The sequence below is a fragment of the Spiroplasma sp. NBRC 100390 genome, from assembly GCF_001886495.1.
In the GTDB taxonomy this organism is placed as follows: domain Bacteria; phylum Bacillota_I; class Bacilli_A; order Mycoplasmatales; family Mycoplasmataceae; genus Spiroplasma.
Map to the genome: position 1 here is coordinate 749,731 of NZ_CP018022.1, position 57,671 is coordinate 807,401.

Annotated in this window: 58 protein-coding genes (2 of these 58 only partly in view); 4 read left to right on the forward strand and 54 right to left on the reverse strand. The window is 29.9% G+C overall.

Features of this window, described 5'->3' with window-relative positions; all coding sequences use genetic code 4:
* The 4 genes from S100390_RS03305 to S100390_RS03320 form a co-directional block, all read right to left on the reverse strand.
* Positions 1–327: the 5' portion of a hypothetical protein gene (locus S100390_RS03305; protein WP_231918024.1), read on the reverse strand. 159 nt of this gene lie to the left of the window's left edge; the window shows 327 of its 486 coding nt (coding positions 1–327); it begins with the start codon at positions 325–327; its stop codon lies off the left edge, out of view.
* A gap of 162 nt (positions 328–489) precedes the next feature.
* Positions 490–1,833, reverse strand: coding sequence for a hypothetical protein (locus S100390_RS03310; RefSeq protein ID WP_070406870.1), 1,344 nt, complete (start codon positions 1,831–1,833; stop codon positions 490–492).
* Positions 1,834–1,876: 43 nt separating this feature from the next.
* A complete protein-coding gene (locus S100390_RS03315; RefSeq protein WP_070406871.1) occupies positions 1,877–3,484 on the reverse strand; it encodes a formate--tetrahydrofolate ligase in 1,608 nt (535 codons plus the stop codon).
* Between the two features lie 14 nt (positions 3,485–3,498).
* Positions 3,499–3,951 (reverse strand): GNAT family N-acetyltransferase, encoded by a 453-nt coding sequence (locus S100390_RS03320; protein ID WP_083258397.1) that lies wholly within the window; start codon positions 3,949–3,951, stop codon positions 3,499–3,501.
* Positions 3,952–4,022: 71 nt separating this feature from the next.
* Between S100390_RS03320 and S100390_RS03325 the strand changes: the two genes are divergently transcribed.
* A complete protein-coding gene (locus S100390_RS03325) occupies positions 4,023–4,883 on the forward strand; it encodes a bifunctional 5,10-methylenetetrahydrofolate dehydrogenase/5,10-methenyltetrahydrofolate cyclohydrolase (protein WP_070406872.1) in 861 nt (286 codons plus the stop codon).
* A gap of 80 nt (positions 4,884–4,963) precedes the next feature.
* On the opposite strand, the gene rbfA is transcribed toward S100390_RS03325, so the two are convergent.
* Complete coding sequence (gene rbfA, locus S100390_RS03330) at positions 4,964–5,302, reverse strand: 30S ribosome-binding factor RbfA (RefSeq protein ID WP_070406873.1); 339 nt, start codon at positions 5,300–5,302, stop codon at positions 4,964–4,966.
* A 70-nt stretch (positions 5,303–5,372) separates the two neighbouring features.
* Complete coding sequence (locus S100390_RS03335) at positions 5,373–7,487, reverse strand: hypothetical protein (protein ID WP_070406874.1); 2,115 nt, start codon at positions 7,485–7,487, stop codon at positions 5,373–5,375.
* A 403-nt stretch (positions 7,488–7,890) separates the two neighbouring features.
* On the opposite strand from S100390_RS03335, the gene S100390_RS03340 reads away from it, so the two are divergent.
* Positions 7,891–8,742: a Pr6Pr family membrane protein gene (locus S100390_RS03340; protein WP_070406875.1), complete on the forward strand. Its 852-nt coding sequence runs from the start codon at positions 7,891–7,893 to the stop codon at positions 8,740–8,742.
* Positions 8,743–8,770: 28 nt separating this feature from the next.
* Here the strand turns inward: S100390_RS03340 and S100390_RS03345 are convergent, their stop codons facing one another.
* From S100390_RS03345 to S100390_RS03390, 10 genes are all read right to left on the reverse strand, one after another.
* Entirely contained in the window at positions 8,771–9,856 is a 1,086-nt protein-coding gene (locus tag S100390_RS03345) for an alpha/beta hydrolase (RefSeq protein ID WP_070406876.1), read from the reverse strand.
* A 4-nt stretch (positions 9,857–9,860) separates the two neighbouring features.
* Complete coding sequence (gene cdd / locus S100390_RS03350) at positions 9,861–10,256, reverse strand: cytidine deaminase (protein WP_070406877.1); 396 nt, start codon at positions 10,254–10,256, stop codon at positions 9,861–9,863.
* 14 nt (positions 10,257–10,270) lie between these two features.
* Positions 10,271–10,699: a diacylglycerol kinase family protein gene (locus S100390_RS03355; RefSeq protein ID WP_070406878.1), complete on the reverse strand. Its 429-nt coding sequence runs from the start codon at positions 10,697–10,699 to the stop codon at positions 10,271–10,273.
* A gap of 27 nt (positions 10,700–10,726) precedes the next feature.
* A complete protein-coding gene (ybeY, locus tag S100390_RS03360; RefSeq protein WP_070406879.1) occupies positions 10,727–11,203 on the reverse strand; it encodes an rRNA maturation RNase YbeY in 477 nt (158 codons plus the stop codon).
* A 45-nt stretch (positions 11,204–11,248) separates the two neighbouring features.
* Complete coding sequence (locus S100390_RS03365) at positions 11,249–11,623, reverse strand: hypothetical protein (protein WP_070406880.1); 375 nt, start codon at positions 11,621–11,623, stop codon at positions 11,249–11,251.
* On the reverse strand, positions 11,616–13,673 hold the full coding sequence (locus S100390_RS03370) for a cysteine peptidase family C39 domain-containing protein (RefSeq protein ID WP_070406881.1): 2,058 nt from the start codon (positions 13,671–13,673) through the stop codon (positions 11,616–11,618). The genes S100390_RS03365 and S100390_RS03370 overlap by 8 nt, the downstream gene beginning before the upstream one ends.
* A 60-nt stretch (positions 13,674–13,733) precedes the next feature.
* Complete coding sequence (gene mgtA, locus S100390_RS03375; protein WP_070406882.1) at positions 13,734–16,445, reverse strand: magnesium-translocating P-type ATPase; 2,712 nt, start codon at positions 16,443–16,445, stop codon at positions 13,734–13,736.
* A gap of 106 nt (positions 16,446–16,551) precedes the next feature.
* Entirely contained in the window at positions 16,552–18,507 is a 1,956-nt protein-coding gene (locus tag S100390_RS03380) for an ABC transporter ATP-binding protein (RefSeq protein WP_070406883.1), read from the reverse strand.
* A gap of 106 nt (positions 18,508–18,613) precedes the next feature.
* Positions 18,614–19,093: a MarR family winged helix-turn-helix transcriptional regulator gene (locus S100390_RS03385; protein WP_070406884.1), complete on the reverse strand. Its 480-nt coding sequence runs from the start codon at positions 19,091–19,093 to the stop codon at positions 18,614–18,616.
* A gap of 132 nt (positions 19,094–19,225) precedes the next feature.
* Positions 19,226–20,557 carry a hemolysin family protein gene (locus tag S100390_RS03390; RefSeq protein WP_071890213.1) on the reverse strand — a complete coding sequence of 444 codons (1,332 nt, stop codon included), beginning with the start codon at positions 20,555–20,557 and terminating at the stop codon, positions 19,226–19,228.
* Positions 20,558–20,740: 183 nt separating this feature from the next.
* On the opposite strand from S100390_RS03390, the gene S100390_RS03395 reads away from it, so the two are divergent.
* Positions 20,741–21,385, forward strand: a complete 645-nt coding sequence (locus S100390_RS03395) for a hypothetical protein (RefSeq protein ID WP_070406886.1) — start codon at positions 20,741–20,743, stop codon at positions 21,383–21,385.
* Between the two features lie 35 nt (positions 21,386–21,420).
* Here S100390_RS03395 and S100390_RS03400 read toward each other — a convergent pair whose 3' ends face one another.
* From S100390_RS03400 to S100390_RS03535, 30 genes are all read right to left on the reverse strand, one after another.
* Positions 21,421–22,206, reverse strand: a complete 786-nt coding sequence (locus S100390_RS03400; protein WP_070406887.1) for a MurR/RpiR family transcriptional regulator — start codon at positions 22,204–22,206, stop codon at positions 21,421–21,423.
* A 102-nt stretch (positions 22,207–22,308) separates the two neighbouring features.
* The gene (locus S100390_RS05630; protein WP_257784772.1) at positions 22,309–22,431 is read right to left on the reverse strand and encodes a hypothetical protein; all 123 of its coding nucleotides are present in this window, start codon (positions 22,429–22,431) and stop codon (positions 22,309–22,311) included.
* Between the two features lie 82 nt (positions 22,432–22,513).
* Positions 22,514–23,266, reverse strand: a complete 753-nt coding sequence (locus tag S100390_RS03405; protein WP_070406888.1) for a DeoR/GlpR family DNA-binding transcription regulator — start codon at positions 23,264–23,266, stop codon at positions 22,514–22,516.
* A 59-nt stretch (positions 23,267–23,325) separates the two neighbouring features.
* Entirely contained in the window at positions 23,326–25,107 is a 1,782-nt protein-coding gene (uvrC, locus tag S100390_RS03410) for an excinuclease ABC subunit UvrC (protein ID WP_070406889.1), read from the reverse strand.
* A gap of 112 nt (positions 25,108–25,219) precedes the next feature.
* Complete coding sequence (rplT, locus tag S100390_RS03415) at positions 25,220–25,579, reverse strand: 50S ribosomal protein L20 (RefSeq protein ID WP_070406890.1); 360 nt, start codon at positions 25,577–25,579, stop codon at positions 25,220–25,222.
* Between the two features lie 26 nt (positions 25,580–25,605).
* Positions 25,606–25,800, reverse strand: a complete 195-nt coding sequence (gene rpmI, locus S100390_RS03420) for a 50S ribosomal protein L35 (protein WP_070406891.1) — start codon at positions 25,798–25,800, stop codon at positions 25,606–25,608.
* A 42-nt stretch (positions 25,801–25,842) separates the two neighbouring features.
* A complete protein-coding gene (gene infC, locus S100390_RS03425) occupies positions 25,843–26,373 on the reverse strand; it encodes a translation initiation factor IF-3 (RefSeq protein ID WP_070406892.1) in 531 nt (176 codons plus the stop codon).
* A 262-nt stretch (positions 26,374–26,635) separates the two neighbouring features.
* On the reverse strand, positions 26,636–26,776 hold the full coding sequence (locus S100390_RS05420; RefSeq protein ID WP_156768780.1) for a hypothetical protein: 141 nt from the start codon (positions 26,774–26,776) through the stop codon (positions 26,636–26,638).
* 258 nt (positions 26,777–27,034) lie between these two features.
* A complete protein-coding gene (locus S100390_RS03435) occupies positions 27,035–28,420 on the reverse strand; it encodes a hypothetical protein (protein ID WP_070406894.1) in 1,386 nt (461 codons plus the stop codon).
* 336 nt (positions 28,421–28,756) lie between these two features.
* Positions 28,757–29,365, reverse strand: a complete 609-nt coding sequence (gene pyrE, locus S100390_RS03440) for an orotate phosphoribosyltransferase (protein ID WP_070406895.1) — start codon at positions 29,363–29,365, stop codon at positions 28,757–28,759.
* Between the two features lies 1 nt (position 29,366).
* Positions 29,367–30,062: an orotidine-5'-phosphate decarboxylase gene (gene pyrF / locus S100390_RS03445; protein ID WP_070406896.1), complete on the reverse strand. Its 696-nt coding sequence runs from the start codon at positions 30,060–30,062 to the stop codon at positions 29,367–29,369.
* Positions 30,055–30,981, reverse strand: a complete 927-nt coding sequence (locus S100390_RS03450) for a dihydroorotate dehydrogenase (protein ID WP_070406897.1) — start codon at positions 30,979–30,981, stop codon at positions 30,055–30,057. The genes pyrF and S100390_RS03450 overlap by 8 nt, the downstream gene beginning before the upstream one ends.
* Positions 30,982–30,983: 2 nt before the next feature.
* The gene (locus tag S100390_RS03455) at positions 30,984–31,769 is read right to left on the reverse strand and encodes an iron-sulfur cluster-binding protein (RefSeq protein WP_070406898.1); all 786 of its coding nucleotides are present in this window, start codon (positions 31,767–31,769) and stop codon (positions 30,984–30,986) included.
* A gap of 3 nt (positions 31,770–31,772) precedes the next feature.
* The gene (locus tag S100390_RS03460; protein WP_070406899.1) at positions 31,773–33,041 is read right to left on the reverse strand and encodes a dihydroorotase; all 1,269 of its coding nucleotides are present in this window, start codon (positions 33,039–33,041) and stop codon (positions 31,773–31,775) included.
* 1 nt (position 33,042) lies between these two features.
* On the reverse strand, positions 33,043–33,924 hold the full coding sequence (locus S100390_RS03465; RefSeq protein WP_070406900.1) for an aspartate carbamoyltransferase catalytic subunit: 882 nt from the start codon (positions 33,922–33,924) through the stop codon (positions 33,043–33,045).
* A 379-nt stretch (positions 33,925–34,303) separates the two neighbouring features.
* On the reverse strand, positions 34,304–35,335 hold the full coding sequence (locus S100390_RS03470; RefSeq protein WP_083258398.1) for a PTS transporter subunit EIIC: 1,032 nt from the start codon (positions 35,333–35,335) through the stop codon (positions 34,304–34,306).
* Between the two features lie 2 nt (positions 35,336–35,337).
* The gene (locus tag S100390_RS03475; RefSeq protein WP_070406902.1) at positions 35,338–36,198 is read right to left on the reverse strand and encodes a PTS transporter subunit EIIC; all 861 of its coding nucleotides are present in this window, start codon (positions 36,196–36,198) and stop codon (positions 35,338–35,340) included.
* A gap of 24 nt (positions 36,199–36,222) precedes the next feature.
* Positions 36,223–36,537, reverse strand: coding sequence for a PTS sugar transporter subunit IIB (locus tag S100390_RS03480; protein WP_070406903.1), 315 nt, complete (start codon positions 36,535–36,537; stop codon positions 36,223–36,225).
* Positions 36,538–36,713: 176 nt separating this feature from the next.
* The gene (gene thrS, locus S100390_RS03485) at positions 36,714–38,633 is read right to left on the reverse strand and encodes a threonine--tRNA ligase (protein ID WP_070406904.1); all 1,920 of its coding nucleotides are present in this window, start codon (positions 38,631–38,633) and stop codon (positions 36,714–36,716) included.
* Positions 38,634–38,886: 253 nt separating this feature from the next.
* Entirely contained in the window at positions 38,887–40,323 is a 1,437-nt protein-coding gene (gene pyk / locus S100390_RS03490; protein WP_070406905.1) for a pyruvate kinase, read from the reverse strand.
* A gap of 52 nt (positions 40,324–40,375) precedes the next feature.
* Positions 40,376–41,359, reverse strand: coding sequence for a 6-phosphofructokinase (pfkA, locus tag S100390_RS03495; protein WP_070406906.1), 984 nt, complete (start codon positions 41,357–41,359; stop codon positions 40,376–40,378).
* Between the two features lie 140 nt (positions 41,360–41,499).
* Positions 41,500–41,685 carry a hypothetical protein gene (locus tag S100390_RS03500; RefSeq protein ID WP_070406907.1) on the reverse strand — a complete coding sequence of 62 codons (186 nt, stop codon included), beginning with the start codon at positions 41,683–41,685 and terminating at the stop codon, positions 41,500–41,502.
* A 123-nt stretch (positions 41,686–41,808) separates the two neighbouring features.
* Positions 41,809–42,288, reverse strand: a complete 480-nt coding sequence (locus S100390_RS03505; protein ID WP_070406908.1) for a lipoprotein — start codon at positions 42,286–42,288, stop codon at positions 41,809–41,811.
* Positions 42,289–42,599: 311 nt separating this feature from the next.
* A complete protein-coding gene (locus S100390_RS05485) occupies positions 42,600–43,394 on the reverse strand; it encodes a spiralin lipoprotein (protein ID WP_070406909.1) in 795 nt (264 codons plus the stop codon).
* Between the two features lie 264 nt (positions 43,395–43,658).
* A complete protein-coding gene (locus S100390_RS03515; RefSeq protein ID WP_070406910.1) occupies positions 43,659–44,273 on the reverse strand; it encodes a hypothetical protein in 615 nt (204 codons plus the stop codon).
* A gap of 30 nt (positions 44,274–44,303) precedes the next feature.
* Positions 44,304–45,194, reverse strand: a complete 891-nt coding sequence (gene tsf / locus S100390_RS03520; RefSeq protein WP_070406911.1) for a translation elongation factor Ts — start codon at positions 45,192–45,194, stop codon at positions 44,304–44,306.
* 68 nt (positions 45,195–45,262) lie between these two features.
* Positions 45,263–46,513 (reverse strand): 30S ribosomal protein S2, encoded by a 1,251-nt coding sequence (gene rpsB, locus S100390_RS03525; protein ID WP_070406912.1) that lies wholly within the window; start codon positions 46,511–46,513, stop codon positions 45,263–45,265.
* Between the two features lie 336 nt (positions 46,514–46,849).
* Positions 46,850–47,065, reverse strand: a complete 216-nt coding sequence (locus S100390_RS05585; RefSeq protein ID WP_231918025.1) for a hypothetical protein — start codon at positions 47,063–47,065, stop codon at positions 46,850–46,852.
* A 191-nt stretch (positions 47,066–47,256) separates the two neighbouring features.
* A complete protein-coding gene (locus tag S100390_RS05590) occupies positions 47,257–47,775 on the reverse strand; it encodes a hypothetical protein (RefSeq protein WP_231918026.1) in 519 nt (172 codons plus the stop codon).
* Between the two features lie 93 nt (positions 47,776–47,868).
* A complete protein-coding gene (locus S100390_RS03535; RefSeq protein WP_070406913.1) occupies positions 47,869–48,210 on the reverse strand; it encodes a holo-ACP synthase in 342 nt (113 codons plus the stop codon).
* Positions 48,211–48,305: 95 nt separating this feature from the next.
* Between S100390_RS03535 and rnhC the strand changes: the two genes are divergently transcribed.
* Positions 48,306–49,193, forward strand: coding sequence for a ribonuclease HIII (rnhC, locus tag S100390_RS03540; RefSeq protein WP_070406914.1), 888 nt, complete (start codon positions 48,306–48,308; stop codon positions 49,191–49,193).
* Positions 49,194–49,206: 13 nt separating this feature from the next.
* Here the strand turns inward: rnhC and S100390_RS03545 are convergent, their stop codons facing one another.
* The 8 genes from S100390_RS03545 to S100390_RS03580 form a co-directional block, all read right to left on the reverse strand.
* Entirely contained in the window at positions 49,207–50,427 is a 1,221-nt protein-coding gene (locus S100390_RS03545) for a hypothetical protein (RefSeq protein ID WP_070406915.1), read from the reverse strand.
* 48 nt (positions 50,428–50,475) lie between these two features.
* A complete protein-coding gene (locus S100390_RS03550) occupies positions 50,476–50,973 on the reverse strand; it encodes a deoxycytidylate deaminase (protein ID WP_070406916.1) in 498 nt (165 codons plus the stop codon).
* Positions 50,961–52,322 carry a rhomboid family intramembrane serine protease gene (locus S100390_RS03555; RefSeq protein WP_071890217.1) on the reverse strand — a complete coding sequence of 454 codons (1,362 nt, stop codon included), beginning with the start codon at positions 52,320–52,322 and terminating at the stop codon, positions 50,961–50,963. The genes S100390_RS03550 and S100390_RS03555 overlap by 13 nt, the downstream gene beginning before the upstream one ends.
* A 6-nt stretch (positions 52,323–52,328) precedes the next feature.
* Positions 52,329–53,249: an RluA family pseudouridine synthase gene (locus tag S100390_RS03560; protein ID WP_070406918.1), complete on the reverse strand. Its 921-nt coding sequence runs from the start codon at positions 53,247–53,249 to the stop codon at positions 52,329–52,331.
* Complete coding sequence (gene lspA, locus S100390_RS03565; RefSeq protein WP_070406919.1) at positions 53,242–53,829, reverse strand: signal peptidase II; 588 nt, start codon at positions 53,827–53,829, stop codon at positions 53,242–53,244. Before lspA ends, S100390_RS03560 begins: the two co-directional genes overlap by 8 nt.
* Positions 53,830–53,858: 29 nt before the next feature.
* A complete protein-coding gene (gene ileS, locus S100390_RS03570; RefSeq protein ID WP_070406920.1) occupies positions 53,859–56,585 on the reverse strand; it encodes an isoleucine--tRNA ligase in 2,727 nt (908 codons plus the stop codon).
* Between the two features lie 239 nt (positions 56,586–56,824).
* Positions 56,825–57,229: a hypothetical protein gene (locus S100390_RS03575; RefSeq protein WP_070406921.1), complete on the reverse strand. Its 405-nt coding sequence runs from the start codon at positions 57,227–57,229 to the stop codon at positions 56,825–56,827.
* Positions 57,230–57,244: 15 nt separating this feature from the next.
* Positions 57,245–57,671, reverse strand: partial view of a hypothetical protein gene (locus S100390_RS03580; RefSeq protein ID WP_070406922.1) — the 3' portion only. 323 nt of this gene lie beyond the right edge of the window; only the last 427 of its 750 coding nucleotides appear in the window; its start codon lies off the right edge, out of view; the stop codon is at positions 57,245–57,247.

A 57,671-nucleotide genomic window follows, 5' to 3' on the forward strand; every position in this document is an offset into this window, starting at 1 on the left:
TTTTACTTTTTTCAAAATTGAAATATAAGCATATTGTAAATCTAATGGTTTTTGATAAATTTTTTGATAAACTTGCGCATATTCTTTAATTAACGCAGTAACTTTAAATTCTAATGTTTTTGTTCGTTCAAGAATCATTTGTTTCAAAATTTCATCTTTTTGCCCTGCACTATACTTTGCACTTTTCATAATATAATATAATTTAATTTCTAATGCTAAAACAGGATTATCATGTGAAATAATTTTTTCATTATTTACAATCAATGATAATTCCCGGATTACATTATCATAGAACTGACTGCAATTATTGCTTCCTAAAACTGACACTTTTTTCACCCCGTATAAATATATTTTTTTAATCCTTATAAGAAACAATCTCTAAGTGGCTGTTGTATACTATTATACTTATATATTATACATTATTTTTACTCCTTTTTGCGAAAAAAATATCCATAAAAACCGATTAATTAGGTAATGAAAACAACGGGTTTAATTATCATTTCCAGCAATATAATCATCATTTTTTAAACTATCAACCGAAGTCATAATTGCTTGTAACCGCATATAATAGTTTGATGAAGAAATAATTGGATATTTTTTATCAAAATAAACTTTAACATAAGTTAGTTTTTTGCGATATGTTGTTAATCACTTATGAGCAATTAAATTTAACTCTTCCATAATTTCACGTTGATTAACACTCATTGCATCTTTCCGTTTTGCTGGATCTAATTTTTTAAATAATGTTGTTGCTTTTTTCTTAAAATTAATTGCATAAGCAATAAAACCAACAACACCACTAATTTTAACTGGTGTTACATAAATTCCCAAATCATGATTACGACAATAATCATATTGAATTCGCGAAAAATCAGCGTGTTTTAATTCTCTTTGAACATAATTCAAATCGTTAAATTCTTTAATATTATAAATTTTAAAGTCCACATAATAATCATATGGTGTTAAAAAACAATTATTGGTATACCAACTATAACGTGAAATTGATTCAAAAATTTCTTCTTCAATAAATTCAAATTCACGGAAATAGTAGGTTTCTGTTTTCCAATAACGTTCTAAAATATAAAAAATTAATTCTTCACCATCAATATTATTTAAAAATCAATTTTTTTGAAAATTAATATTCCGATACTTTAGTAAGTCTTCTTTTTCAATTCTTTTACTTGCATCAATTTTTTGTAAATAATTATCATATTTTTTTACAAAATACTCATAAAATCATCGTAATGTTAACGTATATAAAATATAATAATAAGTAAAATCAGTTTTGAGAACATACTTAATCATTTTCATTAATGTTCGCAATAAATTATTTGAAATTTTGTTAGCTTTATTAAAACCTTGTACAACTTGAATTACATTATCACTTTTTTCAATCCCATTCCGTCAAAAAATATATGTTAATTCGCCTTCAGCATTCTTTTTATAACAAAAAGGAATAATACGAACAATAAGATTTACTTCATCATTTATTTGATATTCTAAATACCCCTCATTTTGGGTATCTTTAATAACTGTCCCCTTTTTAACGTTTTTTCGTATTTCACCAAGAACAGCTTGGAACATCCGTTCTCGTAACCCATTACTACTTTTAGGAGCATATTTTACAACCGCTAATTCCAATTCAAGTTTATCGTATTTGGTTAAAGTTTTAAGACCGTATTCACCAAGGGCAATGGCTTGATAACCTATTTTTTGAAAACTTTTTTTATAAGTAGTAAAAATTTCATGCATTTTTTTACGAATATTACTTGCTAAATTAAGTTGCTTGCTAACAATACTATTTAATTCTAAAAATTTTGCTTTTTTCTGCATTAAATTCGCCCCTATTTTTAATTTAATATAATTATAACAAAAATTATTTAATATTTATAATCTGATCATCAACAACATCAATCCCAAGGGCATTGGGATTTTTATTTAACCCTGGCATTGTAATAATATCAGCTAAATAGGCAATAAAATATTCTGCTCCAGAATTAATTTTAAGATCACGAATAGTAATGTGATTATCATTAGGATCTTTATTGCCAAAAATTGTTTGATGATTTTTAGCCATACAAACTGGCCAATCTTTATATTTCTTATCTTGTTCATAAAAAGCAATTTTTTCTTGTGCAACAGAACTAAAAGTAACTTTCGTTGTTTGATAGATTTTTTCACAAATAATTTTAATTTTGTCTGATAATGAAGTTGTGAGCGGATTAAATAATAATTGATATTGCTGTGGTTGGGCTGTTTGTTTAATAATTGTTTCAACTAACATTGAATTATCTTTAATTCCAAGATGATAAGTGTTATTAATTCCAAACGGGATTTTTTGTTCTGCTAATCAATTTGTTACTAATGTAATTTCTTCTGGACTATCTGTTGCAAATTGGTTTAAACAAACAACAAAGTTTAAATGATAATTTTGAATAATTTTAATATGATGTTCTAAATGAGCTAGCCCCTTTTGCAAACTAGCAAGATCAACTGATGCCAATTTTGTTTCATCAGCACCACCGTGTAATTTTAAAGCTCGAATTGTTGCCACTAATACTGTACAATCAGGAGTATATTCTTCTTTTAAGTTAATAATATCATTAAATTTTTCAAACCCTAAATCACTGCCAAACCCAACTTCACTAACAACATAATCACTTAATTTTAAGGCTAAATCAGTTGCAATTAAAGAATTTGCACCATGGGAAATATTTGCGAAAGGACCGCAATGAACCAACAATGGTGTTCCATATTTTGTTTGAACTAAATTTGGCAATAAAGCATCTTTTAACAGTGCTAATAATGAACCTGTAATTTGTAACTGGTGTAAATAAACTGGTTTATTTTCATAATTATAAGCAACGATTGCTTGATCTAAACGACGACGTAAATCATTAAAATCCTTACTCAATCCTAAAATAGCCATAATTTCACTAGCAGCTGTAATTTGAAAATGCTCATTTCGTTGAATTTTATCGTTAATTTTAATTTCAACACTTCGTAACGCACGATCATTAACATCTAAACAACGTTGTCAAACCACTCTTGCAGGATCAATTTGTAAAGCATTACCCCAATAAAGGATATTATCAATAATGGCACTAACCATATTATTTGCTGTTGTAATCGCATGAAAATCACCAGTATAATGTAAATTGACTTCGTTCTCTGGTTGCATCACACATTCTCCACCACCAGTCGCTGATCCTTTTAACCCAAAAACTGGACCCAATGATGGTTCTCGTAGTGCTAAGGTTGTTTGATAGCCTAAATGATTTAACATATCTGCAATCCCAATTGAACAAGTTGTTTTTCCTTCTCCTGCTTTGGTTGGATTAATTGCCGTTACTAAAATAAACTTTGCCTTTTTTGGTAAATGGTTAAAATTAAAAGCTTTTACTTTCGCAATGTAATCCCCATATTTAATTAAATTATCGGCTGTTAAATTAATTTTCGCCCCAATTGTTATGATTTTTTCCATTTTTTCAACTCCTTTTAATTGTTATTATAATAATAAACCATTGGAAAGTGCACAATATTTGCATCAATAAAACTTTCCCCATATTTAATAAAACCTAATTTTGCATAAAACCCAACAACTTGCTTTTGCGCAAATAAATAGACAGCAACAGGTTGATGCTTGGTTTTAACATATTTTAATAAGGTTTGTAATAATAAAATTCCCACCTGCTGATGACGATAACTTTTAAGAACAGCAATCCGTCCTAAAAACCACTTCCCGTTTTGTTGCAAAATACGCGCACAACACACTGGCTCGTTGTCATGGTATCCAACAAGATGATCAGCAGTTTGATCATACTGATCGACTTCTTCTGCTAAAGGAACTTGTTGTTCATCCACAAAGACAATTTTTCTAATCATAATAGCATCAGCATAAATTGAATTATTATTACCTAGTGCACTTTTAAAAATGATTGTATTTTGCATTTATTTTTATGGTCCTTTCAGATACAATACTTATATAAAAACATTTTAGCATAGAAAAGAGGGAAACCTTAATGGATAAGACCAAAATAATTGATGGAAAAATGGTTAGTGACTTAATTAAAGCAAAAGTTACAACAGAAGTTAACGAAATTAAAAAAAAGAACCATCGTGTTCCTAGTTTAACAATTATTCAAATTGGTGATAATAAAGCAAGTAGTACTTACATTAAAAATAAAAAAATTACCTGTGAAAAAGTAGGAATTATTTGTAATGTCCTAACACATCCAGAAACAATAACAGAAGCAGAACTTCTTAATATTATTAATCAATTAAATCATGATTCAACCATTGACGCTATTCTTGTACAACTTCCTTTGCCCCGCCATATCAATAGTGAAAAAATTATTAATAGTATTACAATAAAAAAAGATGTTGATGGTTTTACCCCCAAAATATTGGGTAATCTAATGCTTGGTCATTATCAATTATTACCAGGGACACCAAAAGGAATTATGTTACTATTGAAACATTATCAAATTGAATTGGCAGGACAACATGTTGTTGTTATTGGTCGCAGTAATATTGTTGGTAAACCACTTGCTAACTTATTAATAAACGCTTCAGCCACTGTTACGGTTTGTCACTCGCAAACAAAAAATCTAAGTTTTTTTACAAAACAAGCTGATATTTTAATTGTTGCTGTTGGACAAGCAAAAATAATAACTTCTGAAATGATAAAAGAAAATGCCATTATTATTGACGTTGGTATTAATCGAGACCAAAACAATAAGCTATGTGGCGATGTTGATTTTGAAAATGTTCTTCCAAAAGTTAAAATGATAACCCCTGTCCCTGGTGGAGTTGGACCAATGACAATCGCCGCCTTATTAGAAAATATTTTATATCTTTATTATCAAAATAATAATTTTTAATATAAAAAACCTTATAATTTTTTGTTTTAATTTTCTATTTTAAAAAAGAGAAAACTAACTTATTAATTATAAGGATTTCTTTATTTTAGTTTCTGCAAAATTGTTTCAATATTATTTGCATTATCTAATGAATGATCATAAATAAATTCTAAATCTGGACAACGATAAATTTCCAATTTATGTGCTAATTTACTACGAATCTCATTTTTATATTCTTGTACGACATTAGTAAGTTCTAATTCTGGTTTTGTCAATAATGAAGAATAGTAAACTTTGGCATGCCCTAAATCATTTGATAATTTAACCGCATTAACTGACAAAGTATTTAAAATTTCATCACGAATTTCACGTTGCATAATAAGTGTTAAATCACGGGCAATCAATGATTGCATTTTTTCAATTTTAATTTTATTTGCCATATATATTCACCTTATTCCTAACTTTACTAATATTATAACAAAGCATTCCAATAAAGCGAATATTTTTAAACTATTCCGTATTTAATTGATATATTCTTCATTTTTCACCGGTTGCTAACGCTAATAGTGTGCCATCTTGCACTTGAATTAACGAAGTTATCGTACTATGTTCAACAAAGGGTTTATCATAATTTGTAAAATAATTTTGAATACTTCCTTGGGCGTTCAGCACATACATATCATATTTTGCTCTGCCATTCCCCGATAAAGGAGCCCCCGCAATTAAAACAGTTCCATCTTGTAGTGGTGTTATTGCACTAATTGTACTAGGTTTAATTCACGGATTACTTTTAATATTAAAAATCTCTCTAGCACTATTTGCATATAAATCAAGCTCATAAATAATTTCATCAGTTTGTACTCAAATTTTTCCGTTTGATAATTGAATAACATTTTGGATATCATTAGCGAAATATTTGCCATTAATAAATCCAACTTTTGTCCCTGTCGAAGATAAATGATAAATATTTTTACCCCAAGTTGCTAACACTGTTCCATCTTGTAACAACGTTAATGTTGAATAATTACCATAATCATAGTCTGGATCATTAAAAATAGCACCTCTCTCCTGTCAGTCATCTCAGACATATTTATATTGATAAACTGTATCGTACTTTTGTCCTCAAAAAACGTCATCTTGTAATTTAATAATTGCTGTTGGAAAAAAACTATCGCTTTTTCGTTTCAATATTTTTGAATTTAAATCTATTTGAGATAAAATACCATTCTGACTTGGCAGAACAATATCACCATTATTAAACTGTGTAATTTTATTTTTTTTTGAAAAACGAATGCCATCTTCTCCCCAACCTGTCTCTTCTCGAAACAAAATATCTTTAATTTGGCCAACTCGCATATTTAATAAAGCATAATTAACAATAACAGAACTAGTTGCGATATATTCTGAACTTTCTGTTTTAACAACGATACTTGCTTGTCGACTATTAATTGATTTAAGATCAACAGCAACTTCATCAATAACAACATTTGGATTTTTTGCTTTTACAGCAGCTAAAATTGTTGTTGGTTTTTTATTTTCAATTTTACCTAAATTAACATTTTGTAAATCAGCAGATAATAATTTTTTTCCACTCGTATTAAAATAAATTGTAACCATATCATTATCAACATAAGTGGTATTATTAACTGTTGCTATAATACTAGCTTGATTTGGTGCAATATTTTGAACTATTATTTGACTAACAACTAACTTTGGGTTACTGTTTTTAGTAACCGTTAAAATGTTTTCTGGTGTTAACTGATCAACTTTTTCTCATAAGACTAAATTAGAGAGGTGTGTATTAATAGTTAGTCGGTCAGGATAAAAGTAAACATCAACATAAGAGTTATCAACATAATAAATACTAGAAGACTTTACATAAACACGAGCTTTTGTTTCAACAATATTCTGAATAAAAACATCTTCAGTTTTTAAGTCTGGGTTTTTTGCTTTAATAGCATTTAAAATAGTTGTACTAGTATTATTTTGAATTTTACCAAGCATTTGATTCTTTAACACGGTGCCCAATGAAACTCGGGGTCATTTTCTTAGATCAGTCACGATGTTTGGACCTAATTCTGTTTGTGAAAAGTAAAGACCTAAGGTTGTTCCTAAACTAGCAGCAATTAATAAGATTAATAGTAACCAAATAATTAATACATGACGTTTCATTTGTGTTGCACAGCAAAATCGATGATAACGCGTCATTGCTAAATGACGATTTTGTAAATAGCCTTTTTTATCCACTGAAACAGGGTTTGCTTTTATCAAAACAGGTAAATTTACTTCTTTTTTTACAAGATTATGTTCTTCAAGAAGAACATTTATAATTTCATCTTCTTCATCAGAATTAAATAAACATTCTTGAACAATTGCTTTAATATGTTGATTTTCATCAGATAAACTTTCTTTAGTAAAAATACCAAAACGACGTTTTGCACATTGCAAAAAAACCAAAATTTTAATATTATGTTCCTTTCGTTTTTTCACAATTTCTAAATCTTTAATTTCTAACAAAATTGCATTTTTTAAAAATTCTTTTTTTTCATTTTTTACAATTATTAGTTTTTGTTTTAACTTAATTTGACACTTATCACATAAAGTTTTTACACTAATGGTTTTCATACGTAAAACCTCCAGGATTTACAATAAAATAAAATATATATGCGATAAATACTCAAGGTATAGGGAGTTCAAAACAATAAAAATGGGATAATTTTAAAATTTTCACAAAAAAATGAGAATTTTAAAACTAAAACTCTCATAAATTTATAGCAAAATGCTATAATTATTTATGAGAGCATAGTTGTGGTTTCGCGATCTTGAGTATGCTCTCACATATATATTTTTAAATTAGTGAGTTATTGCAACTCACTTTTTTTATTATAACACTAAAAAAATAAAATAACACCGCCATAATTTGGAAATCTTTTTTATTTTAGTTTAACAAAGAATATAAAATCATAAAAATTATCTTTTTATCAAAGTATTCTTATGATAATATTTAAAAGATTATCAAGGAGGAACTATGAAACGTTGAACTTATCGAATTTGATATAAAGATTATCTTTGATATTATAAATTAATAATTGCCATTTTAGCCTTTACTTTTTTAGCTTATGGTTTTTATGCTGATATTTTCAAAGAGTTCTGATATGTCGATAAAAATTCTTATCGCTCTAGTTTACAAAATTATGATATATTATTAAGTTTTTATTCAGTTCAGGTTAATATCATTACGATTGTTTGATTAATGTTAGCAATTTTTAACCATCATCGTGAACAAAAAAGTTGATTTTTTTCAACAAACTTTAAATTAAGCATCTTAAATTGAAACTTATTAATGTTCTTTATTTTTTGAATTGGAATTATTATTGGGTATAAGAATGGGCAAGTAACTATTGCTGAGTACACTAAAGCGCAAATTAGTTGTACGGTTGTCACCCACTTTATTATGCCCATCTTGTTTTTTGTTTATACCTTATTATCATTTGGTGATCATCGTATTAGCTGAAAAAAAGAATTTTTAACAAAAGATTGATGAATTAGTTTAAGCTATCCAATCTTTTATTTAATGTATGTTTTAATTCGTGCTGCCGCTTGAAACCGTGATGGTGATACAATTTGAGCTTATCCCTATCCTTTTTTGGATATTGATAATCCCCTCATTGCTGGGTTAACAAAAGTTCAAGCCACTTTCTTTATTATCTTTGTTTTTACAGTTGTCTTTACTACTTTCCATGTTCTCTTGCAAAGTTTCAACAATGGAATGTATCGGGTATTTAATAAGTATCAAAATCGCACCTTATGATATAAAACAATTTATCAAAACATTAAACAAAAATTGAGAAATAAAAAAGCAAACAAAAAACGAAAATAGTGATAAATAACATATTAGTTATTTATCACTATTTTCGTTTTGCATTAGTAATAAATGCTGTTATCGCTGCTAAATATTGTGGCGGATTATAATAAATTCCCCGCACATGATCACAGTTAAAAACAACTCGATTACTAATTTTTTTACGTTCATATCTTCGTTTATTTTGATAAGCTTCGCGTCCCATTACATAAGGAGTTGCATGATCTTTTCTATTTAACAAATATAAAACCGGTAATTTTGCCAACTGATCTAAATTTTCACCAGGATTAATTTGTTCAGGATCATAACCGCGGGTATCAATCGTATAGCGCCGAATAGCGTAATAGTGCTCATAATAATTTACTTTAATCTTTAACATATAATAACGATACAAGGCATTTAAATTACTAATTGTTGAATCTAAAATCGCACTATTAATTAATTTGTTTTTAGCAAATGCTAACTTTAAATATTCCATAATTACAAAGGTTCCCATTGATCACCCGTGAAAGTTAAGTTCTTTAAGTTTTGGATCAATTGTTGTTTGTAAAAAATTAACAACTGCTGCTAAATCATATTTTTCATAATATCCCATTGTTGTTATTTTTGCTGTGGATTCTCCATGATTTCGTTGGTCAAAAACAAGAACATTATAACCCAGTCGCAAATAAATTAAACCAAAAAAGATAGCACGAAACTTATGCGAATTAAGACCATGTACTACCACTACTCATTTTTTATTATTATCATTTTTTACTCATGACCGAATTGCAACTGCTTTTAAGAGAACATCTTCATAGCCAGGAATATCATATTCTTGTAAATCTCATTTTTGTTCTAATTCAGCTGGTGTTAATGCCATTTTTTCAATTCGTAATCGTTTCGTTAAATCAGTAATATATTTTTTACAATATGCTTCTAAATCATTATTAGTTTTCTTTCACCACGTATGATGCGTTAATAAAATCCGCTTATCATGAAAAGTATAAAATAATTTAATATAAAGGGCATTATTACTCATATAATCTTTTAAATGTTCATTATCAACAATGCGATAACTATGGTCAGTAATTAATTCATGGCCGTGGGCTAAATCATATAAATCTAATTCTTCATTATGTTTTTTCGCCATAATCTTATTGTAAATCCGCTTTCGTAAACCCATATGGTAATAAATCAGCAATTGTTACAACATATGATTCACCCTTTTGATTATAAATTTCAAGTGGCACATCATGACCAACTAATTCTCATAAGAATTGTCGGCACATCCCACATGGTGACCCTTTTTGATTACTATCAGTATATAAAAACAGTTTAATAATGTCTGCTTTTTGATAACCTAAAGTATAAACTTGTGCCAAACATGTTCGTTCCGCACACATTGTCACTGAATAAGCGGCATTTTCAATATTAACACCACTCACTTCTGTTCCATCTTTTAAGACACAAATTGCACTAACATGAAAATTAGAATATGGAGCATATGCGTTTGTACTTAATAATTTTAATTTTTCAAAATAATTTGCCATTCTTCTAACTCCTTTTAACTAATCTTTAAATATAATTTAATAACATCAACTAGTGGCGGTAACATAATTAATAATCCAATTGCAATTGCCAAAATTGAATTAATTAAGGTTGCCGCGGCACAAATATCTTTAATTTTTTTAGCTTTAATATTATATTCAAATGATAATAAATCAACAAAGTTTTCAACCATCGTATTAATTAATTCAAACCCAATCACAATTCCAATTGTTAATAACAAAATCGCTCATTGTACATAGCCAAACTCATGCGGAACCATTTTTTGTAGTCAAATTCCTAGTCCAATTACAACTAATGATACAATAATATGAATAATTAAACTTGATTCTTCTTTAATTGCTGTATAAATTCCACGAAAAGCATTTGAAAACTTGTTTCGTAGTTTAAAAAAAATCTTTTTCTTTGTTGGTGATCCTTTTGCCATTATGTCTATCCCTTTCCTCTTCTCTTCCTATTCTATTGGAATTCGATGAATTTGTAAATCATTTAGAACTTTTCGTTGTAAATTAAACATTATTTCTTCTTCCGTTGGTGTTTGATGATCATAACCCAAAATATGTAACATCCCGTGGGTAAATAAAAAAGCAAATTCACGCCGCACTGAATGATTATATGTTTGTGCTTGTTCCAACGCTTTTTCATAACAAATAAAAATATCCCCCAAACTGCGTAATCCTGTTAATTGCAGTAAATCAACACTGTTTTCTTCTTCTAGAGCAAATGTAATAACATCTGCCACATAATTCTTTTGACGATATTTTTGATTTAATGTTAATTGTTCTTTTGCATCAACAATAAGCAATGATAATTCCAATGGATCAGTAATATTTAATATTGCTTTAATTTTCTGAAAAATTGCCATAAAATCAACTTGATATGGTTTAATATCAAATTTTGTTTCATTATAAATCGCAAAATCATCTTTCATTACCACACCTTGACACCTAACACTTTCTTGTTTTATTATAACAAATTAAATGATTATCTTCAGTAAATAATCTAATGTTGTTTGCTGACCAAAATAAATTTTAGCTGGTAAATATCAAAAATCAACAGTAAGATCAGTTTGATTTAAAATTAAATAATAGTTATTCTCTCATTTAATCTGTACAACCAGTGTTTGTCAATAATTTTGGACAAAATATTCTAATTTAACTTCCCTAATTTTCTTCCCAACACGTGATATCTCTTTTGGAACAAAAACATAATTTAATTCTTCCGTACTATTTTTTAAAATTGTTAAATAACCCTCATAATATAATTGAAGGGGATAATAAGCAAGCAAAACAAAAAAAGAAATTAAGAAACAACAACAATTTAACATTAAAATAATACCTTTCTTATTCATCTTTAACCGCCATTAAATTAAGTTTGGTTAAATCAATAACATTTACAAAAAATTGTTCAACAAGAGGATCGTGCCCAGCATAAATAATCATTTGCTCAGATTTCAAAGTAAATAGTAAGTTTAATAAAAGCATTTTACTTTCATAATCCACATTACTTAAAACTTCATCAATGAGATAAACATCACAAGATTGCAACAAAAGATTTAAAAATAAAATAATTTGGCGTTGCCCTTTTGATAAGTTTTCACCATTGTTGCAAACTAGTTGCTCAAGACTTAAACGATTCTGAGTTAATAATTGCTTGACAGCTGGTAATGTTAGAACTTGATAGTCACAATCCTGTTTAAAATTAATAATATTATCATAGACACTACCAACAAATAAAAAATCATCTTGATGAAACAATAATATTCTTGTTCGAATTACTTCTTCACTAAGCATTGCTAAATCAAATTGATCATTAAGGATTACTTCCCCACTTGAAATCGGCCGTAATTTTGCTAAGATTTCTAGCAAAGTTGTTTTACCCGAACCACTACGCCCTTTAATAAAACAATGTTTTGGTAAGACTATTGTTATCTTTTTTAAAATAAAATTATCATTAAGAAGATAACTTAGATTTGTAACGGTAAAAGATTTGATAGATGGCAAATCTGACCGCCTTTGTTCGTGTTGTTCTGGAAACAATAAAAATACTGTTTGTTGAAAAGCTTTTTCTAATTTCCCTTTCTCAACAATTAATCCTGATAATTGTGTTGTAAAATCATTAATAAAACTAGTTAAAGCACTATAAAACATTAAATTACCAATTGTTAAAGTCTGTTTTGTGATAAAACTCACTGCCAAATAGAAAATTAAAAAAGTAGCAAGTTGTGAAATAAAATTTAAAATTAACTTTTGAATAATATTATTTTTTTCAAAACCATAAGTTTCCATCAAAAAAGTAGTAAGTTTTTTGGTCCATTGGTAATTCAAATAACCTTCCAAATGCCGACTTTTTTGAAATTTAAAACTTTGATACAATTCTAATGTAGTATTTTCAAATTCCAATCCTTGTTGATATCAACGTTGGTATCAAAACTTGTTAATTTGTAAAAACAAAAAAGATAGGAAAAAAATAATGACATTTTCTAATAAAACAATTGCCAAAATTAAGCCATTTAAATTAAGGAGGAAAATAACTCCAATAATTAACATTAAAAAACTAAATAAAAGTTGCGGAAAAGTTGTTCCTAAAAAAGTTGCTAAAATAATGACATCTGCTTGCCGTTTTAACCATTCACTAGTAGTAAATCGTTCAAATTCAACAATAGAAAGGTGTGTTAAATTATTAACAAATGTTGTTAGCATTCTTTTTGTTATTTTTTGTTGAAAATACACAAGAATTTTTTGAAAAAAATAACTGAAAAGAACTCGAAAACAATAAATGATTAAGAAAATTGCAAAGAAAATTAAAACTTCTTGATGAAAAGTTGTTGTTAACCGATCAAAATAAACTTTAATAAAACTTTTCCCAAATAATATTAAAAAATTTACTATAACACTAAGAAAAATAGTTCACAACAAAAAACTAATTTGCTCTTTTAAAAAAAGAAAAGTTAAATAAAAAGTTTTTGTTTTATAAGTAAATTTTTTTCTTTTTTTAGTAAAAATAATTACTGCTTGAAATTTTATCATAAAATCATCAATTAAAACTCAATGCCCCTTCTCAGCACTGGGATCAGCAACAAAAAAACGATTTCCACGCCGTTGATAAATAACAACATAATGATAATAACCAGTTTCATTTAAAACATAGGCAATTAAAGGTTGTTCAAAGGTTAATGTTGATAATTCTTGTTTACTAATTTCAAAAGCAGTTAACACCAAATTATATTCATTTGCAATTTGACTTAAACTATAAACACTTAAAGCTCCTTGATAATTTTGAAAATGATGTTTTACTTCCCCAATCGTTAATTTTTGTTGATGATAGTACTCAATTAACATTGCTAAACAAGCATAACCACAGTCATCACTTTGTTCTTGTTTTACAAATGGATACCACATAAAAAACACCTCTTTTTCTAGTTATTTTTAACCAAAAAAGTGGTGTTTTCCTGTTTAAAATTATAATCAACAATGATAAACTTTACGATAGCCCGCTTTTAAACCAACACTTAAGAGTCCAAACAAGAGAACTCCACCCCCTAAAAAGGCATATCATATTGGCGGTGGCGGTGATAATTGTAATCACATGTGCACATGAGGAATGTATGGTAAAGCAAAAACAACCATTAAAATAAATAAAATTGGTAAGACCAACTGCAATGGTGGGCGGTCTTTTCAAAATGCTAATTTATCAGTACGCATAAAGAAAATCATTAGCATATGTAATAAAGCTCCTTCAGTAAACATTGTTGTTTGAAACTGCGAAATTAATTGGGCATTATTCCCTTGGTTTGGATCAACACTTCATATTAGAGCTACTGATGTTAAGATAATTCCCATCACAATAAAGTTTAAAACACTCATTAAGGTAACTGACGGACCATTTCACAAGGTAAAAGACAAAATTCCTTTTGTATCTCAACTTCGTGGCTTTTTAATATATTCAGCATTGACATTATCAAAAACAACAGCAACTTGTGAAAAATCAAACAATAAATTTTGAAATAAAATCTGAATTGGTGCCATTGGTGCAAATGATAATCATGCTGACGCAATTAATAGACTTAACATTAATCCAAAATTAGCAGCAACTGTTACTTTTAAATATTTAATAATATTAGCAAAAATGCTACGACCTTCAATAATTCCTTGTTCTAATACTAATAATGACTTTTCTAATAAAATGATATCTGATGCTTCTTTGGCAATATCAGTGGCATTATTAACAGAAATTGCAACATCACTTTTCCGTAATGCCAAAGCATCATTAATACCATCACCCATATATCCAACTTTATGATTATTACTTTGTAACGTTTCAATAATCCGTGCTTTTTGTAATGGCGTTAATTTTGCAAAAATATCATGGTTTTCAACAGCAATTATCAATTGGTCACGCGTCATATTTTCAACTTCTTCACCAACTAAAACACCGCGTGATTGTAAATTAATTTTATCACAAACAGCTAATGTGGTTTGTGGTGCATCCCCTGTTAAAATTTTCATTGTAACACCATATTTATTAATTAATTTTAAGGTTCCTTGCACATCTTTTTTAATAACATCAGTAAATGATAAAAAACCAAGAAAAATTAAGTTATTTTCATCTTCCAAACTTATTTGATTCTTGTTAATTGGTTTATAAGCCACAGCAATTAAACGAACCCCTTGTTGATTTAATAGTAACAAGTTTTCAATAATTTTTAATTTTGCTGCTTTATCAAGTGGCAAAATTTTTTGATTAACTTCATATTGGTGGCAAAGATCTAACATTTCTTCGGCGGCACCTTTCGTAACAATTATTTGTTCTGCTTTTGATGCTGTTGCTAATAAAACCGAAACACGACGACGGATAAAATCAAATGGCAATTCATCCAACAACTGATAATTTGATGCTAATTCCTTGGTATAATTAACTTTTCGATACCCAATAATAGCTTCATCAATTTGATTTTTCATTCCTAATTGGAAATAACTATTTAAATAACCATACGATAAAACCTTTGGATCATTGATTTTGTTAATATTATAATAATTTTGTAATTCAATTTTATCTTCAGTTAAAGTTCCCGTCTTATCGGTACATAAAACATCAATTGCACCTAAATTTTGAACAGCATCAAGCTGTTTAATAACAACTTTTTCTTTTGCTAAATTTTTACTTCCCCGTGTTAAATTTGCCGCAACAATCACTGGTAATGATTCAGGGGTTAACCCGACCGCAACTGAAAAAGCTAAAATTAAAGCTTCTAATCATTGCCCTGTTCGAATTCCATTTAAGACTAAAACAATTGGTACCATAATTAAAATAATTAAAATAATTAATTTAGTAATTTTCTTAATTCCAAAGTTAAAACTATTTTCTGATTCAACATTTTCTAATTGAGCATTAAGCATTCCTAAATAAGTATTAGCACCTGTCTTTAGCACAACTGCAATTGCGCTCCCAGCAACAATGCTGCTACCCATAAAACATAAATTTGATAAATCAAAAATTTGTTGTGAACCAGCATTAGCAATAATTGTTTTATAAATTGGTTCTCCCTCACCATTTAACACAGCTTGGTTAACGGATAAATTTTTAGTATAAATAATTCGCACATCACTAGGAACAATATCTCCCGTTGAAAGATAAATTAAATCACCTGGAATCAATGCTTTTGATTCAACTTTTTGCGCCTTTGCAACTAAACTTGGTAACATTGTTTCATTTACTGTTGTTAAGTTTAATTCCCCTTCTCGAATTACCATTGAAGTTTTTTTCACTAACTGCTGTAGTTCTTTTGTTGTACGAAAAGCTTTATAATCTTGAACTAAAGAAATTGTTGCACTTAAAGTCATCATAATTGCAATAATAATAGCACTAGCTAATGCTAAACTATCATTCATATTTTTTACAAAAAAAGTACCTAATTGAAATCCAAAAATAAAAATTAATAATAAATTAAAAGGATTGACAAGGGTCAAAACAATATTTTTTAACCATTTAAATTGTTGTGGTTTAATTTCCGTTGGATTAATATTTCGATGATATTCATTAACTTCATTATTATAATATCCAATTTTTTGTGCGGGAAGGTCTGCCATTATTGTTGGTAAATTATTTTGTGCCAAAGTTTTGTATTCAATAAAGATTTTCGTTTCATCAAATTGCTGTCTTGCTTTTTTCATCTGGCATAGCCCCCATTTGTCCTCTTAATCATATCATATTTTTAAAAAACCTTTTTAATAATATAAAAACAGGATAAGAATCCTGTTCAAATATTATTTATTAATTTTATGTCATTAAACCAGCTTCATATAATCGTTTGAAACGGCCTTCAACTTTTTTTAATTCATCAAAGGTTCCACTTTGAACAACTCCGCTCCCTTTTTCTAATACTAAAATTTGATCAACATTCTTAATTGTACTCAAACGATGGGCAATAATAATTGTTGTTCGCCCAGCCATTAGTTTATCTAATTCACCTTGAATTTCTTTTTCAACAATATTATCTAACGCACTTGTTGCTTCATCTAAGATTAAAATTTCTGGATTACGTAAGAACATGCGGGCAATTACTAACCGTTGTTTTTGTCCACCAGACAAAATAAATCCCCGTTCTCCTAAGACTGTTGCAAATCCTTCTGGTAGTTCAGTAATAAAATCATATAATTCCGCTTTTTTTGCTGCGGATTCACATTCAGCATCAGTGGCAGCAAAAGTTCCATAGCGAATATTATCATAAAATGTTCCATAAAGAATTTGTGGTTCTTGTTCAACATAACCGACATGATCTAAATATGATTTTAAATTAATTGTTTTTAAATTTTGATTATTATTAACATAAATTTCCCCTTTTGATGGGTCATAATAACGTAATAATAATTTTGAAATTGTTGATTTTCCAACCCCAGTTTCACCAACAAAAGCATAACTTTTTCCTTGTTTAAAATGAAAACTAAAGTTTTCTAAAATATATGGTTCATCTTCACCTTCAACATCATATTTAAACCAAACTTTATCAAAGACAATATCACCATTAATGTCTGTTAATGGTGTTGTTGTTGGATTAATATTAATCTTCGGAACTTGGTCAAAGATTTCTGCCACCCGTGTTGCTGAAGTTGAAGCTGTCGCTAAATTAGCTAATAAACGAACCACTTGAATAATTGGAAAAATTAACGAATTAATGCTCATTGTAATTGATAACATTACCGTTGGATCTAATCGATTATCATTAACAAAAACAATTCCAACAATTAAGGCAATCGTATTCATACTAGTTAATGTTGTTACAACAAAAGCAATAATAAGTGATTGAACCTTAATCGCACGCATACTTACTTTATAATATTCTTTATGAATATCATTAAAACGGTCTTTTTCATATTCATTAGTTCCTGTTGCTTTAATTAAACGAATGGCATTAATCCGATCATTAACATCACCATTCACATCAGAAACAACTTTTCGTTGTTTATACATTAAACGACGAATAAAGGTAAAACCAAACGAAGTTAATAATAAAATCCCAAACGAAACACCTAAAATAATTCCTGCTAACTCAGCAACCGTTGCTGTTCCATCCATATAAACAAGGTTTCCATTAGCATCAACAACTGGGACAATACCATTTGGACCATCTTGATATTGTAATACCCGGTTATCCAAAGTAAACATAATTGCAATACTTCCAATAAAAGTAAAGAAGGCATTTAAAAAGTTTTGTGGTACTTGAAACGCTTGATCACCTAAAATTTGGGTATCAGAAATCAACTTTGTCAAAATATCTCCCATTTTTTTATCATGATAATAATTCATATCTAAATCAACTAATTTATTTAGAACCTTAATTCGAATATCAATCTCAATTTTTCGAGAAATTGAACCCCCAACTAAACTTTGCAAATACAAGAAAAAGCCAGAAACAATAAATGTTGCTGCAAACCCAATTGCTCAATATAATAATGTTCCCCATGGCATTGAAGGATCATTAATGCTTGATCGTGCTAACATTCCGCTTGTTAATTGTGTCATAACAATATTTGTTAACTTTGGTAACGCCACTGTAATCCCACAGGTGATAATAACAAAAATAATTAAACATAATCACCGTAATCAAAATTGTTTATAATAAATTGATAATAATTTAAAAAACCCCATTGGATTTGTTTTTTTCTTGTTCCCCTTAACCAATTCTTGTTTCCCTTGAACATTGGATAAATTTGTACTATCACTATTTTTACTCATAATTTACTCCTTTTGTTTAATGATTGTTAAACACTTAACAAAATTATTATACGAATTTTAAAAAAAATTACAAGATATTTTTACAAATTTGTTAAATATTTAACATTTATTTACTAAATGGTTTTATTTCATTTTTAAAAAACGTTACAATTTTTTCTAAATCAGTTAATAACTTTTCATAATTTAGTTCAGATAATGTTTGCTCAATTTTTTGATCTAATTCATCAACCAGCATAAAAACAATTGGTTTTAATGTGAACCACTTTTCTGTTGGTGCTAAATAAATTACTTTCTTATTATTTTCTGGATGCACTTTAATAACATAACCCTTATGCACTAATTTTTTTGAAATAATACTAATATTAGCACGTGATTGATTAACAACTTGTGCTAATTCATTCATCGTATAGTTTGGAAATCGTTCAATTAAAATTAATAATCAAATATTTGAGATTTGAAAATCATCGAAACCATGTTTTTGTAACTCATTTTCAATTTGTTGTGAAAAAGCTTTATTAATATAACCAAGGTACCGAAACAACCTTCCCCGACACAATTCTCCTTCTAAGCCTATTTTGTTTGACATAAGTTTCTTCTCCTTATCATTTTTGTCCTAAATTTGTTCCTTTTTATTATCTTAACATAGATTAAAATAATGTTAAACATTTAACAAATATTAATGAAAAAAATGTTCTGTGCTATTAATAGCACAGAACATTTAATTTTCTAAATCATGAATTGGATTATTGTTGGTTAAAATTTCAATTTCAAAAACAATATTTTTTGCTGTTAACTTTCCTTTTTTCTCATCATTTACCCGAAAAGCATAATTATTATAAACAAATTCTTTAATATCGTTCTTTGGTTTTGTTAAATCATACCCCGTTTGCTGAGTAAATCATTGGTATAGTGTTTGTCCAGCACTTGCTGGTGGCGCTGCTAAATGCAAGTATTTTTGAAAAACCTTCTTAACTGCGGTACTCCCATGAATTCAAAACATATGATGACCAATTTCTTTTACTTGTCCAGTTTCATCATCTTCATCATATATTTCGCCAACAAGTTCTTCTAAAATATCTTCCATTGTAACAACGCCAAGAAAATCATTACTATCATCATTAGTACTGACAATTGCCATATGTAACTGTTCTTGTTGAAATAATTCTAAAGCATCATCTAATTTTAAATAACGGGAGAAAAAGATTGGTTCTGAAACTAACTCTTTAATTTGAACTTCTTGATGATCAATTACAGCAATAAAAACATCTTTAATGTTTAAGATTCCAATTACTTTTTCTGTGTCTGGAGTTAAAACTGGCATTCTTGTAAAACGTTCTTCTTTATAGAAACGTTGTAGTTCTCGTCATGTTGTATTACTATAAATTGCTTTAACTTTTTCTTTTGGTCGCATAATTGAACCAATCGTCTTTTCATCAAAGGTAATTGCTGATTCAATTAACTCCTTTTCATTTTTTTCTAAAACCCCTTCTGATTCAATTGTTGAAATTAACTCTAATAATTCATTCTCTGTTGTTGAAACACCATCTTTTTGTTTTCGTAAGATTAACACCCATGTAAATGGATAAAATAAAATTTTTCAAATTCATAAAATGTAAGCTGAAAAAATCGAAAACTTTTCAGGAAAGGTTTTTGCAATTGTTTTTGGTACTAATTCACCAAAAATTAATACCGTAAAACCAATCACAATCGTAGAAACTCAAGTTGCTGTTTCGGTATTGCTAATTAAGGTTGCAAAAAACAGGGTTCCAATCGTTGCTAAAGCAGTATTAATTAATGTGTTTGCAATTAAGATGGTTGCTAAAGTTCGATCATAATCTTTCACTAATTTATAAACGCGTTTTGCTTTACGAATATTTTTATTCGTGGTTTTGTTCTTGCGTTTGCTAACCTTATTTTTCGCCATTTGTTTCAAGCGAATTACATTAATTGAAGTAATTGCTGTTTCTGATGCAGAAAAGAAACTGGAAAAAATTAACAAAATAATCATTATTGGTAACAATACAGCAAGAGCGGTAGCCGTATCCATCATCAGTTTTACACCCCTTTATAACTTGTTCTGTTATTTATACATTATATATATTATATCCTTTTCCTTTAATTTTCTACCAGTAATCCAACAAAATATTTAATATTTTCTGTTAAAATCAAAAAAAATAATGTATAGTTATAAATAGACAACATCAATTATAATTAATTCTTAGGAGGAATAAAAATGAGAAAACTGCTAAGCACAATGGCAGCCCTAACAATTGTATCAACCACAGCAACGACTGTAATTGCTTGTTCTGATAAAAATATGGCATATTACACCCAATTCATGGATGGAGTCAATAACAAGGAAAATTTTATTTTTATGGTATCAGCACAAAATTGTATTCACTGTGAAAATACCAATGATACGACAATCGCTGATTTATATACTAATGGGCACGGAAATCAAAAATTTAATGATTATTTAGCAGGAAAATATGGTGCCCAATATGCCTTAAATAGTTACCCCGTTAGCGCTGAAGAACAAGCAAAAATTAAAAAAACACGTTTAATTGTTACTAGTGATATCAAAGATTTTAACGGTATTTGGCAACAAAAATGAGCAAAAAAAATTGCGGACTGAATCGTAACCCAAGAACGTAATGCCCATAAAATTAATGGTGAAATTGATAAAAGTATTACCGCTGAATCATTAGGATTAAACGGAACACCAACTTATGTTTATGTTAAAAATGGTAATTATGTTGGTTTTGAAACTGGTGAAATTGGTAATTTAGAGACTGGAGCAAATCCTAACCTATGAATGCAACGTTTTATTAAACACATGGTTTTAGAAGATTGAGATACTGATCATAATAAAAAATAATAAAAAATACTCAGATTAATAGTCTGGGTATTTTTTTAATTAAGCATTGTTAATATTGCATTAAAGATAATAAATAAATGATTATAAATTATTTGGTGGGTATACATTTTGCGTCGATCATTAATAATGATTGGCGCTCTTGTTGTCAAATTTGTCTCTAAAATCGGTGAGTTCTCTTTTAAGATAAATTTAATATTATCACAAGGTAATGGTTTATCACTATGTTTTAAAACATTAAATAAATAAGTTTGGTTAGTATCAACAATGATCCAAATAACAAGATCATCTTTTGTTAGTTTTTCTAAAAACCTTTTTGCAATAAAATCATGGGTCGTCATACTTGTATCAAACCCAAGTCCTAATAATTGATGATAAAAATTAATTAATAAGTCTAAATGTGTGTGCTCACCAATTAAATAAATTTTATTAGTTGTTTTTAGCATTGTTTTTAATTCTAGAATTGATGCTAAATTTTCATTTAATAGTTTTGTCATCATAACAGTGTGATTTGCCACTAAATCCTTAATTGTGTTTTCTAAAGGGTTAATACGGTGTAATTGATTAAGTTTTTTTAAATTATCTAATTCATAACGAAAAAAAATATAAAATTCTTTTCAACCAGTAAAACCTAGCATTTTACAAAACTTCGTTACCGATGAGACACTTGTATGTGATGTTTCTGCAACATCATTAATAATAAAAGTTTCGTTTGGTAATTTAGCAAAATTTAAAATAGTTTGTGCAATGATACCATTAACAGTATCATCATTACGATTAATAATTTCTTCTAACTTCTCAAGAATATTAGTTCTCAATTGCATGTTCCCCACCTGATCATTCCATGTTTTAATTCCTCAACTTTCAATTGTGATTATAATAAACTTGGAATGAAAAAAATTTGAGAGTTTATGAAAAATATTTTCCTAGTCGACGCCGTCTGTTCGATCCTTTACAACTGCTTCAATTTTTGCTAGAACGGTGAATAATTCTTCAAATTCAAACTTTTCAATTTGGTTACATACATGTTGGACATTATTTAATTCCATTTTAACCTCCTTTCAAGCACAAAATTACCAGTTGTAACGCCTTTTTCCTTGCAAAGAAAAAACTTTGCCCGAAGACAAAGTTCTAAATAATACTAACATTTAAATTATATTGTTTAGCAACTTCTGGTTTATCTGTTACTAAATATGAAACATCTTTTGTTTCATAAAACTTAAAAAATCCCACCTTATCAAATTTAGTACTATCTGCTAACAGAATTTTTGTTTGTACTCGTGCTAATGCTGCTAATTCAACCCGGGCTTCTTCTTCATTACTTTTATAAACTGCCCCTGTTTCATCAATTGTATTTGCTGAGAAAATAACTTTTGAAAACTGAATTAATGATAAACTTTCTTCACAAAGCGAGCCATAAAAAGCTTGTGATTTCTCTCGTAATTTACCCCCAATTAAAACATTATATTGAACATTAGAATTGTCTTTTGCCAATTGCAAAATTCGAAATGAATTAGTAACAATTTTAACGGGTTTATCAATTAAAGTCACAAAAACTTCACAAGTTGAACCAGCCCCCACAAAAATAACATCATTTTTTTCTAAAAGATTTAAAATCTTTTTGGCAATAATCATTTTTTTATCAAAATTAATACTACTTGCACGAACATCAATACTACACGACTTATTATGAACCCCCAAAAAGTTAATTCCACCATAAGACATTGTGATGATACCTTCATTTTCAAGTTCTTTTAAATCACGACGGGCTGTTGTGGCAGAAATATTAAATTTTGAAACATATTCAAGAACATGATTCATTTCGTGGAAAGGTTTTTGGCAGAGATATTCCAATAATAAGTCTTTTCGTTGGACTCTATGCATAATATTCTTTACTCCTTTTTACTATTTAACTTTGTCCATTTTAATTATAACAAAAAATATTATTTATCAAAATTCTCCAAAAACTTTCGTAGATTTTCGACAAGTTTTCAACTACGTAAAACTTGATGTAATTCATCAGGACTTGCTTTTTGCATTGCCCCAATACTATCAAAATGAAGATTTAAAGCTTTAATTCGTTGTGATCCCAATCCTGGAACTGACTCTAAAATGCTTGTTGTTAATGCTTTTGTTTGTCGACGACGAAAACTACTAATTGCAAAATGATGAACATCATCTTGGATTTTTGTTAAAAATAAAAATAAGCGACTACTTTTATTAAGGTAAACCTTTTCTTTTGTCAAATTAAGAAGATGATCAGTTTTATGTTGATCATTTTTAACTAATCCAATAACAGGGATTGTTAAATTTAATTTTGTTAATTCATTTAAACAAGCATTAACCTGTTGAATTCCCCCATCCATGATAATTAAATTTGGTAATGGCTGGTCAGTTTCAATAGCTTTTTGATAACGCCGTGCAACAACCGCAGCAATCCGATGAGCATCATCTTGTTCAATAATAGCAAGATTATATTTGCGATAATCATTCCGTGATGGGCGACCATTTTTATAAACAATCACCCCACCAGTGACAAATTCATCATTAATATTTGCAATATCAATCATTTCAATTAAATAGGGTAATTCATTTAAATGTAAAAGATTTTGTAATTCTTGTAAAACTTCAACATTATTTAGTTGGCGCTGAGCTGTTGATTGTGATTGCAGGTAAGACTCATAACTGTTGTCGGTTGCTAGCCGCATAATTGTTTTTTCCGCTCGGGTTTGGGGATGAAAGACACGATTATCAAATAATAAATTTAATTCTGGTAAAGCAATTGCTTCATTAACAATAATCTTAGTCGGTAAAATATTTTTCTGATAAATATTTTGCAAATACAACCGATATAACTCTTGATAATCATCTTCAACTGTTACTTGATAATATTCATAATCCTTATAACTTAGTTTTCCAGCACGATAAAACAAAGTTGTTAACACTAAATTATGATCAGTTTGATATAAACTAATTACATCTAAATTTTCATTTTGATTTAGCATTTCAACTGTTTGTGACGATAAAGTTCAATCTAAATTACGAATTAATAATTTTAACTTTTGAGCCTCTTCAAATTGCAAATTATTTGCTGCTTGTAACATTCGTTTTTCTAAAAGTTCTTTTGTTTCATTAAAATTTCCTTTAAAAAAAGCATGAACTTTTTTAATCATTGCTGCATAGTATTCTTTTGGAACTGGCTTAAAACAAGCACCAGAGCATTGGTTAATATGATAATATAAACACGGTTTACCAAGATTTCCTTTACAACGTCGTAACGGATATAATCGTTCTAAAACTTTAATAATTTCACGAGCATGGCTTCCTTCGGGAAACGGGCCATAATAACGGGCATATTTTTTATGAATATTACGAACATATAAATATTGGGGATCTTCTTCTTTAGTAATAACAATATATGGATAATGTTTATCATCATTTAATAAAATATTATATTTTGGTTTATATTGTTTTATTAAATTATGTTCTAAAATTAAAGCTTCTTTTTCTGTTTTTGTAATAATTGTTTCTAGTCGCGTAATTTCTTGGACCAAACGAGTTGTTTTATAATTATAAACTTTATTAAAGTACGAACTAACCCGACTTCGTAAATTTTTTGCTTTTCCAACATATAACACTTGGTTATAATTATTAAAAAATAAATAACATCCTGGTTTTGATGGTAAAATTTCAACTTGTTCTTTTAATGATAACTTTGTTGCCATTTCTTGTTTTTCCCCTTAGATTATATTAATATTTTATGCTTAATTACCTTAATTAGCAACTAAGATTAAATTTCTAAAAATAAAAAAAACTACTTTTAATAAAATAGTTTTGTTAATTTTTTAACGCTTTTTTTGATTCATCCACTAACATTTTAAATTCACTTGGATTATGAATTGCTAATTCTGATAACATCTTACGATTCACTTCAATATTAGCTTTATTTAATCCATTCATAAATTGCGAATATGACATATCATGTTCACGCACAGCGGCATTAATTCTTTGAATTCATAATGAACGAAAATCTCTTTTACGTTGTTTCCGATCACGAAAGGCATATGCCAATGATTTCATTACTTGTTCTTTTGCCTTTTTGTAATGGGTTGATTTTGTTCCAAAATATCCTTTTGCTTGTTTAATAATTTTTTTACGACGTTTTCTTGTTGTTGGTCCGCCTTTAACTCTTGCCATGTTTCAATACTCCCTTCTTGTCTAAATTAATCTTGTAGTAATTGTTTTAGTCTACTTTGATCCGTATAATCCATTACCCCCGCTTTACGTAGGTGACGTTTTTGTTTTGTTGATTTATTTTGAGCTAAGTGTGAAGTATAAGCATGAGCAATCTTTCATTTTCCCGTTCCAGTCACTTTTACTCGTTTTGCTAACGATTTTTTTGTTTTCATTTTTGGCATAATTTTCCCTCCTTCTTTTATCTTAATAGTTAATTTAATTAATTATTTTTTCGGTACGACATACATATCTAAAAACAAACCATTTAATTGGGGTTCTTTTTCCACTTTTGCTAAATCTTCAATATAACTAAAGAATTTATCTAATGTTTCTTTCCCAAATTCAGGGCGAGCAACTTCACGACCACGAAACTTTAATGAAATTTTAACACGATTACCATCCATTAAAAATTCACGAACTTTTTTTGCTTTAAATTCTAAATCATGATCACCAATTCCAGTACGTAACCGCATTTCTTTATTTTCAGTTACATGTTGATTTTTCTTGTTTTCTTTTTCTTTCTTTTTTTGTTCATATTTATATTTTCCATAATCAACTAGCTTTGCTACTGGTGGATTTGAAACCGCTGATACTAGTAATAAATCAAAGCCTCTTTCTTCCGCAAAACGAATTGCTTCATTACGTCCTAATGGTCCAATTCTGCTACCATCATCCATAATAATTAAAACTTCTCGTGCTCTAATATCATAATTCACTTGATCAATATTTTTATTGTTTTTAGTAGGTTGATTCATCCAATCCCTCCATTGTAATTAATTAAAAAAACGCTCAAAAGTAGCGCTTTAATTAACAAGAATTATATCTTAAACAATTAATTATTAATCGTTATAAATCTAATTTAATCTTGTAAAACCTATTAACCACACTAAAGGGCATAGGTGAGCATTAGCTACTTTAACATTTTCCAAGGATAATTATATGTTTTTTATATAATTTAGTCAAGATAATTATTATTTTTGTTGTAAAAGTATCTAAATTTACTTATTTTTTACTCAATTAAATTACTATTTTTAAAACATCTGACACATCATAACAGCCATACAAAAAACCATCCCCAGCAAACATCAATTCAGATAGCCCTCTTTTCAACTTAACTAAAAGTAATAAGTTTTGTTCTTTTATTCTATGATTCTTCATCAAATCCACCCGATAAACTCCCCTATTACTATCTTTGTTAACAACAGCATAAAAAAACCATTCCAAGCAGCAGCAGACACTATATTCCTTATTTCCCCACTAAAAATAAAATGTGTACCTTTTCTAGCATTATGCAAATATATCGGGTAAATAATACTGTCATCATCAAAAATATATAGATAGTACAAGATATCGTTCACCAAAAATAGCTCTTTTTGCCTTGTTTTTCCTCCTATAACATTTACTCACAAAAAGCTATTACCATTCTTCAAATCCACCCGATAAATAACACTTCCTCCATCAACCTCACCAAGAACATACAAAAAAACCATCCCCAGCAAAAAGCAATTTTTTCAAATCATTAAACATTTTAAATTCTTTATGATTTTGTAAAGTAACCTTAATTAAATTATTATACCCCATAATTAATTTACTTGTTGCTTGTGCTGTAATAACAATCCAAATATTGACACTACCTTTAGTCAAATTAATCTGTTGATATGAACCCTTATTTTCATCACCATAAATATCATAATGATAATCGACATTTAATTGTGCTTTATTACTAATTGTTTTAACTACTTGTTCAATAACGGAATTATAAACATTACGAATATCATCTCTTGATACTCTCTCAGGATTTGGGACAGACAATAATTCTGGTCCAACCAAAGTTTTAATTTCAGCAATGTTTGATTTTTTTTCGCCTAACATTGGTAATGTTACTGCTAAATAATTAGTGTTATTAACTAAAAACTTACTATTAGGTCTTGCTTTAATCATTACTCAAATTTTAGCTGCACTTGTTACTAAATTAACCGGTTGAAAAACAGCACCCTTATTATCTGAAAAAAGATGATAATCATAATCGTCAAAAGTTGCTCCCCGTGAATGGATAATAACTTCTTGAAGAATTAAGTATTTTAAACTATCTTTAATCTCGTTTTCTTCAACTTTGTAAATATTTTTTGCATTAATCATCTCAGGACTTTTAATTCTTGTAATTGCGCTTAAATCATAAAGAACTACTTGTGTTCTTTGATGCAAATATAAATATAATTGTCATCCCCCAATACTAGCAGCAACAAGAAACAGTAATAAAGCAACACCTAATATTACAAAAATTTTTATTAGTTTTTTATTGCGGTGATCCAACATTACAAATGTTTTTCTTAATCCTTGTACAATTTGATGTTGATTGTCCTTTAAATTTTCAATTGTTTGCGTCAATGCCTGTTCATTGGGAACACCACTATTATCAACAACTAATTTTTTTGGTTGTGATACAATATCTCGGGAAGGTACATCCCGATAAACATTAACTGTATTATATTGAAGTTGTGTTTCTAAAATATATGATGGTAAAATAATTTGTCCTTGTTTTAGTAATTCCTTTGCTTCTGAAGATAAATATCGAATATTATTTTGCAGAAAAAAACCATATAATTCTCTATTATGTTTAATCAGTGCAAATGGAATAATATTTTGATAAGTACTTACTTGATCATTAACAATAATTTGATAGAATTGCATTGTTTTAATAAGCTCAGGTTTTTTTTCTTTAATCGATGACATAATCTTCTGAAAGTTAGTCTTACACTTATCACATAATTTATTATAGTTAAAAGTAATTTTAGAATCCATATGAACTGCTCCTCAATATTCTAACTTTAGTAAAATTAATTTTGGAGCCTTTTAAATTATAGTCATTTAAGTAAATAATGTGTTCATAATTAGTTTAATTTTACTATAAGTAAAAGAGTAAATCAAGGATACTTTTTTCCTCGTTATTAAATATACTAATATGTACCTTATTAATTTTGCCATAATGAAGCCTTTTTTTATCCTTAAGGATTTATTTTAAAATTGTACTTTTTGATAAAACAAAAAAGGATTTTAATTACATATTTTTAAAAAAATTATAATTAAATTGAAAAAGGATTTGCTTTTTAAATAAAAACGAATTTGAATCTGATTTTATTATTGATTTAATTGTTCATGAAACTGTTTTAACATTATTTGTTGGTCACTTGTTAAAATATCAATATTAGCTACTAAAGCATCAAAAGTGGTTAAAGTATATAATGGAATTTGTAATTCGTTAAAAGCTGTTATAGCTTTTTTTAATTGATAATTAAAAATTGCTATAACAGCTACAACTTCCAATCCCGCTTGTTGTAACGTCTTGACAACTTCAATCGCAGAGCCACCGGTAGAAATTAAATCTTCAATCACAATCACGCGTTGTCCTGATTGATAAACTCCCTCAATTTGATTTTGTTTACCATGCTCTTTTTTACTACCTCGAACATATCCAAATGGTAATTGTAATAAATGCCCTAATAATGCAGCATGCGGAATCCCGGCCGTTGCTGTCCCAAAAATATTTTCAATTTTAATTCCTGCTAATTTGGAGTGAACAATATGGGCAAATTCTTGAATAATTGCTCACCGTAATTGTGGATATCCCATAATTAAACGATTATCAATATAAACTGGTGATTTAATGCCTGATGCTCATGTATATAATTTAATTGTATCAACATTAATTGCTTTAATATTGACTAATTCAGTAATAATTTTTTTCATTTTATCCTTCTGCTCCTTCTGTAAAAATTGCTAAAATTTCTTGATAAACCGCAAATGGGTCAGAGGCCATTGTAATTGCACGACCAACTACTAAATAATCTACCCCTAATCTCTTTGCTGCTAATGGTGTTGCAATCCGTTTTTGATCAGTTTGATTTAATGTTAATTGAATACCAGGAGTTACTGTTTTTAAATTCGGAAAGTATTGTTTAATCAAGGTTACTTCTGATGGAGCACAAATAACACCATAAAAATGATTATCAACAGCCATTCTAGCTAAATTTTTAACCAACTTGTTTGTTGTCAATGTTGAAGATAAAAACATTTCTTGTATATCCATGTTATCTAAACTAGTTAAAACTGTTACTCCCAATAATTTAATATTCGTATCTTGTACAATGTTATACGCTAATTCCAAGGTTTTTTGCCCACTTGTTAAATGAATTGTCACAAAATCAACTTGGTATTGTTTTAAAGCGTTTAACGCCTTTTCAACTGTCACAGGAATATCATTCAATTTTAAATCTAAAAAAATCGTATGCCCTTGTTCTTTTAAATCAGAAATAATTTCAAAACCAACCGCATAAATTAATTCCATTCCGACCTTCAGTGCTAATTGTTGCTGTGGAAATTTTGCTAAAAAACCTTCTAATTGTTCCCGTGAATTAAAATCACATGCAATAAAAACCTTATTCATTTTTTCCCTCCTTTTGATGAGCAATTCCAACAATTTCACTAATATTATTTAGTTGATGTTGCTGACAATATTCTAATAATCCCGACTTAATCTCTCTTACTAAATTAGGATTTGTAAACAAACTAGTTCCAACCGCAACCACCCTAGCTCCAGCCATTAAAAATTCTAAGACATCATTTGTTGAACTAACACCACCCATCCCAATAATTGGAATATTAACAACACTAGCAACTTCATAAACCATCCGAACAGCAATTGGTTTAATACAAGGACCACTTAATCCACCAATAATATTCCCTAAGGTCGGTTTTTTGGTTTTAAGATCAATTTGCATTGCTGGAATTGTATTAATTAAGCTAATTGCATCAGCATGTTCTTCTTGACAAATCAGAGCAAACTGCTTAATATCAGTCACCGATGGTGATAATTTAACAATCAATTTCTTTTTTGTTAAGACACGTCGTACCCGCTTGACAATTTCTCGCGTAATAACTGGATCGGTTCCAAATAAAATTCCCCCTTCTTTTACATTTGGACAAGAAATATTTAATTCAACAAAAGTAATGGTAGAAATATTGTTAATTGCTTTTGCCAAAGTTTCATATTCTTCAATTGTTTTTCCATTTAAATTAACAACAATTGGAATTTGAAAAGCTTGAAAAGTTGGGACAATTTTTGCCTGAAATTCCTTTAACCCCGGATTTTCTAAACCAATGGAATTAATAATTCCCCCCGTCACTTCTGCCAACCGTGGCGACGCATTCCCTGATCGTGGTTCTAAGGTAATCCCCTTTGTTGTTAACATTCCTAATTCATTAACAGCAAAGAAATCTTGATAACATTCACCATAACCAAAGGTTCCACTGGCAGTTGTTAACGGGGCATTTAAGGTATATCCTAAAAACTCTGTTTTTAACATCTTTATTTTTCTCCTTCTTGCTTCTCATATTCAACAATAATAATTGGCCCATCCGTGCAAATTTTCTTATTAATCCCATCAATTGTTTTTGAACAACCCATACAAGCTCCAACACCACAAGCCATATGACTTTCATAAGAGATTTGTGTTGCAATTTGCTTTTGTTTTGCAATTTGATTAATTTTTGTTAAAACAACATCTGGCCCACACGCAACAATCATTTCTGGTTGGTGTTCTTGTAAATACTGTTCTAATGCTATAACAATGTTTTGCTGGCATCCAATTGACCCATCATCTGTGTTTAATAAAAAGGAAATATTATCTTGAAATAAAGATAAAACATTTAAGGCATTTTTAGTTCGTCCCCCAAAAATTGCTGTATACTTAATACCTTTTTTAATCAAATCATCAATTAACGCTTTCATTGGCGCAATACCAATTCCTCCCGCAATAATTAACAAATTATTGCTTTGCTCTGGAATTTGAAACCCCTGTCCATGGGGACCCTGAATTTGAACTGTTTGACCAACCGTTCATTTATTTGCCATATACCAGGTTCCCAACCCCTTGCATTGATAATAAACAGCAATGGTTTCTGCTTTAACATTAATATCAAAGAAACTAAATGGTCGCTTTAAAAAGAACTGCTGTGATGGTTCGATTAACATAAATTGGCCTGGCTGAGCAATTCTACTAAGTTGTGGAGCTTTAAAAGTTGCTAGTCATAAATCAGGTCCCAACTGCTCATTGGCTAATAATGTTGTTGTTTCAATTATTTGTTTTCCCATAAATTATGCTCCTTCCTCATTTAAATGATGAATTATCCCATTATGAATATTCATAATTGGTCAACCGGTTAAGGCCGTCCCCAAAAAAGGCGTATTTGTTGCTTTTGATTTTAATAATTTACTAGTCACCGTTTGGGTTAATGCCAAATCAATTACTGTAAAGTTAGCTTGATTATTAACCTTTAATTGGACATCATGATGTTGAATTAACTTTTGGGGATTAACTGTTAAAGCATTAATAATTGTTGCTAATGGTACTTTTTGCGGTTGAACTAATTTTGTGTATAACAACGGAAAAGTTAATTGTAAACCAATAATCCCCATTGCACTAGTTACAAACAATTCTTTTTCTTTTGCTTGGTGCGGAGCATGGTCTGTTGCAATCACATCAATTGTGCCATCATTTAAAGCGGCAATTAAACTTAATTGATCACTTTTTAGATTTAAAGGTGGATTCATAAGATAATTACCATCATTTATTAAGATATCATCTGTTGATAATGTTAAATGATGTGGTGTTACTTCACAAGTTAAAAATGGATTAATTGCTTTACTCTTGCGAACTAAAGCGACACTTTTAGCCGTTGAAAGATGACATAAATGATATCGTAACTGCAACTGATTGACAATTGCTAAATCACGCCTTAATGGTCCGGTCTCATAATTTTCATCAACTCCAGTTAAATTAAATCTTGCCGCAACCGTTTGATTTAAAACAATTGTTGATGGCGATAATTCCTGGCGGTTATCAACATGTAACGAAACTAATTTATTATTAGTTTGTCCATATTTTAAAGCTGTTAGTAGTAAATCTTGATTAGTCAGATAAATACCATCATCACTAAAACCAATAACATCTTCACCGAAACTAGCAAAATCAACTGCTTTCTGCCCCGCTAAATTATTAGTAATAGCGCTAAAGAATTGGATATTAATTGGTAATTTTTTTGCTTTCATTAATAATGGCGCTAAAACGGTTGGATGATCAATAACAGGACTTGTATTGGCCATTACACAAACTGTTTGATAACCACCATATAACCCGCTTAAGGCACCACTTACTAAATCTTCCTTCTCTGTTTGACCAGGCTCACGAAAATGTGCATGTAAATCAATAAAACTTGGCACAATAATACAAGTTGATGATAATTTAATTTCTGTTCCTAGCACTGCTGATCCAATTTGAATAATGGCATTATCTTGGATGGTAATATTTGTTTGTTGAAAACCAGTTGATAAATAAACCTTAGCATTAGTAAAAGTATAAATCATTTTAGTTCGCACTTAAAATATTATTCAACAAGGCCATTCGCACAAAAACTCCATTTGCCATCTGATCAAATATTTTTGCCTGTTTACATTCAACAACATCATCATCAATTTCAATCCCACGGTTAAATGGCGCTGGATGCATAATAATTGCAGTTGGTTTCATTGTTGTAACTAAAACTGGCGTTAATTTATAATTATGTAAATAATCTAAATGGTATTGTTCATTATTAGCAAAACGTTCAAATTGATAACGCAATAACATTACAACATCCATTTTTGGTAAATTCTCTTTAAAATCAACACTAACAACCCCCGGCATTTGCAATTCATTAATTCCTGTCGTATAAACATTCATTCCTAACTTTTGCATAATCTGAATATTAGTTTTTGCAACACGAGAATACTTAATATCACCAACAATAATAATATTTAACCCAGCAAAATTACCAAATTGTTCTTTAATTGTTAACAAATCTAATAAGCTTTGTGTTGGATGATTTCCCGAACCATCCCCGGCATTTAAAATTGGAATCTTAATTTTATCAATTAAAGCATCATAATAATTATTTTCTGGGTGGCGGATTACTAATGCATCAACCCCTAATGCTTCAAAAGTTCTGATGGTATCATATAATGTTTCACCTTTTTTTGTAGCACTAAATTGCTCATTAAAATTTAAGGTTTTGCACCCTAATTTATGAGCAGCAACATCAAACGAATAATGTGTTCGCGTTGAAGGTTCAAAAAATAAGTTTGCCACAATTTTTCTTTGCTGATAATCTACTTTTTTAATATTATTTTTAAATTGCAAAGCTTCCATTAAAACAGCATTAACTTCTTGCTCATTTCAATCATCTAAATTAAAAAGACTTTTACTTTTCATTCTAATACTCTCACTTTCTGTTACCTTTTTTAAACATAAAAAAAACTTACTTAATTAATAAGATAAATCCAATTAATTAAGTAAGTTTTAAAATGATGGGGAGAAAATAAACTTAAGAACAAATGAGAAAGAAAAGTAAGAATTCTTTGCAGAAGATGTTTACTCTTATTTTTAACACAATTGTTCAATTTTCGCATTTGCATTTACTATCACCTTAATAATATATAATACCAAAAAAAATTAAATTGTAAAGCAAAAATAATGTTTTTTCCTCCAAATTTTAAAAGCTAGTTACTATATCATCCAGTCGATAATGCTGCTATCTTGTGATTTTAACTTATAAAGAACTCTATTTTCATTTGTTCATGGGTTCTTCCAATTATGTTTTTTTTGTTTTTTGACTCTTCTTTTTTATTTGTCTTGCCCTCTTTTTATCATTTCGTGCTTGACGATACTTTGTCACTAATTCATTATGTAAAGTTTTTCATTCATTGCGATAGTAAACTTTTAAACCGCGACGCTCTTGTAAATTTGAGCTATTTTTCAATTCAACACGTTGACGAAGACGCAGTTCTTTTGTCTTTGGTTCCGCATAATTCCGACCAGTAAAAAAGAACTGAATCCGACCCAAATAATTAAGCGGAACAGCGGTCCCCTTATTTTTTGCAATTTTATTAGCAATTAAAATAAAGGGAATGTAAAGCACAGCCATTAAAATTAAATTTGAGAGAGCTAAAATAATTCCCTTCCAACTTCCCGTTGTCAGAAAACCACCAATTCCCACCGGCGCCATTCAAGGAATTAATAATGCTGCTCCTGGCACAACACCAATTTGCATTCAAAACCATGTTCAAACTACTAGTAAACATGACCCAATAATGGCGGGAATTGCCATCACAGGGTTTAAAAATAACGGATATGCAAAAGTTACTGGTTCATCAATATTAAAAATTCCTGGAGCAATTAAATTTTTTGAAATAATTCGGGTCTGTTTATCACGCCCCATAATTAAAGTCATAAGTATTAACCCCAAGGACATTCCTCATCCCCCTAAAAAGATGAAGGCATCAAAAAATCCTAGCGAAAAAATAAATGGAAGGTCTTGACCGGCTTTAAAGGCAATTGAATTTTGAACGGTTGCATATAATCAAATTGGTCCAAAAATTCCATTCATAATGTTTGTTCCATGTAAACCAAAAAACCAAAAAATTGAAGCAAAGAAAATATAAATTAAGGCAAATCCTAACCCAACATTGGGATTAGAAGCAGCTTTCATAAAAGGATATGTGAAAAATTTATAAATTAAAGTAACTAGTGTTAATGCTTTAAAATTTAAATTAAAGGCACTATACTCTGGTTCAGTTGTTTTATTCAACAGAGTAAAATCGCCTCACATTGGATCAGAAGTCATTGTTAAATATTCAATTTTTTAACTAATGTACTTTGAACCGCAGTTAATGGTTGTAAAGTTCCATTCAATAATTGAAACATATCACCCGCAGTATTGCGATAAATTCCCGCAAAATTATCTTGTTTAGTAAATTGTTGATTAAATTGGTCAACCACAGTAAATTCAATTGATGAAAAAACTAATAACTGCGACACAATTCCAAACAAAAAAGTCGTAATAATTATTGGCAATAATTTTGCAAAAGCATGACCAACCGCTGGGGGAACATTTTTTGGCATTCTAATTGCTAAGCGATTATTACGTTGTAACAAAATAAATAATTCCGCACTCAAAAAAGCAATAATAATTCCAGAAAACAATCCTTCTGCCCCCATAAATTTATGAGTAAATTCTCAACCAGCAATCCCGGCTCCCGCCACAATAAAAGTTGCAAACGAGACAATTCCAGCCATTATTGCCGGATCTTGACCACGACGTTTTCCTAACAAATAACCAATTAGAAAAACAATATACAAGGTCATAACCATTAATGAAGCATTTCAAATTACCCCATTAACCGATTTTAAAGCATCAAGAGCTTTTACCGCATTAGGTAAGAAAACAATGCTATCACCTTCAAAACCGACATACATTTTACTTCAATAAGCAATTCAATATGATAATGAAATAACACTTTCACCTAAGATAATTTGATTAATAAATACGGCCAAAGCTCCCGCAATTAATAACGGAGTAATTAAAGCAAAACTATCCCGAATAATTGATAAGTGTGTTTGATTTCCAATTTTTCCAACAGTTGGAATAAATTTATTATTTAATCACGTTGTAAATTTATTCGGTTTTGTCGTCACTGATTCTTCCATAATTAAATCACCTTCTTTCTCAAATTATAAATTTAATTTTTGTAATGCAAAGGATAAAACTTTTTCACCATCACCCATGCCATAATCCATTTGGTCAATTATAAAAACTGGAATTTGATCTTTAATTGTTTTTTTAAAACGATCTAATTCATAACGAACTTGCGGTCCTAACAATATGATGCTGGCTTCTTGTCAACGATGAATTGCTTCAATTGTTGGAATTGCTAAAACAGTTACATCACAATTTAACTTTTTTGCAGCTTCTTCCATTCGTGACACCAAAATTGATGTACTCATCCCGGCAGAACAAGCCAACATAATAACTGGTTTTACATCCATTATATTTGGTTTCCTCTCTGTAAAAATTATTGTTGTAAATTAAATTTTCAATATTATTGTTGAGTAAATAGTTGCTAATTCCAAGCTTTTCTACTTTTAGTTTATCACAGTTTCTAGTTAAACAAAAAAAAAAAAAAAAAACGAATAATAAAATTCGTTCCTAAAAAATATTTTCCTTATTTTTTATTAATGATTTGGTCGTTAACTAAAACAATAAACTCATCAAAACTAACAGTTGTTTGTTCTTCTTGGCCATAAGCACGATATGTAATTAATTTTTGATCACGTTCTTGATCCCCAATCACAATTTGATATGGGATTTTTGCCACTTGTGCTTCTCGAATTTTATAACTTAATCGTTCATCACGATCATCAATGTTTGTTCGTAATTTTAGTTTTTTAAATTGCTGTTGTAGTTCTTCAGCATATCCTAAGTGGTGTTCATTATTAACTGGCATTAAAACAATTTGTTTTGGGGCTAATCAAAATGGTAATACCCCTTTTGTTTGTTCTAATAAAATTGCAATAAATCGTTCATACGTTCCAATCAAACCACGATGTAACATTACTGGCATTGCTTTTGCACCATTTGAGTCAATATAACTTAACTTAAACTTTTGCGGTAATAAAAAATCAAATTGGAGTGTTGAAACCGTAATTTCATGGTTTAAAGCAGTTTTAATTTGAACATCTAATTTTGGTCCATAAAAAGCAGCTTCACCAACCATTGGCACATATGGAATTTTTAAATCATCCAGCGCTTCTTGCAGCATTTGTTCAGCATGATTTCACATTTGATCATCATCATAATATTTTTCCTTATTAACTGGGTCACGTAATGATAAGGAGTAATAATCAACAGTAATATTTAAAGTTGTTAAAACTTCACTAATTAACTTAAAACAACGCTTAAATTCTTCTTTTAACTGGTCATGACGAAGAAAAATATGAGAATCAGTTAATTGCATCATGCGAACCCGTTCTAGTCCTGTTAAACTTCCTGATGTTTCATAACGGTGTAAAATTGCATGTTCGGCAATTCGAAGTGGCAAGTCACGATAACTACGTTGCTTGTAATTATAAACAGCAATATGATGGGGACAAGCCATTGGTCGTAAAACACTAATTTCATTATCTTGTGCCATTGGCGCAAACATATTTTCTTGATAATGATCTCAATGGCCAGAAATTTTATACATTTCACTTGTCCCAATAACCGGTGTATCAACTTCAATAAAATCATATTCTCATTCTTTATCACGGATATATTCTTGTAACACTTTTTTTAAGGCCATTCCATTTGGCAATCAAATTGGTAACCCTGGTCCAACTAACTGGTCAAATGTAAAAATTTCAAGGTCTTTCCCAATTTTCCGATGATCACGTTCTTTTCGTTCTTGATAAGTTAGCATTAATTGTTCAAATAATTCACGAGAAAAATGTGCACCACCAGTAATTCGTTGTAACATCTTATTCTTCGCATCATCTTGTCAATATGCTCCAGCTAATGTTCATAATTTAAAAACCTTAATATTTTTAGCAGAAATAACTGGATAATTATTGGGAAGATATAATTGTTCTGCAACAAAATAAGCAGATTGGTTATCGACAGGTTGTTCAGCCATAGTTGCTAATAAATATTCATTATTTTGATATCACTTTTTTGCTTCCGCTGTTGACCCATAAACAGGGTTAATTGGGATATTACCATTAATTAATTTTGTCATTTCTGCTTCAACAGCACTAATATCAGTTTCTTTTAGATGTGGTTCAACATCAATATCCACAAAAAAAGTATCATCTTGGTAAGCAATTTGAGCAATTTGGGCAGTTGGGTATAAATTAGTAATTGCTTTTGCAGTTATTAAGCTTGCTGTATAATTAATAATTGATAATGCTAATGGTGATTTATCAGTAATAATTTCTAATGTTCCATCTGTTGTCATAAGATAATCTAAGCTACAAACTTTGTTTGCAAAGACTCCTCCTAATGCTGTTTTCCCTAAGCTCGGAGCAATACTAGTTGCAACTGCTTGAATTGTTTGTGGTGCTGATAGTTCACGAACTTGACCATCAGGTAAAGTAATTTTAATCATTTTATATCTTCCTTTCTAAAAGAAAAACTCGCTCCCAATATTATTTATTAATAATACTAGGAGCGAGTTTTTCGCGGTACCATCCTAATTAAATTAGGCAAGAACCTAATTTATCTTTCACACTTAATAACGAAAAGTGCTTAAACGTAAACTTATTTGTTGCTAGTAATTTAACCGTTCTTTTATTAAGCTTCCATCATCCTTAACTTGCTGGGAAAAGAAGAGTGGTTAAACCATGGTCAACTTGTTTAATTTATTTAATTGTAATTTCTTTAATTTCTTCATTACGAGCAAATAGGATTGTTGAACCAATTTTTGCTCCTCATTTTTTTGCAACTTCACAAATTGCCTTATCGTTAGTTTTAAAATCATCATAATTATCAACTTTGTTCATAAAAATTGAATGTCAGGCTCCAAAGGCCGTATATAACTCCGGAATTGGCGTAACCCCTAAAATTATAATATTAGGACGGAATTTTGAAATTGTTTTCAATAATTCCCCCGTATTTGAAACAACCACCGCATATTCATATTTACCATCTTTAGCTTTATTTGCTAATTTTTTTGCAATTTCAGCCCGTGGTCCTGATGTTGAGCGGGTTGCATCTTCTAATTGTTTACCATAGTATAATTTTGAATAAAATTCATGTTCGGCACGTTTGTTAATTAACGCCATTGTCCCAACAGTAATAAAGGGATAATCACCATTTGCTGATTCTCCTGATAACATTGTTGCGTCAGACCCTAATTCTGTTGCAAAGTAAACATCAGTTACTTCTGCTCTTGTTGGTGAAGGATTTTCCGTCATTGTTTCTAACATTTGCGTTGCCACAATCACAATTTTTCCTGCTTCTCGACATTTACGAATAATGATTTTTTCTCAATATGGAACATCATAATAAGGAATCTCTAATCCTAAGTCTCCCCGTGCCACCATAATTCCGTCTGCTGCAGCAATAATTTCATCAATATTATTAATTCCAATTTGTGATTCAATTTTAGCAATAATTTGAATATGCTCAGCATCACACTCTTTTAATAATTTTCGAATTTCGTTGATATTTGCCGCTGTATTAACAAATGAAGCAGCAATATAATCAATCCCTTGTTCAACCCCAAATTTAATATCATTAATATCTTTTTCAGCTAAAAACGGTAAGGTAAAATCAACCCCCGGTAAATTAATTCTTTTGTTTGTTTTAACAATGTGATGATTAAATGCTTTTGTTTCAATTAATCCTGGTTTTACCGCTGTCACATTTAGTTGTAATTTCCCATCATCAACTAACACAACATCTCCAACTTTTAAATCTTGGGACATATCATAAGAAACTGTCATTTCAGTTCCCGTTCCCTCACGAGTTTGATATTCATTTGGCAACGAATAAATTGTTACTGTTGCACCAGCAATAATTTCTTGCTTCCCATCTTTCATTATTCCAACCCGAATTTCTGGTCCCTTTGTATCTAATAAAACTGAAATTGGTTTTCCAATTTTTGCACTAACTTCTTTTGCTCAAACAATTCGTGCCCCTTGTTCTTCATGATCTCCATGTGAAAAGTTTAACCGAATCGTATTCATTCCCACTTTGAACAATTCTTCAATCGCCCCCGCTGAATGCGTACTTGGCCCGATTGTTGTTATAATCTTTGTTCGTTTCATTTTTTCATTAATATTAAAGTTATCCATTCTTTTGACAATCTCCTTCTAAAATATCTTACCACCTTATTTTATCGCAAAATTATGATTTTTGATAAATATTCTGATTTAATTCATCAAATTGTGCTCAAATTTTTTTGCGCGAAGCACGAGGGATACTTAATGCTTCCATAATTGGTCGAGCAACAATTTGATCACCTTGATTTCCAATTGCTAATCCCCCATGACCAGCAATAATTTGTTCAACAGCAAATTGAGCCATTTGAAAAGCACGATAACGTTCCATTGCCGTTGGAATTCCACCACGTTGGGTATGTCCTAACACTGTGGCACGTGTTACATAACCACTTTTCTTTTCAACTAATTTTGCTAATTCATGAACGTCAGGATAAATCATCTCACTAACAACAACTACAACACTTCGTTTTTGTGCTTGGTGTAATGCCGCAACACGATTGGCAATTTCATCAGCAGTTAAAGCTGCTTCATTAATTGAAATTAAATCAGCACCTCCGGCAATTCCAGCATATAATGCAATATCACCACAAGCATGACCCATTACTTCAACAATTGCGCAACGATTGTGTGATTGCATTGTATCGCGTAAACGATCAATTGCTTCAACGACAATATTAATTGCCGTATCAAACCCAATTGTGTAATCTGACGAAGTAATATCATTATCAATCGTACCTGGTAAAGCAATACAGTTAATTCCCATTTCTGTTAAACGTTGTGCACCTTGATAACTACCATCCCCACCAATAACAACTAATGCTTCAATCCCCTGTTGTTTTAAATTAGCAACAGCTTTTTCTCGGACCGCTGGTTCTTTAAACTCTGGTAATCGCGCACTACCAATAACAGTTCCACCTAACCGCATAATACTATCCGCAAAATTATTATCAACAAGTTCAATTCAATTATTGACTAATCCTAAATAACCATCCCGAATAATATAAGTTTCTAAGCCTTTTGCGTGTGCCGTTTTAATTACTCCTGCAATTGCGGCATTCATTCCTTGTGAATCGCCCCCAGATGTTAGAATTCCAATTTTTTTCAACATATTGATACTCCTTTTCTTTTTTTCATCTTGTTATATTAATTTTAGTGGATATTCTACGATTGTAAAGATTTTTTTGACCAAAAGCATAAAAAACACTCATTAGTGAGTGTTTTTCTATTTTTAGTTTAATCAAAAAATATTTAGAACTTATTTAATATAAATATTTCTGAAACTCTTTCACCTTTAGCAGTTACTGTGAATTCAACTACTTGTGTATCTGTAAAATCACCTGGTTGTTCATTATTTGTGATTGTATAACCTGTTCCTAATGCAACATCATTAGGCCCCGTTTCTCTTAATTTATTTGCTGTTTCAACAGGTCCCATAATCGTTACATTAACGTTAAGTGTAAGTAAGCCCCTTGCTGCAACAGCACTTTTATCTGTTACAAAAAGTGTTTATTCTGAAATTCCTGGTGAAGTTACTCTTGACATATCAATTGTTGTTGCTTAATCTTCAATTGTAATTTCACTTGAAAATTCAGTTCCCGAAACATATCCTTGGACTTTTTTAGCGACTGTCAAGAACTCAGCAGATATCTCTCTATCTGTATCTTCTTTGTAAGATTCTTTAATTTGCACATCAGTTGCTTTTTTAATCGTTAAAGTAATCTTATCACCTTTTTTTAATGGGAAAGTAACACCATCTCCTAATTTGTAAGTAACAACAAAAGCATTTCTAAATAATGGCATATTAATTTCTTTACTTTTTTCGGGATCTTTTACTGTATTAGCAACAATTGTAATTACCCTAATATTTAGTGTATCTTCATCATCAACTCTCCTCAATAAAGATTTTTCAAAATCTGATGCCTTTAACCCTCCTAAGGTATCTTTGGTTTTATTATTTCATTTATTACATGCGACTACTGTCGTTGCTCCGGTTACCGTTAACCCGAATGCTCCTAAAATTGCTAACAGTTTTTTCATTTCTTTTTTCCTTTCTGATTCAGTACCTAATACAAAACAAAAGTAATTATTACAATTAAAAATTGCAATACATAATAATTGCAATACATAAGAGGAAAGAAACGTTAATTTACTATTACATATTTTAATAATACTTTTAACTGTTTCCTATCCTACTGAGTTTATTTATCTTTTTCTTAGTTTCTTTCTCTTATTCTAAGTTAAGAATATCATATTTTTTAAAAAAGACAATTAAATTGCAAAAAAATAAAAAAACACTAATTAATTAGTGTTTTTTTATTTTAGTTTAATTAAAAGATGTTTAAAATTTACTAAGTTGTAGCTTTAACTTGTACTGTAAATTCAAATGTTCCTGAGATTTTATCACCTTTAGCAGTTACTGTAAACTTAACTGGTTTTGCATCTGTAAAATCACCTGCTACTCCATCATTTGTGATCTCATAATCTGTTCCTAATGCAACATCGGCAGGTACCCCTGCTACTGCTTTAATTGCAGTTGCAACAGGTCCTGTAATCGCTGCATTACTGTTAAGGGCAGATAAATCACCTTCTTTAACATCAGCTGGATCTGTTACTGTAATTGTCTGTTCACCAATTGATGGTGCTGTTGCTCCTGAAATATCAACTGTTGTTGCTTGATCTTCAATTGTAATTTCACTTGAAAATTTAGTTCCTGAAATATATCCTTGTAATTTTTTAGCTAATGCTAAATCGTCATTACTGATGTCTTTGCTTTCTGCTGCTTTGTAAAATTCTTTGATTTGCGCATCAGTTGCTTTTTCAATTGTTAAAGTAAATTTCTTACCTTTGTCTAATGGATAAGCAGCATCTTTATCAGTAACAACAAAAGCGTGTCCAAATAATTTAAGATTGTCAGTGATTTCTTTCTTTTTAGCGTCATCTGCTGCTTTACCACCAACAATTGTAATTACTTTAGTATTTAAAGTAGCTTTATCTGCAGTTCCTAATAAGGCTTTAGCAAAATCTGATGCTTTTAATCCTCCTAAAGTATCTTTTTTGCTATCTCCTTTGTTACATGCAACTACTGTCGTTGCTCCGGTTGCTGTTAACCCGAATGCTCCTAAAATTGCTAGAAGTTTCTTCATTCTTTTTGTTTCCTTTCTGTTCAAGTAGGTTATATAAAAGCAAAAGTAATTATTACAATTAAAAATTGTAATACATAAGAGGAAAGGAACGTTAATTTACTATTAAATAATTTTAATAATACTTTAACTGCTTTCTTATCCTACTGACTTCATTTATATCTTTCTTAATTTCTTTCCCTTATACCGATAAGGATATCATATTTTCTTAAAAAAGCAATAAATATTTTGAAAAAAAAAAAAAAAAAAGATTTCCAATTAACTTGACTAATCTTTTTTTATTTCTTTTACTTCTTTTGGCGTTGACTCATCAGCTGGTTTTGAAGCTGCTGCTTGTTCACTATCTGGCACAAACATCATAATTTCCTGGTTTAATAAGTTAACATTATTAACCATAAATTGTCCAGCTTGACTTGCCAATGAAAAACGAGTTTTTTTCTTACTGCGACTTCCTTCAGTATAATGAATAATTAACTGGTTTGTTTTATCATTGCGTTCAACACGATTGATTTTACGAATTAAAATCCGTTCTCCTAAGAAAGCAATTTCTTTTTCATCAATCCCAATTGCAATTGTTTGTAAAAATAAGAAAATGTAAACTCCAACCGCAACTGTTAAAACAAAAGCAATTACAATTACAGCAATTACTGGTGCATTTGATGATGGTTTAATCACAAATTCTAATAAAAAGCCAACAATAACAACTGGTAAATTAATTCCTAACACAGTAAATAAAATAATTAAAATCTTTTTATTTACAAAACGTTCTTTAAATTCTCGTTTTGTAAAACTAATTAAATAACCAATAACTGACAAACTAACAGCAACAAATAAAAATGCTGCCATTGCGATTGCAATTATTGTTCCTTTTTGAGCATCCATTTTATGCCCTCCCTTCTGGCAAAAACAGTTCTATTTACGAACCTGTGCCATTACTTCTGTTGCAAAATCAACTTCTTCTTTTTCAATTCCTTCACCAACTTCGTAACGAATCATATCAACGACGCTAACATTATTTGCTTTAATAACATCGCTAACTTTTTGGTCTGGATTAACAACAAAAGTTTGATCAAGGAATGATATTTCGGCTAATTGTTTATTTAAACGCCCTTCAACCATTTTTTCTAAAATATTATCTGGTTTCCCAGCATTTTTAGGATCATTCTTTGCTTCAGTTGTTAAAATTGCTTTTTCACTTGCTAAAAAATCGGCTGAAATATCATTTCGTGAAATAAATTGGGGACGCATTGCTGACACATGCATTGCCAATTGTTTCCCAATTGTTTCATCAATTTGCCCCGTAAAAACTAACACCGTTACAATTCGTTGATTAGAATGTAAATAAATTCCTAACGATTGATCTTGTTGTAAATGTAATGTTTTAAAACGACGAAGCGTAATTTTTTCACCAATTGTTGCAATTGCATGAACAATAACTGTCTCTAATGATTCACCATTAACTGATAATTGTAATGCTTCTTCAACTGTTTTTGGATCATTATTTAGTAATGTTTCTCCAACAGTTGCCATTAAGGCTAAAAATTGTTTATTTATTCCAACAAAATCGGTTTCTGAATTAACTTCAAAAACAACTGTTTTATCTCCTTTTGTTACTAAACCAACTAATCCTTCCGCAGCAACACGGTCTGATTTTTTTGCAGCCTTCGTAATTCCTTTTTCGCGCAATCAAGTAATTGCTTTCTCAATGTTCCCATCTGTGGCTTCTAATGCTTTTTTACAGTCTAACATTCCGGCCCCAGTTCTTTCTCTTAATTCTTTCACTAATTGTGCAGTAACTGCCATACTGATTCTCCTTTCAAATTTAATGCTGCTTGTATTGAAACTAATCAGTTAATACAATTCAATTTTTGTTATTTTTTTGCTATTTTGCTATCAATAATTGTTAAATGTTTACCTAAGGCACTAACCATTTCGGCTTTTTTTCCTTTTGGTAATTCAAATAGATTTCCTAAAGTTTCTAATTCATCAACTTTTAATTTTGTTAATGTTTTTTCCAAATCGTTATCAACAACTTTAATTGTATTTAAATCAAAACTTGGTGTTGCGGCAACGGGGGTAACTTTTTCAGCTTTTACTTTTGGTGCTGGTTTTTCAGCTACTGTTGCTGCTGAAGCAACTTTTTCAGCTTTTACTTTTGGTACTGACTCTTCACTTGCTGGTGCTACTGAAACAACTTTCTCAGTTTTTACTTTTGGCGCTGGTTGTTCATTTGCCATTACTGCTGGAACAACTTTCTCAGTTGTTTGATCAGCGATAACTCGCGTTGAACTAGCTGTTCCTTCTGGACGTTGATCACGCGCAGGACTATTACGGTTAAATGAACGACGGTTATCATATTGACCACCACGTGGCCCACGATTGTCATCCCCTTCACGACGAACAAATTCATTTGGTTTGAATTGTGGTTCTGGCATTTTAAGTCCCATTGCATCCCCATATAAATCAGCAATATGATGAGTAATAATTGCGATTGAACGCGAAGTATCATCATTAGCTGGAATAACATAATCAATTGGATCGGGGTCAACATTTGTATCACAAATTGCAATGACTGGAATTCGTAATTTTCGTGCTTCACGCACAGCAATATGTTCTTCTTTGGGATCCACCACAAATAATGCTTGTGGTAATTCTTTCATTCCTTTAATTCCACCTAAGAATTTTTCCAATTTTTCTTTTTCTTTTTTAATTAACATTTGTTCTTTTTTTGGTAATAATTTTAATTCACCATTTTTTTCTTGACGTTCAATGTTTCATAAACGTTTTACTCGTAAATGAATTGTTTTTAAATTAGTTAATGTTCCACCTAATCAACGTTGATTAACATAAAAACATTCACAACGTTCTGCGGCGTCTTTTACAATTCATTTTGCTTGTTTTTTTGTTCCAACAAATAAAATCTTTCCTTTACGCGCTGCAATTGTTGTCATTAATTTTTTAACATCTTCTAATCGTCATAATGTTTGTTGCAAATCAATAATATGAATCTTATTTTTTTCCCCATAAATATATGGTTTCATTTTCGGATTTCATCTTTTTGTTTGGTGCCCAAATTGCGCACCAGATTCTCATAACATTTCTCTTGTTAATTCTTTTGCCATATTTCTATTAAATTCTCCTTTTCGTTAAGACTTCCATTTATTTCTAACATTTACCACTATCTTATTAAAATAAATAGCACTGGGCAAATGAATCCATAAATGTGTGTTGTATACCATTAATTTTTATTGAATACAAGCATTAAAATTATAACACACTTTATTTTAATCAAGCAAATAAAAAAGGCTTTTTATCTTAGATAAAAAGCCTTTTTAGCTGTTCATTTTTATAAGGTTGTTCATTTTATAAAATTATCATTTAAATTAAAAATTGTTTGTTTTTCAAATTTAATAATTTTTTCAATAGTAAATAAGTAAATCAAAAATAACAATCATTTCTTAATTCAACATTTTTAATTTCCAATTATTGGGATTAATTTCTTCTTTCGAAGGGTTATTTAAGGTTAAATTACGATTAAGTTGCTGTAACATTAAAACTTCAATCAAATCTAAGTCCCGTTCTTGGTAACTTTCGTCATTGTTATTAGCAAAAAACTGACAAAGATAAAGCATTAAAACAAATCAAACAAATAAATCAACAATTAAGGTTGCCACTGATCAAATTTGTTGTAATAATTGACGAATCTTAATATTATCATCAAAGACAAACGGTAACGATATTTTTGTTGAATTATTAAGTAAACTAAATAAAACTAAAATTGTTACAAACCGAATAATATTACTTTTTTCATCCTGACGTGTTAAAAAACCACATAATTGTAAAATAACAACAAAAAGTAAAATTACTAAGAAAGTGAATAAAACAAATACTCTTTATCATAACGAACATTGATATTATTTAAATTATTAACAATAACCGGACCAATAATAATAAACGGCGAAGCGTAAACAACATATAATAGAATCGATACTAAACGCCGGTTATTAAAAATCATTGCTAACGCAATCGTCAACTGCACGTATGAATACCCTGTTAGCAAAGTTCGATAATAACTTGGATCAATTGAATAATCGGGAACTAACACTAAATTTCAAATAATACTACTAAAGAAAAAAACACTAATTCCCCCAATTATTACCCCAAAATTTAATAACCCATGCGAGGCCCTAATCTTTTTACTCTTATAATGGAGAAATGTTCATGATGAAAGAATTGTAAACAAGAAAAAGGCCGCAAAAATAAACATTCATAAGAAAAATTTAAAAACACCATCATCAGCATATCTATTATTAAGAATTCATTCTCGTAGAAGCGAATTATCTAAATAATCTTTAAATATAATATCATCAAATGAATAATACATTTCTGGTCCCTCCTTTGCAAAACAAACTTATCCATTTTTATTATACACTCCTTTTATTTAAAAAAAAAAAAAAAAAGTTTTTTATAAAAACTGTTAATATGTTGACCAAATCGCAATTCCAACACTATAATCACGTTCATGACTAAGTGAAACATGAACAATGTCATTTTCTTCTAAGGTAATTCCTTCAACATGTAATTTATTATCATCTTTTAACTTAATTGTTACTTCATTTAAAATTAACTTTATTTCCAGGGCTTTAATTAATGCTTCTTTCGCTGCTCAACGACCAGCTAAAAACTGACGCTGACGTTCTTTATCAAACAATGTTTCATATTCTTTTAATTCAATTGCACTCAATAATTTTTGGCTTAGTTCTGCTGATGGTTTAATTCGTTTATTTTGAATAATGTCAATCCCAACATTCTTTATCATCCTTAATGCTCTCCTCTTCTTAACTTAGTAATATTTTAACAAATTCAACAAAAAAACGATATAATATTAAAGAAAGAAATAACGGGGACAATCATATGAACAATGTTAGTTTTAAAAAAGTTGATCCAAAAATTATTACAGAAATTATTAATACTTATCAAACTTATAAAATCAATAATACTGACCCCAATAAGGTTAATGTTTTTAATAAAAATGGCATTACAATTACCATTTATAAAACAAATAGTGTATTATTTCAAGGTTATCATGCCGATAAAGAAGCCGCAAAATTTTTTATCATCCCAGCAAACCCCATTATTAACCCTTGTCAACCAACATCTTACTTTGAAACAGATGTTATTGGAAATGATGAGGTTGGTGTTGGCGATGTTTTTGGTCCACTCGTTGTTACGGCTAGTTATTTACCGCCCGCAACTTTTGATAAATTAAGAGCTTTGCCAATTAAAGATAGCAAGAAAATGACAACCGAGCAAATTATGACATTAGCCCCAATTATTAAAAAACTGGTCAATGCTGTTACAATTGTTATTGATAATAACCAATATAATCAATGATATACCCAATATCAAAATGCCCATGTGATTAAAGCTTTGGCTCACAATCAAGCCTTAGTCCAATTATTAGCAACTTATCAATTAACAAATAAAACCATTTTTATTGACCAATTTGTTAATGCTGTTAAATATTTTGAATATTTGTCAAAAATAACCCCCGTTATTAAAGATAATGTCATTTTTATTACCAAAGGAGAAGAAAAATCTTTAGCAATTGCTTGTAGTGCTATTCTTAGCCGTGCTGCCTTCTTAACAGCCATTAAGAATCTTGAAACAAAATATCATCTTGCTTTTCCGTTGGGAGCAAATGAAAAAGTTAAAGCTTTAGCACAAAAATACAAAGCAACCAAACCTCTTAGTGATTATCAACATTTTTTAAAAATCCATTTTAACTTAACAGCAAAATAATCCTTGGCAAGGATTATTTTTCATCTTCAGCTAAACGAAGCATTTCATCAGGAATACTTTTACTTTTTAATTTCAGCGGTTTATGATGGGTTGCTAAATAAGTATCTAAATCACTTTTTGAATACTTGTGATTATTTAAACACAAGGTCGCAATTACAATATCAAAGATTGGCCCGGCAATTCAAATCCAATTAAAACAGACTAAGGCGATGGAACAAAACCCAACCACAATCCGTGCTCAATAAAAGTTTGCTAATCCTAAAATTGCAAAAATTAAAGTAATAATACTAAAAATAATAATGATAATACTAAATGATAAGACAATTTCATTCTTATAAGGATAATTTAAAATTTTTGACCAAACATTTCGTAAAACATAATATAGAATTGAAAAAATAATGTTAAATATTCCAACAACAATTGCTAAAATCATCGCAATTTTTCCCTTATGATCTAATTGGCGATATTGTTTAATGTTCAACATAATTTTAATTTCATCAACTTTAGTAATATTATTTTCTTTAATTTGTTTACGAAAATAAAATAAGTTATTAATCCAAATAAAAAAATATTGAAACGAAGTACATAACGTAAAAATAAGCACCGTACCAACCGCCAACATTGGAAAACCATTTGTAGCATAGAAATTTAAAAAGAAATATGGAAATAAGGTATTATCTGGTTGCTGGTCAACATGGCGAATATAACCACGAATTAAAACACAAATTAAGTATAATAACGGATATAAACAAATTAATCAGTAATTAGCTTTATGATGCGTTTCAAATTTGTAAAAAGTATCACCTGCAGTAACAATATAACTTAAAAGCATTGCCACCGGAATAATTGTGTGTAAAATAAAGGTTGAAATTCATTCATAAACACTCATATTTTTAACAAGATCACCTTGCACAAATAATCCAAACCAAAAGACTAGCATTGTCATTGTAATATAAACTGTCACCATTAAGCGAATAATAAAATCAGGCTTGGTGTTTTTAAATTTCTTTTGAAATAAATAAAAAACAAAATAAACAAAAACAAGATAATTTGATTGAGTTGTAAAATAAGCATAATAGTGACTTAACCGTTCCCCATATGATGGTAACTGGCCATAAATACCACTGTTTGTTTTTAAAACTAAAATAAAATCACACACTAAAAAAATAAAAATTAGCATAATGCCAATAATTCGATAAATAAATAACTTTTGATCGGTAAAATATTTTTTCATTATGAACAACCTTCCTAATTAACATTTAATAAGAAAATGGTTTGATATTTATTGTGTTTGCCGAGTTACAATGACATTAATAACTGGTAACGAACGATAACTAACATGCGCTTGGTCAAACATTCGTTTTGCTGCTTTGTTATCATCACTACCAACGTATTTATCATCATCATAAATGATTTCCTTAATTCCTGCTTGAATGATAATTTTAGCACATTCGGCACAAGGAAATAAGGTTGTATAAATTCGACAATTTTCTAAGTTCGTACGAGCACTTAAAATCGCATTTAATTCGGCATGCGCAACATAAGGATATTTTGTATTCAAATATTCTCCGTCTCGTGCTCAGGGAAATTCATCATCATTTAAACCGCGGGGTAAGCCATTATAACCCGTGGCAATAATTTGACCAATTTGATTAACAACACAACTGCCAACTTGCGTATGCGGGTCTTTACTACGCATCGCACAAACATGCGCCACACTCAAGAAAAAGTCATCTCATGATAAGTAATCAGAGCGTTTCTTCGTTGTTAACGGTGCCATAAAACCATTCCAAACAAGTTAATGGCATCCTTCATTGGTTGTTGATTTGATAACAAGAAATTTGGTCAATGATTTTTTGGATAAAAATAATAACTTCCCAGCATATCTTCAATGCTGCCCTTACTTACTAACCCGGCTCGTCAATAACTCATTAAAGCATCAATAACATCACCATTATATGGCGGAACATAACGTTGTCATGCTAAAGTAACAGCAACAACAGTGATCATGGCTGTAACAACCAAAACAGGATATAACATTGTTCAATTTATCCGGTTTGTCCGATTAAATTCTAAACAATAACCAATGGCACTACCGGCAAAAAAACCAACTAGGTTGATTAAATAATATGAATAACCTAAAAATAATGGCATTAATAACAATCAAACAATAATAATTAATGTCCGTTGGTTTGCAATTAAAGCTCCCAAATCATCTTTTCCATAATTATAACTAAATAAACTACCCCATAAAATTGCTAATAAAATGGTTGATCCCCCAAAGATTCAATTTGGTAACACCGCTGCTAAAAATAAGCCCGCTAACGGAACACCAAAGATTAAAATAATAATTAACCGTCATCGTCCTAATAACGCTTCAGCATAACGCGCAACACTAAAAATCATAAATAAGTTTAAAACAACTAATAATGGATTAGAAGAAAATAAAATATAAGTTCATAATCTTCACCATTGATTATTTCAAATTAATAAATCACGCGTAATTCCTCCGTAAACAAGCGAAGTTGCATTTTCACTTAAATCTTTGGTATTAAAAATTTGTGCCCCAAAAAAGATTCCAACGATTGGAATAATTAATAATAACGCAACTAAAACTCATGTTACACCTAAATTATTAACACTTAACTTTTCACTTAACTGTTTTAAGTTTTTTGTTAATTTACTATTTGGATCTTTCATCCCATCTAAGATTTCTTCTGGTGACATCCCCGCCATTGAATTACCATCATTGTTATCTTCTAACATTGAAATTTTTGGATAATAATTGCTTAATCGATCAAGATAATTATGACTATCAACAAATAAAACAACATCACCATTATCTTCTTTATAAACCTGCGAGCGATTTTCAATTAAAATAATTGATAAAATAGAAAGTTTTACTCGTTGAAATTTTTTATTTAAAAAAGTTCTTAAATCTTTTACAACTTCATCAGCAATAACATAATCTTTAAAATCATCAATAATTTTAATGATTTGAAATTCTTTACTATCAACTTTATATAAATAAACATTGTTATTACCTCGGGGTTTATTTTTATAAACATTGTATTTTTCTTGTTTAAGAAAATAATCAACCAATGATAACTTGTCTTTATCAAAACTCATTGTTTCCTATCCTTTCGCGCGTAATGCTGCTAATTTATTTTCAAACTCCAATGGTAATGCTGCTGATACCGTAATTGGAAGTCTTGTAATTGGATGCATAAAAGTTAACTGATACGCATGCAAATATTGTCCAAATGATTCCTTTTTATCAGCAACCGTTCCGTATAACGGGTCACCAACAACCGGATGGTTAATATACTTTAAATGCGCTCGAATTTGATGCGTGCGACCAGTTTCTAACTCACACTCTATATAAGTATAATCATTAAAGCGCTCAATTACAAGAATATTAGTCACTGCTTTTTTAGAATTTTTTGCCGTAACAACCATTTTCTTTCGTTCTTGTGGATCACGACCAATTGGAGCATCAATCTTTGCTCGATTCTCAACAATATTACCATGTACTAATGCTAAATAACGCCGTTGTAATTGTTTTGTTTGAATTTGTTCTTGTAATTGTTGATGAATAAAATCATTTTTAGCAATAATTAATGTCCCCGTCGTTTGTCGATCAATTCGGTGAACGATTCCTGGTCGTAGTTCACCACTAACAGTTGATCAATTTTTACTTCGTGCCATTAAAGCATTAACTAACGTATCATTCAAATGACCTGGCGCTGGATGAACAACTAAATTATTTGGTTTATCAATCACCAATATTACATCATCTTCGTACAACACCGTTAATGGCATTGCCATTGGTGTTAACTTTGTTGTTGCTGGTTCTGGTAAAGTAACCATCATTATATCACCAATTTGAACAGTATAATTTTGGTGAACAAGTTGGTCATTAACTTGCACTTGGTCTTGGGTTATTAATTCCTGAATTTTTGTTCGTGATAAGGGCGTTGCTGTTGTGGCAAAATGAGCAACTAAAATCTTATCAATACGACCACTTGTGGATGAAACAAAAGTAATTTTAGTCATTAATAGTATTACTTTCTTCCCGGTTACTTCGTGCACGATTACGATAAAAACGCACAATTTCAACGATAATTGCTAACACTAGAACAACAACCCCAAACGTTACTCAAGTATCTGATAAATTAAAAATACTATACGGTGGAAAGAGAATTCACGCTAAAAAGTCAACAACTCCGCCCTGATTTCACATTCGATCGATTAAATTTCCAACACCACCACATGTAATCATAATTAAACCAATCGCTGCTGTTTTATTATTAATATATAAAAAAACAGTAAAAGCTAACATCGTAATTAAAACCGCCCCAATAATTGTCGCCACTAAATTATCAGCATTCGCTCCGAAAGCAATTCCTTTGTTAACAACAAACTTAAAATTAATAAAGCCATCAAGAAACTTAACTTCTGGTGCATAAGGATCATGGGATAATAAATGAAAGGCCAATTGCTTCGTAATAATATCTAAAATTAATAAACCAATAAAAATTGGTAAGCAAACTTGGAGCTTAAATTTTCAAATATAATTTCGACTTTTAAAATGTTCATGGACATCACGTCAAAATTGCTTTGTACGTTCTCTCATTTTTTCTAACTCCTTTTTATTTGTTATTATTATCGCACATTTTTTGCTAATAAAACATTAAAACAACGATCACAAATGTCATTATTTTCAGTATTTAAATGTTCATAAATCATTCAACAACGTTGGCATTTAAAACCATCTTTTTCTTGCGCTGTGATATAACTTGTTTCATACTCTGTTAAATTATTGTGGTTAGTAGTAAAAATAATTTCACTAACAATAAAGATTTGATGTAAATCAGCAATTGCGGCTAATTTAGCATAAGGTGGTTTTAAAGCAATTGTTAATTGACATTCCAATGATTTTTTAATTTCCTTGCGTTCACGACGATATTCTAATTCTTTATTAACATCATCACGTAATTTTAAAACTTGTTCTCATTTTGCCACTAACTCTAAACTAATTGATTTCGTAAAGACAAAGTTTTCTTCTAAATGAACCGAACTTTGTTGCTGTGGATACTTAATAAATTTGTGACTTTCTTCAATTGTATGCGGAATAAGTGGTTTTAAAGCATCACTTAAAATACGATATAAATAATATAACGTTGTTTGAACTGCTCGACGTCGTGGTGAGGTCATTGTTTCAATATATAAAATATCTTTAATAAAATCTAAGTAAAACTTCGATAATGTTGTTGTGACAAAATTATTAATTAACATATAAACATTATTAAAATTAAACTCTTCATAACTACGATTAACTTTTTGTTGAAATTCACGAGCTAAATGTAAAACATATCAATCAACTTCGGCTAAATCATCTTGCAAGTCAGTTGCTGCGTTAAAATCAGTTAAATTAGCTAATAAAAATCGCAATGTATTCCGGATTTTTCGATACGCTTCAGCAACTTGTTTTAAAATATCAGGTCCAATTTTAACATCATCACGATAATCCACCGCGGCAACTCACATTCGTAAAATATCAGCCCCATATTGATCAGTAATTGCTAATGGCGAAATAACATTTCCTAACGACTTACTCATTTTTCGACCCTTTTCATCATTAGCAAAACCATGGGATAAAACAACTTGATATGGCGCTTGTCCCGTTGCCACAACTGAAGTAATTAACGAAGAATTAAATCATCCCCGAAATTGGTCAATTCCTTCTAAATACACATGCACCGGATGCGGTAACTGGTGCGCTTTTGTCACCGCTAAATTACTAACCCCACTATCAAACCATACATCCATAATATCTTGTTCTTTTCGTCAGTGGCGATTTTGATAAGCTGGTGGTAACAATTGGTCAGCTGTCCATTCAAACCAAATATCAGTCGTCTTTGCTTCTTGAAAGAGCTTAATAACATGGTCAATTAATTCCGAATTAAATTGGGGAACATTATTCTCATCATAAAAAGCAATAATTGGTACTCCTCATAACCGTTGACGTGAAATACATCAATCTTGGCGATTTTCAATCATTGTTTCCATTCGCTTTGCTGCTCATTGGGGATTTCATTGTACTTTTTTAATTTCCGCTAATAATGCTGGTTTCATTTTTTCAATTGAAACAAATCATTGTGCTGTTGCCCGATAAATAACCGGTTTTTTTGTTCGTCAATCAATTGGATGTTTATGCTTAATAAATTTTAATTTTAATAACGCCCCAGTTTGTTCCAATCGTTGCCCAATCATTTTATTGGCATTTTCATAAAAAACACCAATTAATGTTTCATCACCAACTTCCTTGGTGTATTTTCCCTCATCATCTAATGGGGCAAAAATCGGAATATTATTAGCACGCGCAATTTGATAGTCATCTTCACCAAACCCTGATGCCGTATGAACAATTCCGGTTCCAGCATCAGTTGTAACATGATGACCAAGCACAACGATACTATCCCGATTATATAACGGATGTTTTGTAATAATTCCCACTAAGGCTGTTCCCGGCACTTCTTGGAGAACTTGAACATCTTCTCATCCAATAACTGTTTGAAGGTCTTCTAATAATGCTTTGGCAACTAAATATTTTACCCCCTGGACTAACACTTCAACATAAACAATTTCTGCGCCAACAGCTAACAGTTGGTTCATTGGAATTGTTCATGGCGTTGTTGTTCAAATCACAATTTTTGTCCCCGGACTAATTAGTTTATTCCCTGTTGTAACATCAAAAGCAACATAAATTGAGGGAGCAGGTAATTCTTCATATTCAATTTCAGCTTCTGCTAAAGCTGATTCACTTGATGGCGACCAATAAATTGGTTTTAACTGACGATAAATCAACTGTTTTTGGACCATTGTTTCAAACAACCGTAATTGTTCTAATTCATATTTCAAATCTAAAGTTACATAACGATTTGTAAAGTCACTAAATAACCCCAAACGACTAAATTGTTCAATTTGTTTATCAATTTGTTCTAAGGCGTATTTTCGGCAAATTTGGCGAAATACAACTGGTGGTGTTGTTTTTCGATCAACCCCACTTTTTACAACCGCTGTTTCAATTGGCAAGCCATGAGTATCTCACCCACAAATTCACGGACTGTGTCAACCTTTTTGGTTATAATAACGAACAATAAAATCTTTTAAAATTTTATTTAACGCATGACCAACATGCAAGTCGCCATTAGCATAAGGGGGGCCATCATGTAAAATAAACGGTGGTTGGTCGTGGTTGTGTTGATAACGTGCGGCAACAACATTGTTACGTAATCATTCCAATTGGATTTTTGGTTCTTTTTCTGTTAAATTTGCTTTCATTTCAAATAAAGTATTTGGGGTCAATAAGGTATCTTTATAGTTCATCAAAATCGTTCCTTTCTGTCATAAAAAAAGTAAGACTATAAGAGCGCCGATATGGCGCGGTACCATCTTACTTTATAAATATTTGTTCAATATTTACCTTTTTTTACAATGCTTTTTTAGTTGTAAAAACAAGGGATAATTATTTGGGTTTTATAATTAGCTCTCATCATCCTAATCTTGCTGCGATAAAAGGGCCAAATAATTGTGGTTTGTTTTCTTATAGATAAATCTTACACTATTTATCTAATTTTGTTAATAATTTCTTTCTTAATCATTTCGGTAATCCGTTCACCATCATTAATCGAAAAGGCATAAATTCGTTTATTTCGTTCTAAAAACTCATCAATTACTTTTAAGACATTTTGTGGATTATGTCGTTGACGGTCAATTTCTTCTAATAAAACAGCAATTTCATCTTTAAACGCATATGAAAAATCAACCGCTTTCATAATAATACGACCGGCATTATGACTAGCAACTTCAAAAGCTTCCCGTGATTTTTCAATATTATATCGCGAAATATGTTCTAAATGTTGAAGTTCTTGCAACCGTTGTACTAATTGGCGATTATCATATGTTAACTTTTCAATAATTTCATTCTGTTCACGAATAACTGTTCGTAAGTCTCTATCTTGTTCTGCCATAATTTCCCCTACTTTTTATGCAAATTTTGCAATTGTAATTCGATAATGTTGATTTTTGCTAGGAATAATTTCATTAATTTTAAAACGACCATACCGTCTTATTGATATTATAATATCACAAGCAACTTGAAAAGTCTTATTATTTACCACTGAAAAATTGACATAAACATTATCTGCTTCAACATAAGCTTGTGCTTTTTGACGAGATAAATTACAAATCGCACTAACAACAGCATCTAACCGTAAACTTTTAACTGTTTTCGTAAAAATCGTAAATTGATGATCAAGCACAACAGGAGCTGCTACTTCTTGCCACGTTAAAACGTGCTTTTGAATTACAATTGGAGTATTGGTAAAAACAGGAGCAATTTTAGTTAAAACGCTCAAGTAAATCATTGTTGGTGTGACATATAAATCACCAATTACCCGTAAATCTAACTGT